Here is a 56,411-nt window from a genome sequence, read left to right as displayed (position 1 = left end):
GTCTGACCGCTATCCGAGTTTGAAGTCGGCCTTCTTCGCCGCGGACAGGTCGGTGATCTGGTCCCACTGCGCGGCGATGTCGTCCACCGACGGCGGGGCGTCGAAGTTGAAGCCGTCGTTCTGGAACAGCGCGACGCGCTGCACCTTGCCGCCACCGACCACGAAAACCGATGCGCTGTTGGGGTTTTCCTCGGTGCACAGGTAGGCCACCACCGGCGCGACGTACTCCGGAGTGAGCTTCTCGAGCACCTCCTTGGGCAGGATGTCCTCGGTCATCCGGGTCGCCGCGATCGGGGCGACGGCGTTGGCGTGGATGTTGTACTTGGCACCCTCAAGCGCCAGGCTGTTGATCAGACCGACCAGTCCGAGCTTGGCCGCCCCGTAGTTGGTCTGGCCGAAGTTGCCGAACAGTCCGCTGGTGGATGTGGCGACGACCACCCGCCCGTAGCTCTGCTCCCGGAAGTGCGGCCAGGCGGCGCGAATGACGTTGTAGCCGCCGTACAGGTGGACCTTGAGCACGGCGTCCCAGTTCTCGAACGACATCTTGTGGAAGGTGCCGTCGCGCAGGATGCCGGCGTTGCTCACCACGCCGTGGATCGCGCCGAACTCGTCCAGTGCGGTCTTGATGATGTTCTCGGCGCCCTCGGGCTCGGCGACGCTGTCGTAGTTGGCGGCGGCCCGGCCACCGGCGTCCTTGATCTCCGCGACCACTTGGTCGGCCATGTTGTGGCCGGCGCCGGTGCCGTCGCGGGCTCCGCCGAGGTCATTGACGACGACACTGGCGCCCTCCTTGGCGAGGGTGAGCGCATACTCACGCCCCAGTCCTCCGCCGGCTCCGGTGACGACGATGACGCGATCCTGCACTCCGGGCATCAGGTTCCTCTCTGCAATTGACCAACGGGCTCCGGGGTTAGTGTGTCAAAACAGCCTGCGCGCCAATTTCAGGGCCCGGTCCGTGTACGGCGGGTAGGTGAAGCTGGACAGGTCGGGACGGGTCGGTTTGGTCAGCACCGACTTGCGGTGACTGAACTCCTCGAAGCCCCACTTGCCGTGGTAGGCACCCATTCCCGAGGCGCCGACCCCACCGAACGGCAGCTTGGCCGTCGACACCTGGAAGGCTAGGTGGTTGACCACCAGGCCACCGGCCGGAACGTCCCGGATCACCTTCTCGCGCACCTCGCGCGATTTGGTGAACAGGTACGCCGACAGCGGCTTGGGCCGCGCGTTGACGAAACGTATTGCGTCGTCCAGGGATTGGACGGTGATCACCGGCAGCAGCGGTCCGAAGATCTCGTTGGTCATCAGCGGACCGTCCGCATCGGGATCGACGACGACGGTCGGCTCGATGCGCAGGGTCGACGCGTCGCAGCCGCCGCCGGCGGTGACCTTACCGCCGGCGCCCTTGAGGTAACCGCTGAGCCGGTCGAACTGGCGCTGGTTGGCCACCTTCATCCCGGTCGGCCCCGCCGAGCGGTACTTGGTGATGGCCGCGCCGATCTTGTCGACGAGTTCGTCGCGGATCGTCGCGTCGGCCAGCACGTAATCGGGTGCGACGCAGGTCTGTCCGCCGTTGAGCAGTTTGATCCAGGCGATCCGCTTGGCCGCGACATCGATGTCGGCATCGGCCGCGACGATTACCGGGCTCTTGCCGCCGAGCTCAAGCGTGCACGGGGTCAGGTGCGGCGCCGCGCCTTCGTAGACCTTGCGGCCGATCTCGGTACCACCGGTGAACATCACCCGGTCCAAGCCCTGCGCGATCAGCTCCTGGCTCACCGCGCCGTCGCCTTCGATCACCGCGATCGCGTCGTTGTCCAGGTAGCGCGGCACCAGGTCGGCCATCAGGTGCGACGACGCGGCCGCGATTTCCGAGGGCTTGAGCACCACGGCATTACCGGCGGCGATCGCGCCGACCGCCGGACCCAGCGTCAGGTAGAAGGGGTAATTCCAGGCGCCGATGACCAGCACGGTGCCGTAGGGCTCGTACTGGACCCAGCCCCGGCCGGGCAGCTGCGAAGCCTCGAGGCGCGCGTACTTGCGTTTGGTCCACTTGTGCACCTTCTTGGCGGCATACCTCGCTTCGCCGATGGTGCCGGCGGTGTCGCCGATGAACGCCTCGAACGGATGGCGGTCCAGGTCTTCGGCGAGCGCGGCGTTGATCGCCGCGTCGTTCTCTTCCATCAATCGCGCCACCTGCAGCAGCTGACGCTTGCGCCACTGGACGTCACGGGTGCGCCCGGTGGCGAAAGTCTGGCGCAGCCGGGCCACCGTCGCGAGGATATCGGCGGGTCGAGCCCCCGACCCCGACGAAGCCCCGTTGGTGGACTCGGATGTCTTGGGTGCAACCGATTCGGTAGTCATCGCTGTCTTCCCCTCTCGCACCTTCCCGGGAATGCCCACAACTGTGCTCGCGGACACAAACGGGCGATAACCGCGATCCTAACCATCCGGTCGGTTGGGAAGTAAAGCAAGCTCCGCCGGGCGGGGCCGCCATGCTCGCCGACCCGGTCCGCGGTTATCCGGCGAACTGCCTGCTCAGCGCGTGGCCTGCGGTGCGTGCCACTACAACCGCTCCCCGATCACGAAGTTGGAAAATATGTCCTGATCGTCGGCAAGCGAGTGATCGTCGTTGCAACGCCCCAGCCTGCGCCTCTCGTCTGTCGAGCGGTGCAGCTCCGCGCGCCAGCCGTGCCGGTTCAGCCAGTCCGCGACATCCGCCCGATGCTCGTCGAAATACATCAGTTCCCCGGCGTCGGGGTTGCGCACCAGACCGATCTCGTCGGCCAACTTGCTCACGCGCTCGTGTATGTGAGTGCGCCGCTCTTGGGCACGCGCGGGGGCGGTTTCGGCCGCGACCAGGCTCCCGGCCGCGCTCAGCTCGCCGATCTGGGTGAACAACTTGTCCTGCGCCTCGGCGGGCAGGTACATCAACAGTCCCTCGGCCAGCCACGCCGTGCGTGCCGACGCGTCGAAGCCGACGGCGCGCAGCGCGGACGGCCAATCCTGCCGCAGGTCGATCGCCACCTCGCGGCGATCGGCGGACGCGCTTACGCCGTGTTCGGCCAGCGTCGTGGCCTTATAGGCCAGCACCTGGGGCTGGTCGACCTCATAGATCGCCGTACCGTCGGGCCAGTCCAGGCGGTAGGCGCGGGAGTCCAGTCCGGACGCCAGGATTACCACCTGCCGAATCCCGGCGGCCACGGCATCGGCGAAATAGTGGTCGAAGAAGTGCGTCCGGACCGCCACGTAACCACGAATGCGGGCGAGATGGGCCACGAACTCCGAGTCGAGCGCCGCCACCTTGGCGGCGACGGCCGGGTCGAGCATGGCCCCCCACAGGACCCCGATACCGGCGCCCGTGACCAGCAGTTTGGCGTACGGGTCCCGGATCAGCGCATCAGGCTGTTCGGATTCGACGGCTCGCGCCGCGGCGATCGTCACCGCCGTCGAGCCGACGCTGGTGGCGATGTCCCAAGTGTCGTCCGCGGTGCGAGGCATGGCTGGGACTTAACTTGCTCCCGGTTACAGCCGCTCCCCGATCACGAAATCGGAGAACGAATCCTTGTCGTCGTCCAGCTCGACGCTGGCGACCCTGCGGCCCACCCGTTCCATCTCGTCGATCGAGTTTTGCGACGTGGCGCGCCAGCCGTGCTGGTTCAGCCACTGGGCGACGTCCGCCCGGTTCTCGTCGCGATACATCAGCTCGCCGACGTCGACGCTTTGCTCGATACCGATCTCGTCGGCCACCCTCTTGAACCGTTCGCGCATCTGCTGACGCCGCTCGTCGGAGTGCGTGGGTGCGGTTTCGGCCGAGACGCGGCTGCCCGCCGGGCTCAGCTCGCCGATCTGGGTGAACAACTTGTCCTGCGCCTCGGCGGGCAGGTACATCAGCAGTCCCTCGGCCAGCCAGGCGGTGCGCTGAGACGGGTCGAAGCCGGCGGCCCGCAGCGCGGTCGGCCAGTCCTCGCGCAGGTCGACGGCCACCTCGCGGCGATCGGCGGACGGGGTGGCGCCGCTCTCGGCCAGCGTCGCGGACTTGTACTCCAGCACCTGGGGCTGGTCGATCTCGTAGACAGTGGTGCCGGCCGGCCAGTCCAGCCGATAGGCCCGCGAGTCCAGTCCGGACGCGAGGATCACGATCTGGCGGATCCCGGCGGCGACGGCGTCGGCGAAGTACGCGTCGAAGAAGTGCGTTCGCACCGCCTGGTAGCCGCGCATGTGGTGGATGCGGGCGGCGGATTCTTCGTCGATGGCTTCGATCTTGGCCACGACTTCCGGGTCGAGCATGGCCTCCCAGATGATCTCGGCCCCGGCATTGTTCACCAGCAGCCTGGCGTAGGGGTCGTGGATCAGCGCGTCGGGCTGCTCGGTTTCGATGGCCCGGGCGGCGGCCACCATGACCGCGGTGCTACCGACGCTGGTCTTGATGTCCCAGGTGTCGTCGTGTGTGCGAAGTGAACTCATCGGCGGTGCTCCAGGTTTTGTTCGGTTGGGGTCAGTGCGATGGTCCGCCGAAGCACGCGCGCAGCAGCGTGCTGCGGACGGCATCGTCGGCCAGGTCTTCGGGGACCGCGCGGCCCAGGCGGGCCATCTCTTCGCGGTTGTTCACGGCCTTCACCTGCCAGCCGTGGTCGGTCAGCCACTCGGCGGCATCGGTTCGGTCCGGCTCGTGAAAGGTCAGCGCGTGCACGTTGACGTCCAGGCCGAGGAGGCGTCGTCGAGGTCGGTCATTTCGGCGCCATGATACCCGAAAAAGTTAGTTAGCCTATGCGCTTTGTGCGCGATCTCACTGCGCCCGATGGGTGGCTAGCGCGCCTTGAACAGCGCGCCGTCCAGTAACTGACCGAGCATTCCGGTCACTGGCTGCATCTCCTGATAGCTCTGCACATAGCCGGCATAGAAGCCGACACCGCACAGCACCACCAGCAGCGTCTCGATCAGCGCATGCGCATCGAACGGGACTGCGAACTCCCCCTGCTCGATTGCGTCGTTGATGACACGTGTCAAAAAATCCCGGCAAATCCGTATCGCGTCATTTTCGGATTGGCTCAATTCGGGGTGTCGCTGACATTCCAGAATCGAGCTGATCAAAAACGCCGAGGCCGCCGGATGCTCGGAATTCGTCGCCACCGCCGCCGAGATGAATCCGGTCAGCTTCGCCATCACGCCGGTCTCGCGCTCCGCCTGCGCAATGCCGGCGCCGAAGAGCTGTTCGGAGGTTTGGCTCAACACTTCCCGATACAGCACCCGCTTGCTGGAAAAGTAGTGGTTGATGGCCGGCCGGGTCAGATCGGCGCGCACCGCGATGGCCTGGAAAGTCGCCCCCTCGTAGCCGCGTTCGCTGAACACCATGCGCCCGGCGCGCAAGATTCTCTTGCGCGTCTCGTCTGCCTTCGCGGCGGGTGGACGGCCCGGCCGGCGCCTCGCCGTTGACGGCACCGTTAGAGTGTGCCACCCGTTCGGGTGGGCATTAAGGCATTTGGCGGAATATCGCCAAACTTTCCCGCTTTGTAGTCCTCAAGTGCTTGGATCAATTCCGCCCGCGAGTTCACCACAAAAGGTCCGTAGTGGAAAACCGGCTCACGAATGGGTTGCCCGCCCAGCAGTAACACATCCATTGCCGAGGTCGATGACGATTCACCGGAGGCAGCAGCCACCGTGATCCGATCGCCGGGCCCGAGCACAGCTAATTGCCCCTGGTGTATCGGATGAGCGACCGGGCCGACAGCACCACTGCCGGTCAACACATAAAGCAGCGCGTTGAAATCACGCCGCCACGGAACGTTGAGCCTGGCCCCGTTTTGAATTGTGGCGTGCGCCAGCGTGATTGGGGTGTGAGTGACGCCGGGACCGCCGCGGCCGTCGATCTCGCCGGCGATGATGCGGATCAAGGCCTCGCCGTCGTCGGAGGCGAGCAGCCTGGCGTCGTGGCCTTCGATGGCCTGATACCTCGGCGCCGCGAACTTGTCCTTCTTCGGCAGATTCACCCAGAGCTGGATGCCGTGGAAAAGACCGCCACTTGCCACCAATTCGGCCGGCGGGGTCTCGATGTGCAGGATGCCGGACCCGGCCGTCATCCACTGCGTCGCACCGTCAGCGATCAGGCCGCCACCGCCGTGGGAGTCCTGGTGCGCAAATTTGCCGTCGATCATGTAGGTGACGGTTTCGAAGCCGCGGTGCGGGTGCCAATCGGTACCCCGCGGCTCTCCCGGCTCGTAGTCCACCTCCCCCATCTGGTCCATGTGCACAAACGGGTCCAGGGCGGCGGCGCTGACGCCGGCGAATGCCCGGACGACCGGGAACCCTTCGCCCTCGTATCCGCGCGGCCCGGTGGTGATCGACCGGACCGGGCGTTCGGTCTCCTCCGGGCTGGCCGCGTCGACCCGGGGCAACGTCAAGGTGTCTGCGGTTATGGCAGGCATGTCGACCTCCTTCGCTAATGGCCACCGGTATAACCGGACCAGAGTCCGTTTATTCCGCACTGTCATAGGATGGCCCGGTGGAGCCGACCGAGGACGAGCCCCAGCCCGCGGTCGCTCCTGCCGCCGCTGCCGGCGGGCGATTCGGGGCATCGATCAGAAGCGCGAGCTACCTGCGCAAGTGGTTCCCGCTGGGCATCACGATCGGGGTCATCTCGGGGCTGGGCGCGGTGGCGTTCTATCTGGTCCTGAAATACGCCGGCGATTTCCTGCTCGGCTATCTGGCCGACTACCGCATCCCCACGCCGGTGGGCGAGGGCGGCAGCCACGGGTCGCCGGGCTTCACCCGTCCGTGGGCGATTCCCTTGGTGACGACGGGCGGGGCGCTGCTGTCGGCCTTACTGGTGGCCAAGCTCGCACCGGAAGCCACCGGGCACGGCACCGACGAAGCCATCGAGGCGGTGCACACCGACCCCCGCGCGATCCGCTTCCGGGCGGTGCTGGTGAAGATGGTCGCCAGCGCATTGACCATCGGCTCCGGCGGTTCGGGCGGCCGCGAGGGCCCGACGGCACAGATCTCCGCCGGCTTCTGCTCGCTGCTCACCCGGCGCGTCGGCCTGTCCGACGAGGACGGTCGGATCGCGGTGGCGCTGGGCATCGGAGCCGGTATCGGGGCGATCTTCGCCGCGCCGCTGGGCGGGGCGGTGCTGGCCGCATCGATCACCTACCGCGACGATTTCGACTATCGCTGCCTGCTGCCCGGATTCATCACCTCGGGCACGGCGTACGCGGTGCTCGGTGCGTTCCTGGGCTTCGACCCACTGTTCGGCTACATCGACGCCGAATACCGCTTCGAGAAGGCCTGGCCACTGCTGTGGTTCGTGGTGATCGGTCTGGTCGCCGCGGCGATCGGCTACCTGTACGCCGTCGCCTTCCACGCTTCGGTCCGGCTCACCCGCCGGCTGCCGGGCGGACCGATACTCAAGCCCGCGATGGGCGGCCTACTGGTCGGTCTGCTGGGTCTGCTGATCCCCGAGATCCTGAGCAGCGGCTACGGCTGGGCCCAGCTCGCGGCCGACCGCGGGTCGCTGATGGCAATCCCGCTGTGGGTCGTCATCGTGCTGCCACTGGCCAAGATCGCCGCGACCTCGCTGTCGATCGGTAGCGGAGGCTCCGGCGGGCTGTTCGGCCCCGGCATCGTGATCGGCGCCTTCGTCGGCGCCGCGGTCTGGCGCATCGGCGAGCTGTCCGGATTGCCCGGCATACCCGGCGGTCCGGGCATCTTCGTCGTGGTCGGCATGATGAGTTGTTTCGGCAGCGTCGCCCGCGCCCCGCTGGCGATCATGATCATGGTCGCGGAGATGACGGGCTCGTTCTCGGTGGTGCCCGGAGCAATCATCGCGGTGGGGATCGCGTCGTTGCTCATCTCGCGCACCAACGTGACCATTTACCGAGCGCAGCGGCTCAACCGAGAGACCGCCGAGGCCGAGCGCGCGCGCCGCGCCACGCCCCGGTAACCGGCTACGACTTCTTGCGCCGCGCGGTGTCGGCCGCGCCCTTTTCGGTCTTCTTGCCGCTGTGGGTCAGCGCGCCGCCGGCGCTCTCGAGGTGTGCGCGGACGAACCACTGGAACTTTTCCAGGGGCCCGGCCTGACCGATCAGCAGATCCTGCGTGACCTGGTCGAGTTCGTCTGTCTCATCGATGGCTTCGCGGACGTCCTCGATTACGCCGTTGTAGACGAGGTCCAGCGCCGCCAGGTGCGCCTGGACAGTGTCGCGACCGACGGAGTAGTCGTCCCACGACCGGTCCCGAATGATGGCGCCCGGCGTCCCCTCCGGCGACGCGCCAAGGGCCGCTATGCGTTCGGCGACATCGTCGGCAAACCCACGCACCGCTTCGACCTGGGGATCGATCATCTCGTGAACACCAATGAAGTTGGGGCCCACCACATTCCAGTGAATGTGCTTCAACGTCAGGTGCAGATCGTTGTAGGTACTCAATTGCTTCTGCAGCAGTTCGGTCAGCCGCGCGGCTTGCTTGTCGGTCAATCCCGGAATGGTGAACTGCGTCATCGATCGCGCTCCTGAATGTCGTAGCCGTCAATTGACGACCGGGTACCCGAAGGCCCGGCAGGAAAACACGGGCTGGTCAAAGGGCGTGAATTTGCTGGACCGGCAGCCGCGCGCCACGGCGCGGTTCGTAGGCCAGTCCACTGGCATACAGCAAGCAGACCGCCCGGTGGCGGTGGGGCCGCATCGGCTCCAGCAGTTCGAGCATGCCGTCGTCGTCGACGGGGCGGCCCAGCAGCGTCCAGCCGATCATCTTCGGGATGTGGTAATCGCCGACCGATACGGCGTCGGGATCGCCGAAGGCCCGTTGCACGGTCTCGGCAGCCGTCCACTGCCCGACCCCCGGCAGTGACGTCAGCGCTTCGCGTGCCGGCGCCGCCGGCCGCGACGCCAGCCGTTCCAGCGCCGCCGCCCGGCGCGCACACCTGACCACGGTCTGGGCCCGGCGCGGATCGACGTTGGCGCGATGGAATTCCCACGACGGGATGTTTCGCCACACCTCGGCCGACGGCAGCACGCGCATGCCGGCCGGCGCGGGGCCGGGCGCCGGGGTGCCGTACTTGGACACCAGCACCCGCCACGAGGAGAACGCGTCGACGCCGGGCACCCGTTGCTCGATGATCGCCGGGATCAGTGCTTCCAGCACCTGCCCGGTTCGGCCCAGGCGCAGGTGCGGGACGCGCGCCCGCGCCGCGGCCACCGTCGGGTGTGTCGGGACGAAGTCCGAGGCGTCGTCGTCGGCGCCCAGCAATGCGGGCAGCCGCTCGAGGAATTCCTCGGCGCCGCTGCCCCAGGCCTCGCAGTGCGCGGCGTCGGCGGCCGCGCGGCCGATACGCGCGGTGACTGGCCCGCTGGGCAGCAGGCTGGTCCGCCAGATGGTGCCGTCACCCGGCAGCCGAAAGGTCGGGTCGCGGGGCCCCCGGCGCAGCGGCGCCAGGGTGTGCCCGAAGCTGACTGCTCCGGGGAACCTCACCGTACGCGTGCCCGTCACGACGACTCCAGATTTCGGATCTGATTGACCGTCCACTACCTGCCAAGACACTATTGCGATGTGATGACGCCGTTCGATGCTCCCAATGCCGAGCTGGCCTGGATGTTCCTCCAGAGTCTGAGCGAAGGCGGCGACGTCGACGAGGGTTTCGCGTTGCTCAGCGACGACTTCAGCTATTGGAGCCTGTTCACCCGCGAGACCTACGACAAGGAAACCCTGCGCCGCGCGACCGAACGGCGCAAACAATCCGTCGAACTCACCATCGATCTACTGCGCTGCATCAACGAAGGAGAAACCGTCGTCGTCGAGGCGCATGCCACCGGCACCAACTCCAGCGGCGAGCAATACGACACCCCGTTCGTGTGCATCTTCGAGACCAGCGAGGGGCTGATCGTCTCGATGCGCGAGTACAGCGACACCCGCGCGCACGCCAAACTCCTGGGCGAGTGACCTATTCGGCGGTGACGCTGATGTCGGCTTTGGTGGGGTAGAACGCGACGTGCCCGGCGATCTCGGCGACCGCGGGGTACGGCTGCTCGTAGGTCCAGATCACGTCCTCGACGGTGTCACCGGCCGAGGTGGTCACCGCGTAGTAGCTTGCGTCCCCCTTGAACGGGCAGTAGCTGACGGTTTCGGTGCGGGTCAACCGCTCTTGCACCACGTCGTCCAGCGGAATGTATTGCACCCCAGGGATAGTGGCTTCCCGCAGTTCGAGTGCCGCGGTGGTGTCGGCGACCAGCTCGCCGTTGACGCGAACCTGCACGCGTCCCTTCGTCGGGGTGATGGTGATCGGGTGCCCGGCGTTGGGTTCCAGGATTTCCTTGTGGGCCATGCTTGCTCCTCCTCAGACGTACGGGTTCAACACCGCCGGGCGCTCAGGACTTCCCGGCCTTGTTCGCCGGCCCGAATGCGTAGCGATGGTATTGCGACATGTAGCGCAACGCCGGCACCGCCGCCATCGCCCTGCCCATCCAGCGCACATACGGTGCAACCAGCTCGAACGTATCGCTGTCGAAGACCGATTCCCACATCAGCACGCGCAGACCGGGAACGGCGTCGACGATGTCGCCGGGCCCGTCGATACCCCACTGCAGCTTCGAGCCGGAGCGCCGGACCACGGCATTGATCACCTGGGTGCGAATGCCGAACGTGTTGAACGCGTCGAATTGCAATTCGCCCGACCCGAATCGTCCGACGACGCGGCGCAGCAGCGCCAGCCCGTCGTGTTTGGTCAGGTACATGGTCAGGCCCTCGCCACAGAACAGCACCGGATCCTCGGCCGGTATCTCGTCCAGCCAGGACGGATCGGTCACCGAGGCGGCCAGCATCCGGTAGTTGGCCCGCGGCGGGTAGACGCGTTCGCGCAGGCTGATCACGTCGGGATGGTCGACGTCGTACCACCGCACACCCGGGCCCGGATCCAGCCGGTACACCCGGGCGTCCAGGCCACACCCCGCATGCAGCACGCAGGCGCGGTCGTGCACGGCCAGAAACTGGCGGGCCCAGTTGTCGAAGTGCGCGGTGCGAACGGCGACCGACGGAGCCCGTCGCGCGTCGATAGTCGTTGTCGCCCAGTCGTATTCGATGCGGTCCACGGCGGTCTTGGCGTAGCGGTCGTTCAGGATCGAGTTGGGCGCGTCGGCGTCGAGTGCTTTGGCGTACAGCGTCGCCAGCATCGTCTGCGGCGGCCCGTTCAGGTCGACACGTATCCGGTCCACCTGACCGAGCCTATTCGGGTTGGGCCGCCGTTCGGGGGGCGCGCATCGCGGCCCAGAACCGGGCGGCCTCGCGGATCGATTCCTCGACCGGGCGCGGCTGCCAGCCCAACTCCCGCTTCGCCTTGCCGGCGTCCACCGGCGCTTCGGCGCGCATCATCCGCACCGACGCGAGGCTGAGTTGGGCATCGGTGCCGGTGAGCTTGGCTTTCAGCGTGCCGGCCGCGGCCAGTGCGTAGAGCATCGGGACCGAGATCGCGCGTTGCGGGGGCGGGACGCCGGCCTCGTCGGCCGCGATCCGGATCGAGTCGTTGAGCGCCATCATCTTCTCGGAGACCAGGTAGCGCTCGCCGACGCGGCCGTGCTCGGCGGCCAGGATCATGGCCCGCGCGGCGTCGTCGACGCCGACGACCTCCAGCTCAATGCCGTTCATCAGAAACGGCAGCTTGCCGAAGACCGCGCCCGCGATGAAGGCGCCGTGTGGAGTGCCGCCCCAGTCGCCGTCGCCGTAGGTGGTGGACACGCACATCGCGACGGCGGGCAACCCGGCGTCGGCGACGTAGCGCAGCACCAGGTTTTCGGCCTGAACACGCGACTGGACGTAGGGGGTCAGCCCGCGGGAGGCGATCACGTCGTCTTCGGTCGCCACGTGACCGTGCCGGCGGCCCACCGTCGCGTAAGTGCTGGTGAAGATGAACCGGCGCAAGGGTTGGTGGACGGCGACATCGAGAACGTTGCGCACCCCCTCCACGTTGGTGCGAAACAGCGGCGCCGTGTCACGCAGCCAGGCGCGGGTGTCGACGACGCAGTAGTAGACGTCGTCGACACCGTCCATCGCCTCGCGCACGGTGGCGGTGTCGAAGACGTCCCCGTGAAAGCGGGTGACGTCGAGGTCGTCGATGGAGCGGGTATTCGCGCCTTCGCGCACCATCACCCGAACCTGCTCGCCGTCGGCGACCAGCTGGCGGGTCACATGCGAGCCCAGAAAACCGTTGCCGCCGATGACAAGCTTGGGCTTGGCGCTCACTGGGCACCGCCGTACTGCTCCAGGAATCGCGCACCGTCCTCGTCGAGAGTGCCGAGTTCGGCCGCCTTGCGGCACCACTTGAGCGTGGCCTGCACGAAGCGCAGCGGGTTGTAGATGTCTTCCTGCTGACGCCACAGGCCGTCGCCGGCGTAAGTGATGATCGAGATGTTCGTCTCGCCGATGACGGTGCCGTCGCCAGGGTCGCGCATCGGGTTGTCGAGTTGCATGATGACGCGACCGGTGGGCTCGTCGATCACCGACCACAGCGACGGGAACGCGACCATATGGCTGCCCGGAAAACTGCCCATCGTCCGACCGATCCACTCGCGGACCTCGTCGCGGCCGTGCATGGTGCCCGCCGCGTGCTCGATGTACACGACGTCGGGCGTGTAGTGCTGAACCCAGGCGTCCCAGTCGTGCGACTGCGCGGCCGCGTCGACGGTCGCCTCGAATTTCGCGAACGCGTCGGCGAGTTCGCTGCGGGAGAATTGCGGGCTGTTCACGCGAAAACTAGAACACGTTCTACCGTGGTTTGTCGAGAGCTTTGCCGCGCGGGTGTACCCGACGAAGAACATCAGGATAATCGGAAGGAGATTGCGACCATCCTGCCCGAACGAAACGAGGCAATGACATGACCGACACGCAAAAGGCGATTCTCGCCGGGGGCTGCTTCTGGGGTATGCAGGACCTGATCCGCAAGCAGCCCGGTGTGGTCTCCACCCGCGTCGGCTACACCGGCGGGGACGTGCCCAACGCGACCTACCGCGACCACGGCACGCACGCCGAGGCCATCGAGATCGTCTACGACCCGGCCGCCACCGACTACCGCACGCTGCTCGAGTTCTTCTTCCAAATCCACGACCCGACAACGAAAAACCGGCAGGGCAACGATCGCGGTACCAGCTACCGGTCGGCGATCTTCTACATCGACGACGAGCAGAAGCAGATCGCGCTGGACACCATCGCCGACGTCGAGGCCTCGGGCCTATGGCCCGGCAAGGTCGTGACCGAGGTCAGCCCGGCCGGCGACTTCTGGGAGGCCGAGCCCGAGCACCAGGACTACCTGGAGCGCTACCCCAACGGGTACACCTGCCACTACATCCGTCCCGGCTGGAAGTTGCCGCGCCGCGCTTCTGCTTAGCGTCTGCGCAGCAAAACCCGGCCGCCGTGCTTCGGGGTGAAAGCGACCCCGCGGCAGTGCCAGGGCTCGCCGGGCGCGCTGGTGGTCTCAATAGTGAAGTGGCGCAATACCGTTCGAAGCACCACATCCATCTCCATGTTGGCGAATGCCGCCCCGACACACCGCCGGGTTCCCCCGCCGAACGGAATCCAAGACAGCGCTGACGGTTTCGTCGTGATGAAGCGCTGCGGGTCGAAGCGGCCGGGATCGGGGAACACATCCGGATTGTCGTGTATCTGCGCGATGCCGACGATGATCGAATAGCCGCGCGGAATCGTCCAGTCGCCCAGCTGGTAGGTCGCCGGGTAGACGTGCCGGCCGGCGAAGTCGATCACCGTCCTGGCCCGTTGCACCTCCAGGATCGTCGCCTGGCGCAGCTCGCCGCCGCCGTCATCGGCTTCCGCGACCAGGTCTGCGAGTATCTCCGGGTGCCGGCTGATCCGCTCGAATGCCCAGGCCAGGGTCGACGCGGTGGTCTCGTGCCCGGCGGCCAGCAGGGCGAGCAGCTCGTCACCAATGTCCTTGTGCGACATGGTCGAACCATCGTCGTAGGTGCTGCGCAGTAGCAGCGCGAGCACGTCGGTCCGATCGGCGAAGTTCGGGTCCACCCGCTCGGCCGCGATCAGTTTCTCGATGACGTTGTCGTACCGGCGCCGCCACTCGTCCAGCCGGTACCACGGGCTGAACCGGCCGTAGGTCCGCTTGGGCTTCGGCAGCGCGGCCAGCCGCGAGCCCAGGGTGACCCAGGGCGGGATGAGCCGTCGCAGTTCGTCGAGTTCGGCGCCGTCGGCCCCGAAGACCGCGCGCAGGATCGCGTTGAGCGTGATCCGCATCATCGGCGCCAGCGTCGCGAACGGCTCACCCTCCGGCCAATCGGCGCTCTCCCTCAGGGTCTCCTCTTCGATGATGCTCTCGTAGTTCTTCATGCTCTTGCCGTGGAACGGCGGCGCGAGCAGTCGCCGACGGCGGCGGTGGTCGTCGCCCTCGAGTCCGAACACCGAGCCGGGGCCGAACAATCTGCTCAGATTGGGCTGGATGTTGCCGAGTTCGTCCGGGCTGGTGGTGAAGATCTGCTTGGCCAGCTGCGGATCGCTGACCGCAATGACGCGCCCCCACATCGGGAGCGTCAGCGTGAAGACGCTGCCGTAGCGGCGGGACAGTCGCCGCATCATGAACCGCCGTGACATCGCAAAGCCTAAGCCCTGCACCAATTTTGGGAGTGGGGCCGCGGGGGGCAAGCCGACTGCGGAGCCCGGCGGCGCGGCGGTGACTACTTCGCTCATGGCGTTATCGCTCCCAACATCTGCCCCCGGGAGTCCGGGGTTGGTACCGCGGTGTACCACAGACCTTTTCGTGTACGGTACTCTGTAGTACCGAACCTGACAAGTGGTTTGAACATCGAGAGGGCGACCGACTATGCCACCCGCGACGACGGTGATCCAGACCGTTGATGTCGCGGTTGTTCAAGATCCATTTCGGCTCCGGCTGCTTGACGGCCTCGCCACCTCGATCGGCGAGCGCGGCTACCGCGCCAGCACCGTCGCCGACGTCGTGCGCCACGCCCGCACGTCCAAGCGCACGTTCTACGACCAATTCGCCAGCAAGGAAGAGTGCTTCCTCGAACTACTGGCCGCCGACATCGAAAAGCTCGGCGAGAGCATCGCGGCCGCCGTCGATCCCGAGGCCGACTGGCACCGGCAGATCCGTCAGGCCGTCGAGGCCTACGTCGCCTATATCGAAGCGCGGCCGGCCATTACGTTGAGCTGGATCCGAGAGCTGCCCTCGCTGGGAGCCGTCGGCCGTCCGGTGCAGCGCCGCGGTTTGCAGCTGCTGTCCGACCTGCTGATCGACCTCAGCGCCAGCCCCGGGTTCCAGCGCGCCGAACTGCCGCCGCTGACCGGGCCGCTGGCCGTCATCTTGCTGGGCGGGCTGCGCGAACTGACCGCGCTCGCCGTCGAGGACGGGCACGCCGTGCGAGGGATCGTCGAACCGGCCGTCGATGCCTGCATCGCGCTGCTCGGACCTCGGCACTAGCGGCTAGTCTCATCGCATGCGGCTATCCACTCGAAACCAGCTCAAAGGGACCATCACCGAGGTCGACCTCGGGACCGTGATGGCGGTGGTGAAGGTCAAGCTCGACGGCGGCGACCAGATCGTCACCTCCTCGGTCACCAAGGACGCGGCACTCGACCTGGGTCTGGCGGTCGGTCAGCCCGCGACGGTGTTCATCAAGTCCACCGAAGTCACGATCGGCGTCGAGTAGCTCGAGCGCGCTCGGCGTCCCAATACCGCGACACTTAAACCACGCACACGACACGCCGGCCGAAAAACGGCGCGGTGGTTTAAGTTTCGGCGCGCAGGAACGCCCGCAACCGATCCAGCACCAGGTCCGGCCGTTGCGCGACGATCCAGTGGCCGACACCGTCGACCAGCTCGACCTCGTAATCGCTTATGCGGTCGGCATATCCGTCCAAGAGCCGCGGAGTGATCACCGGGTCGTCGGTCCCGCTGAGCCAGCGCACCGGAACGTCGACGCGAGCGTCGTTGTACTCACCGCCCAGCCAGCTGCGCATCTCGGTGGTCTGGAAGGTGCGGTACCACCGCGAGCCGGCCTCGGCGTGGCCGGGCTGGTTCATGCACTCGCTGTACAGCCGGACGCTCTCCTCGGGTAGCGAGAACCCGCCGCCGACCCAGGAACCCAGCATCCGGAGAAACCGCGCGTTGGGGTCGCTGATCACCCGGGGCCCGATGACGGGCAACGACATTGGCACCTGATACCAGAACCGCCACAGGTCGCGGACCGCGCCCAGATCCATCTTCGGCCAGGGCGCCACGGTGTTCAGGCCGAAAAAGCCGGTCACCTTCTCCGGATGGCGCAGCATCATGATGAACGCGGCGGGTCCACCCCAGTCGTGGGCGACAAGCTTCACCTTGTCGACGCCCAACTTGTCCAGCACGCCCGCGAGATCCTCGCCCATCTCGGACTTCAAGTACCGCGACGGGGGCGCCGAACTCCAGCCCGCGCCGCGCAGATCGGGACACAGCACCCGGTAGCCGTCGGCGGCCAGCGGACCGATCAGCTCGTGCCACTCCCACCAGTTCTCCGGGAAGCCGTGTACCAGCATGACGGCCGGACCGCCGGGCGGACCGGCGTCGGCGACGTGGATTGTCACGCCGTCGCCCAGTTCTACGTACCGATGTTCGACCCCATCCAACACGGGCATAGCGACCATGCTGGAAAAGCTAGCGCACCGAGGCTATTTCAGGAACCGATCGACGTAGGGAGCGAACCGGTCGCGCAGCGCGCTCTCGTGCAGCCCGAACATCTCGAACGACGTCTCGACGTTGCCCAATCGGCCGCGCCGATGGCCCGCCAGGTAGTCGGCGATCGGCTTGCGCGCCTCGTCGGTGAACGGTTCCCCGGCCAGGGCGTAGACGCGCTCGGCGACACCGAGTTCGTCGGCCATGAAGTCGTCGAACCGGATGTCGATCGAGCGTTCCGGACCGATCACGTCACGATCGCGCACCAGCGCCGTGAGCATCTGGTCAAGCCGGTCGATCCAGGAGTTCGCGATCTGTTCCACCGGCACCGGCGAGCGGTGCATTCGGGCGGAGTAGGTGATCATCGCGATCATCGACAGCGCCACCGGCACCGGATCGCGGTGGGTGAACACGATGATGCCGTCGCCGAACACCCGATCCAGCACCCGCACCTGCTCGAGATGCTGAGGCGACTTGAGCAGCCAGCGCCGGCCCCCGCGCAGGAACTGCATCGCCTTGAGCTGAGTGGCGAGGTATTCGTAGTGCGGCGTCTGGTCGTGCGCCCGGTAGTAATCGCGCCAGCGCGGCACCTCGGCGAGCGTCTCGAACAGCATCGTCGAAAAGTCGTTGGCCAGCAGCTGGATCTCTTCGTGCACGTGTTCGGTGGTCATCTCGTGCATCAGCGGGAAGTACGGCATCACCATGTTGACCACGCCGACCGCGACCTCCATTCGCCCCCGGCGCGGATCCGGTTCGGCGCCAATCTCATTCGGCAACGGGAACGGTTCGTTGCTTTCCCAGTACGGCATGGTCCGGAAGGTGGGCGGGGCGGCGAGCAGGTTGTGCAGGTGCGTGGTGCCGGTGCGGGGCAGTCCGGCGATCACCACCGGCGAGCGCAGTTCGATGTCGTTGATCTCGGGATGACGACGCAGTAGGTCGGTCAGCAGCAGCCGGTTCTTGAGCAGCTGGAGCAGTTGCCCGTAGAAGTTCACCACTCCGGCGTCGTGCAGCCCGTCGATCTCGCGCAGCGCCGCGAGGTAGACGTCGAGGCGTTCGCGGTAGTCGTCGGGGCCGAAGTCGTGCAGCCCGGTGTCGGCGCTGGCCTTCGCGTGCAGCGCGTCGGCATCCAGCCGGCAGTCCGGGGCCATCATGGCCATCATGTCGAGGATCTGCTGGCCCTCGGCGCTGAATTTGGGCAGTTCAAGGTCGTCAAGGCGAACGGCGTCGGTCACGGCGACTTATGTTACTCTGAGTTTCGTAATGGTAGTGGATTTTGGCCGACCCCGTGACCCGCGTATCGACGGCGCGGTGCTGCGCGCCACCGTCGAGCTGCTCGCCGAGACGGGTTACCCGGGGCTGCTGGTCTCCGCCATCGCCGAACGCGCCGGCACCAGCAAGCCCGCGATCTACCGCCGCTGGCCCAGCAAGGCGCACCTGGTGCACGAGGCGGTGTTTCCGATCGGCGCCGCGACCGATATTCCGGCCACCGGGTCACTACTGCAGGATGTGCGCGAAATGGTGCGGCGCACAATGGCTTTCCTGACCACGCCGGCCGCGAGGGCGGCACTGCCCGGACTGGTCGGCGAGATGGCGTCCGACCCGACCCTGCATTCGGCGCTGCTGGAACGGTTTACCGACATCATCGGCGGCGGCCTGGCCGAGTGGCTCGACGCCGCCGCGGCGCGCGGTGAGGTCCGGTCCGACGTGACCGCCGCCGAACTGGCCGAGGCGATGGCCGGCATCACGCTGGTCGCGCTGCTCACCCGTCCCGACGAACTCGACGACGCCTGGGTGGACCGCACCACCACGTTGCTCCTGAAAGGAATCCTGAAAGGAACTACAGCATGACGCACGAATCTACGACCGCGTGGAAAGAGCTGCTGGCCACCCTCGGCGACCTCGACCGGTCCTTCTTGGAGGGCGACCGGGCGGTGACCGACGACCGCCACGTGGCCGACGGCTACCGGATGCTGGCCACCACCCTGGGCGTCGCCTTCGACACCTACCTGTTCCCCGAGCCCGGTCGCCCGCAGTTCGTGGCGGTCAACACCCCGTTCCGGCGCGATCGCCGCTGGGGCGGCGACAACACCGACGCGTACTACTTCATCTGCCCGGTCGATGAGAAGCGGCGGTATCGCATCAGCGGCAACAAGGGTGACAGCGTGTACTTCTCGGTGACCGCCTACAACGAACCGTCGCCGGGCGCGTGGTCGGATCGGATCGTCGCGATCGTCCGCGACACCGATCTCGACATCGACGCCGACGGTAACTTCTCCTTCGACTTCCCGGCCACCCCCGACGCCGTGGTGCTGATGACCCGCGATTACCAGGCGCACCCGCTGACCGGTCGCCCGGTGACCTGGCAGATCGAGGCACTCGACGATCCGGAACCGATCCGGCACGGCGACGCCGAGACCGCGGCCAGCCTGCGGGCCGCCGCCGCCTGGATGCGCACCATGTTCGCCATCGTCCCGTTGGCCGTGGGGACGCGGGTCGACGACCAACACGGGCTGGGTCACGAAACCGCCCACGCGGCAAACCAATTCGCCGACCCCTATCAGGTGCCCGACGCCAACTTCGGCTGGTCGGCGCGCGACGCGTGCTATGCCTACGGCAGTTTCGTGCTGGACGACGACGAGGCGCTGGTCATCACGCATCGGCCGCCGTCGTGCCGGTTCTGGAACCTGGTGGTGTGGAACCAGTTCATGGCCAGCTACGGCGACGAGGGTGCCCGGTCTTCGGTCAACAACCACAGCGCGGCGCTCAACAGCGACGGCTCGGTGACGATCGTGTTGTCCAGCGGGACGACGACGCATCCGAATTCATTGACGACGCTGGGCTATCCGCTCGGCAATCTGGCGTTCCGGTGGTTCCTGTCCGACGGCGTGCCGGAGCGGCCCGAGGTGCAACTCGTCAAGGCCGCCGACGCCCCGACTGCCACCACCTAACCCGTCGAGTGTGGGCCCTAGGTACTGCGAAGAGCATGAATTCGTCCATAGGCCCCACGGTCGGCGCGCGGGATTACCCCGCCTCGCGGACCAGCTCGATCGCCCGGCCGAGCGTATCGAGCTTGGCGGCCAGCGTGTCACCGGCGGGGTAGAGCCGCACGGTGTCGACGCCCGCGTCGCGCCATACCGCGAGCCGCGCGCGCACCATCTGCTCGGTGCCGATCAGCGTGGTGCCCAGCACCATGTCGTCGGTCACCAGCCGCGCGGCGCCGTCGCGGTCACCGGCCTGCCAGCGCTCGCGCACGGCGGCGGCGACGTCGGCCCAGCCCTGCCGGCTGTAGGCCTGGTTGTAGAAGTTCGTGCTCGATGAGCCCATGCCACCGAGGCTGAACGCGAGTTCCTTCTTGCGGTTGGCGGTCATGGTGCTCAGCTCGTCCTCGTCGGCGGCGAACGCGACCTCGGCGCCCTGGCAGATGTCTATGTCCGCGCGGGTGCGCCCGGCGGCCGCAAGGCCCTCGTCGAGGTGGGCGAAGTACGCCCGCGCCGCACCCTCGGGCACGAAGCTGGTGCCCAGCCAGCCGTCGGCGATCTTCCCGGTCAGCCGCAGCATCGCCGGGGACAGCGTGGCCAGATAGATCGGAATCGGGTGCTGGGGCGCATTCGACACCCGCATCGGCACGGCTTCACCGGGACGGGGAATCCGAAACTCCTCGCCGGAGTGGGAGATCTTGCCTCCGGCGAACACCTGCCGCACGATGTCGACGGTCTCGGAGACGCGGGCCAGCGGCCGGCTGAACGAGACGCCGTGCAGGCCCTCGATGACCTGGGGCCCGGAAGCCCCCAGCCCCAGCAGGAATCGCCCGTTCGACAGGTTGGACAGCGTGATCGCGGTCTGTGCGACCAGCACCGGCGACCGGGTGCCGACCTGCAGGATGCCGGAGCCGAGCAGCATCGTGTCGGTACGCGCCGCCAGGTAGCCCAGCGCCGACGGTGCATCCGCACCCCACGCCTCGGCGACCCAACACACGTCGAGACCCAGCTTCTCGGCTTCGACGGCCAGCGTCACCACCTGGGCGACTTCGTCGCTGCCGCCGGACAATTCGACCGTCGTCGCCGTGCGCATCAGCGCACCCCGTGTTCGGCCAGCCTCTTGATCGCCGCCAACGTCTTGCCGATCGCGGTCTCGAATTCGCGCATCCGGACGAACACGATCTTCTCCTCTTTGTCCGGCATCGAATCGATCGCCACCGACAGCCCCGAGCGCGCGGGTCCCATCTGCATCCAGTAAGTCAGGTTGGTTCCGCCATCCCGGGGTTCCAGCCGGAACCGCCAGATCGACGACGGGTTCTCGGCATCGCCGACCGCCCAGGCGAATTCGCGCTGCTGGTCGCAGGCGACGATGTGCGAGGTGGTGCTCCATTCGCCGAACGCCGCGTGCTGGTTGTGTCCGACGAAGCGGGCACCCAACTTCGGCCGGTCGGCGCCGCCGGCCCACTCCACCGATTGCAATTCGCCGCTGAACGTCGGCATCAGCTTGATGTCCGAGATCAGATTCCAGACCCGGGACGGATCGGCGTCAATCCACGTCGAGGCTTCCACCGTCGGCTTGTCCGCATAACGTGCACCGGTCCATTCCACGCCGCCCATTGTCCCCTACCCGGGGCGGTCCTCAGGCCGCGACGGGCTCGCGATCGGCCGGCTTGATCTTCGGCAGCAACGACATCACCTTGCCCGGGTCCGGGAAGGTCAGCCGGACGATCTTGCGCACCACGGTGCCGAACTGCCGCAGCAGCGGGCCCTTGTTGTAGGGGATGCCGTAGCGCTCGCAGATCTCCTGCACCTCGGGCGCGATGTCCGCATACCGGCGGGCCGGCATGTCGGGGAACAAGTGGTGCTCGATCTGGTGCGACAGGTTGCCGGACAGCAGGTGGAAGATCTTGCCTCCGGTGAGATTCGCCGAGCCCAGCACCTGCCGGAAATACCACTGGCCGCGCGACTCGTCGGCGGTCTCCTCGACGGTGAATTCCTGCGTGCCGTCCGGGAAGTGGCCGCAGAAGATGATCATGTACGACCACACGTTGCGCATCAGGTTGGCCGTCATGTTGCCGGTGAAGACGAACGGCGCGAACGGGCCGGCCAGCAGCGGGAAGGCGACGTAATCCTTGAGCGTCTGACGCTTGGTCTTCTGCCAGATCTCCTTCAGGGTGTCCTTTTTGTCCCAGACCCGGATCTCGCCGGAGCGGATCTTCTCGGTCTCCAGTTCGTGCAGCGCGACCCCGTATTGGAACAGCACCATCAGCAGGAACGCATACAGCGGGTTGCCCAGGAAGTAGGGCGTCCATTTCTGGTCCTCGCTCATCCGGATGATGCCGTAGCCGATGTCGCGATCCATCCCGACGATGTTGGTGTGGGTGTGGTGCATGTAGTTGTGCGAGTGCCGCCATTGGTCGGCCGGGCACGCGGTGTCCCATTCGAACGAGCGGCCGGAGATGTTCGGGTCACGCATCCAGTCGTACTGGCCGTGCATGATGTTGTGGCCGATCTCCATGTTGTCCAGGATTTTCGCGACGCCCAGCATCGCGGTGCCCAGCAGCCAGGCCGGTGGCAGGAATAGCAGCACGCGCCCGCCCACTTCCAGCGCCCGCTGGGTCTTGATGACGCGACGGATGTAGTCGGCGTCTTCTTCGCCGAGGTCGGCCATCACGCGGTCGCGGATGGCGTCGAGTTCACGGCCGAACGCGTCGGCCTGCTCGGGGGTAAGGGTGATCGTGTCGTGTGACATAGCTCCTCCTGGGAGTCAGAGCGCGAGGTCGACGTCCCCGACGGGGACGGATACGCAGATCTGGATGTTTTCGTCCGGCCCGGTCGAGACCGCGCCGGTGGTCAGGCTGCGCACGGTGCCGGAGACCTTCCGGCGCGTGCAGGTGTGGCAGATGCCCATCCGGCATCCGTTCTCCGGAGTCAGGCCGGCCGATTCGGCCTGCTCGAGCAGCGAGCGTCCGTCGTCGACGACGTCAATGTCGCTGTCCGCGAACGTTATTCGGCCACCCGACGGGTTCTCCGCAGGAGTAAACGTCGGCGGCAGGAAGCTCTCGGTGTACGCGTTCTCGCAGTGTTCGCGGACGGCGTCGACCAAAGCGGTTGGGCCGCAGACGAATACCGCATCGGGCGAGGGCATGGCGGCATTGAGGTGCTCGGCACCAAAGCGTCCGACGAGATCGCCCGAACCCGATCGGGTGTAACCGTGCAGCACCCGCACTCCGGGCATCGCGCTCAGCTCGTCGCGGTAGCAGGCCTCTGCTTGGCTGCGGGCGTAGTGGACGAACGCGAGTTCGGTGTCGTGGCCCTGCGCCACCAGGGTGCGCAGCATCGCCAGCACGGGTGTGATGCCACTGCCGCCGGCGATGAACAGGATCCGCCGCGGCCGATCCGCTGGCAGGACGAAGTCGCCGCCCACACCGGTCAGCCCGACCACCATGCCGCGGCGGGCCTGCTCGTACAGGTGGTTCGACACCAGCCCGCCGTCATGGCGGCCGACGGTCAGCTCGAGGGTCGAGCTGCCCTCGGCGTTGGCCGGTGAATAGCAGCGGGTGTGCAGGCGGCCGTCGATCTCGAGGCTGACGTTGACGTACTGGCCGGCCTTGACGGTGTGGGTGGACGTGAAGCTCTGGTTCGGAGCGAGGGTGAGGGTGACGCTGCGCGGCGTGCTGCGCCGCACGCCGATGACCTTGGCGCGGGCTTCGCCCCGGGTCCAGGTTGGGTCTACCAGCTCGGTGTAGCGGTCGACGCCGTGTGGGCCGGTCAGCAGGTCAACCAGGTCGGAACCGAGGATGCGGTCCCGGAAAGTCTTGGCGAAGCTCCGACGCAGGGTCTGACTTCTTTGAGTGAACATATGTACACCGTCCTGCCAATGAGCATGGCTAGTCAAGGGTTAACCCAGCTCTGTGGTAAGCTTCACACAGTGAACGGTCGTACTCCTAGCTCACGGCCGCACCGTTCCAGCCGCGAGCGTTCCCGGGAAAGCCCCTCGCGCGAAGAGCGGAAAGAAGCCACTCGGCGCGCCATCATCGCCGCGGCGCTCAAATTGCTGCAGGACCGCAGCTTTTCTGCCCTGAGCCTGCGCGAGGTGACCCGTGAGGTCGGGATCGTGCCCGCGGCGTTCTATCGACACTTCGAGTCGATGGAGGCCCTCGGGCTGGTGCTCATCGACGAGTCGTTTCGCAGCCTGCGCGACACCCTGCGCGACGCGCGCGCCGGCAAGCTCGACCCGAGCCGGGTGATCGAGTCGTCGGTCGAGATCCTGATCGCCAGCGTCGCCGACCGGCGCGAGCACTGGCGTCTGATCGGCCGCGAGCGCAACAGCGGGCTGAGCGTGCTGCGTTACGCGATCCGCACCGAGATCCGGTTGATCACCTCGGAGCTGGCGACCGACCTGGCGCGCTTCCCCGGGCTCAACGCGTGGAGCACCGAGGACCTCAATGTGCTGGCGACGCTGTTCGTCAACTCGATGATCGTGATCGCCGAGGCGATCGAAGACGCCCAGACCGCCGAGGCGCTGGAAGACATCCGGCGCATCGCCGTCAAACAGCTGCGCATGATCGCGATCGGCATCGCCGGCTGGCGAAGCAACACCTGACCGTCAGCGGGGCTCGCGCCACATCGCCCACAGCGGTGGGCCGCCGCCCGGCAGCGGGATCTCCTGGGTGACCTCGAAGCCGAACCGCATGTAATAGGGCACGTTCTCGGGCTTGCTCGACTCGAGATAGGCCGGGCAATGCTCGGCATCGCAGCGGTCCAGCCGCGACCGCATCAGCACCTGGCCATAGCCCTGGCCGCGCACCGCCGGGTCGCTGCCGATCGCGGCCAGATACCAGTGCGGCTCTTCGGGATGCTCGCGCTTCATCACGTCCTGGATGCCCCGTGCCATCCCCGTGCGCAGGCCGAACACCCGCAGGAAGGCCGGCGTCATCGCAAACTGCGCCCAGCGCGATTCCTGCCAATGCCCCGGCGGATCCCACAGGGCGGCCGCGCCGATCGCGGCTCCGTCGTGGGCCACCTCGACACCGCCGAGCGGCAGGTGATGGTGCCGGGTCATCGCGGCAAACATCCGGGTCAGATGCGTGGTCCGGGTCGCGCTGTTGGGAAATATCCAGGTCATCACCGGATCGTCGTAGAAGGCCCGGCTCAGGGTGGCCGACGACTCGCGCAGGTCGGCCTTGCGTGCGGGACGTGCCTGGGGAGCCATGACGTCAGGCTAATGGCAAACGACCCGGCTTAGAACGACGAACCACGGAACATCGTGGCGAAACCCGTTACAGCCGCGATGGCCCCCAGGGCGTAAATGGAGATCGAAAGCCACTGCACGCCGATCGTCGAGGCGAACCAGCACAGCAGAATTGCGCCGCACATCAGGCTCACGCTGCGCAGCGGAGCGCGGTGTGGATGATCGCTTCTCACCATTGGTTGCCAGTTCCTATTCGCATCCCGCACCAAACGCACACGCGTGTGACGGTACAACCGAGGGGTACCGTGGTGCGGTGACGGATGGTCTTTCCCGGCGGACGTTCGGGCAGATCGCGACCGGCGTCGGCGTGCTCGGCGCCGGTGCGTTGGCCAGCGCATGCGCCCGCGAGCACCACGCCGCGCCCCCCACTGCGCCGCCGGTGACCAAGGGCGTCGGAATCATCTTGTCGCACGAGCAATTTCGCACCGACCAGCTGGTGTTGCAGGCGCAGGCAGCCGAAAAGGCCGGCTTTCAATACGTCTGGGCCAGCGACCACATCCAGCCGTGGCAGGACAACGAGGGCCACTCGATGTTTCCGTGGCTGACGCTGGCGCTGGTGGGCAGCGCCACCAGCCGCATCTCCTTCGGCACCGGCGTCACCTGTCCGACCTACCGCTACCACCCGGCAACCGTGGCACAGGCCTTTGCGTCGCTGGCGATGCTGAGTCCGGGCCGGGTGTTCTTGGGGCTCGGGACCGGCGAACGACTCAATGAGCAGGCCGCCACCAACATGTGGGGCAAATACCCCGAACGTCACGACCGGCTGGTCGAGGCGATCCAACTGATCCGCCAGCTGTGGAGCGGTCAGCGAATCTCGTTCGCGGGCCGCTATTTTCAGACCAACTCGCTGAAGCTCTACGACCTGCCGCAAGCCCCGCCGCAGATCTTCGTCGCCGCCAGTGGGCCCAAAAGCGCAAGGCTGGCAGGGCAATACGGCGACGGCTGGATCACCCAGGCCCGCGATCTCACGAACGCCAAACTGCTGGGCGCGCTGGGCGACGGTGCGCGCGCGGCCGGGCGAGATCCCGCGACTTTTCCCAAGCGCGCCGAACTGTTCGCCGTCGTCGGCGATAGCGAGGAGGCCGCCCGCACGGCGGCGCTGTGGCGGTTCACCGCCGGGGCCGCCGATCAACCCAATCCGGTCGAAATTCAGCGGGCCGCCGAGTCGAACCCGATCGAGAAGGTCCTGGCGAATTGGACGGTCGGCACCGATCCCGCCACCCACGTCACGGCCGTGCAATGGGTTCTCGATGGCGGGGCCATACCGTTTCTGCACTTCCCGCAGGGCGACCCCATCGCCGCGATCAACTTCTATCGCGACTACGTCCTGCCCAAATTGCATTAGGCCGCTTCGAGAAACGATTGCGCGCGCCGACGGTCTCCGTAGCCAGACACGCACCGGCCCGCGACCGACCGCATCTACGATGGGGTAGCTCCTTCTGCAGTTGTCTAGGATGCCGGCGCGGTGCGCCGGGGAATGGTTGGCCGCCGTGTGGGACTTCGAAACCGACCCGGAATACCAGGCGAAGCTGGACTGGGTGGAAAAGTTCATGGTCGACGAGCTCGAACCCCTCGATCTGGTCGCCCTGGATCCGTACGACAAGAAGAACGCCGAGATGATGCGCATCCTGCGGCCGTTGCAGCAGCAGGTGAAGGACCAGGGCCTGTGGGCGGCGCATCTGGGGCCCGAGCTCGGCGGTCAGGGCTTCGGCCAGGTCAAGCTGGCGCTACTCAACGAAATCCTCGGCCGCTCCCGATGGGCCCCGTCCGTGTTCGGCTGCCAGGCGCCGGATTCCGGCAACGCCGAGATCCTCGCGCTGTTCGGCACCGACGAGCAGAAGGCGCGCTATTTACAGCCGCTGCTCGACGGCGAGATCTCCTCCTGCTATTCGATGACTGAACCGCAGGGTGGTTCCGATCCCGGGATGTTCGTGACCAGCGCGACCCGCGATGGAGACGACTGGGTCATCAACGGCGAGAAGTGGTTCTCCTCCAACGCCAAGCATGCGTCGTTCTTCATCGTCATGGCCGTCACCAAGCCCGACGCGCGCACCTACGACAAGATGTCGCTGTTCATCGTTCCAGGCGAGACGCCGGGGATCGAGATCATCCGCAACGTCGGGGTGGGAGGCGAGTCGAAGCACGGTTCGCACGGCTACGTCCGTTACAACGACGTAAGGGTCCCGGCCGATCACGTGCTGGGCGGTGAGGGATCGGCATTCATGATCGCCCAGACCCGTCTCGGCGGCGGCCGCGTTCATCACGCGATGCGTACAATCGCACTGGCGCGCAAGGCTTTTGACATGATGTGCGAGCGTGCGGTGTCACGCAAGACCAGGAATGGCCATCTCTCCGACTTCCAGATGACTCAGGAGAAGATCGCCGACAGCTGGATCCAGATCGAGCAGTTCCGGCTGCTGGTGCTGCGCACCGCGTGGCTGATCGACAAGCACCATGACTACTCCAAGGTGCGCCGTGACATCGCCGCGGTGAAGGTCGCGATGCCCCAGGTGCTGCACGACGTCGCGCAGCGCGCCCTGCACTTGCACGGCGCCCTTGGGGTCTCCGACGAGATGCCGTTCGTCAAGATGCTGGTGGCCGCCGAGTCGCTGGGCATCGCCGACGGTGCCACCGAGCTGCACAAGATGACGGTAGCCCGCCGCACGCTGCGTGAATACCAGCCTGTGACAACGCCTTTCCCGTCGGCACACATACCGACCCGGCGCGCCGAAGCCGAAGCCCGGCTGGCGCAACGACTGGAACACGCGATCGCCGAGTTCTAGAGACACGCACGGCCCGACCGTCGCGACACTTAAACGACGTCGACGACACGCCGAGAAACCCCGCAATGGTTTAAGTCTCGCGCGCGGCGAGCGCGCGGCGCCGCTAGGTCACGTAGCGAACGATGCTTTCGGCCACACAGGCCGGCTTCGGCGACCCGTCGATCTCGACCGTGGTCGACACGATCGCCTGCACGGCTCCCCCGCCGACGTCCTCGACCGAGACCAGCGAACTGGTCGCCCGCACCTTCGAACCCACCGGGACCGGGGCGGGAAAGCGAACTTTGTTCAGGCCGTAGTTGATTGCGAGCTTCATGCCGTTGACGGTGTACATCTGGTGTTGCAGCCGCGGCAGCAGCGACAGGGTCATGTACCCGTGGGCGATGGTCTTGCCGAAGGGACCGGCGGCCGCCCGTTCCGGGTCGACGTGGATCCATTGGTGATCGCCGGTCGCATCGGCGAAGAGGTTGACGTCTTCCTGAGTGATGGTCACCCAGTCGCTTTGCCCGATGGTCTCCCCCGCGGCGGCGGCGAGGTCGGCGACTGACTCGAAGGTGCGCATGCTTTCTCCTCTGCTCGCGGGTAAGCATAGAACTCGTGAGGCTGCTGCTGATTGCCGATACCCATGTCCCGAAACGCGCCCGCGATCTGCCGGCGCGGGTGTGGGAGGAAGTCGAGCGGGCCGACGCCGTCATCCACGCCGGTGACTGGATATCGCTCGGCTTGCTCGACGAACTGGAATCCAGGGCCGCGCGCCTGGTCGGCTGCTGGGGCAACAACGACGGGCCGGCACTGCGGGCGCGACTGCCACAGCGAGCGGACGTGACGTTGGCGGGCGTGCGCTTCACGGTCGTGCACGAAACCGGCGCCTCGTCCGGCCGCGAAGCCCGGATGTCGCGGCTCTACCCGGACAGCGACGTGCTGGTGTTCGGGCACAGCCACATCCCGTGGGATACCACCACCGAGACCGGGCTGCGGCTGCTCAACCCGGGCTCCCCGACGGATCGTCGCCGCCAACCGTTCTGCAGCTACATGACGACCAGCGTCGCTCACGGCGCGGTGACCGACGTCATGCTGCACCACCTGCAGAAGTAGCGCAGATAAAGGCCCTGCACAGCTTGCACACATATATAGCTCGTAAACAGAGATATATATGCAAGCACTGCGATCGCACACCGACCTGGTCGCCGACGTGTTCGGCGTCGTCGGCCGGTTCCGCCGCCAGCTTCGCAGGTCCGCCGGCCGGGGATTCGACTCGGCGCGGTTGACGGAATCTCAGGCGGAGCTGCTCTGGCTGGTGGGGCGGCGGCCGGGGATCTCGGTGCGCGCCGCGGCAGGCGAACTCGGGCTGGTTCCCAACACCGCCTCGACGATGGTCTCCAAGCTGGTGGCCAACGGCTCGCTGATCCGGACCGTCGACGAGACCGACCGTCGCGCCTGCCAACTACGCCTCGCCGAGCCCACCCAGCAGATCGTCGACGCATCGCGGGCCGCTCGACGCGCGCTGCTGTCCGAGGTGCTGGACGAACTCGATGACGACCAAATCGATTCTCTGACAAAGGGGTTGGAGGTCCTCGACGTAGTGGCCCGCAGATTACAGGAGAGACGGCGATGACGAAATTACCGATGGCGATCGACTGCCGGCACCTGAGCTTCCACTACGGCCGGTTCACCGCGGTCGACGACCTCACCCTCACGGTGCGGCCCGGCGAGACGATGGGCCTGCTCGGGCCCAACGGCGCGGGAAAAACGACGCTGGTGCGGATGCTGACCACGCTGACCCCCGTGCAACACGGTGAGCTGCGCATCTTCGGGCTGGACTCCCGGCGCCAGACCGTCGACATCCGCAGCAATATCGGGTATGTCCCGCAACAACTTTCGATCGAGCCCGCACTGACGGGCCGGCAAAACGTGGAATGGTTCGCCCGGCTCTACGGCGTACCGCGCGCCGAGCGCGCCGACCGTGTCACGCAGGCACTGGAGGCCATGGAGCTCCTCGACGTGGCCGACCGGCTGGCGGGGACGTACTCCGGCGGCATGGTGCGCCGCCTGGAAGTGGCGCAGGCGCTGGTCAACCGCCCGTCGCTGCTGGTGCTCGACGAGCCGACGGTGGGACTGGACCCGATCGCGCGCGACGGCGTGTGGACTCAGGTGCAGACCATGCAGGCCCAGTTCGGCATGACGGTGCTGCTGACCACGCACTACATGGAGGAAGCCGACGCGTTGTGCGACCGGGTGGCGCTGCTGCACCGCGGCGTGTTGCGCGCGGTGGGCACTCCGACCGAGCTGAAGGCCCGGATATCCAAGGTCTCGCCCGGCGCCACGCTCGAGGACGTGTTCCGCCACTACGCGTCCACCGAGCTGCGCGGCGACGAGTCATCGTCCGATTTCCGCGAAATCCGTTCCAGCAGAAAGGTTGCCAGCCGTGCCGGTTGATCGCGGCTGCGACATCCCGGCGGCCATCCTGGTGCGCGCACCGCACGGATGGCGGCGGGCCGGCGCGACGTTCGGCCGCATCGGCGCGTTCGCGATCGTCGAACTGCAGAAGCTGCAGCACGACCGCACCGAACTCGTCACCCGGATGGTGCAACCGGCCCTGTGGCTGCTGATCTTCGGGACGACATTCAGCAAGTTGCATGTCATCAACACCGGATCGGTGTCCTACCTGGCCTTCCTGGCGCCGGGCATCATCGCGCAGTCGGCGCTGTTCATCTCGATTTTCTATGGCATACAGATCATTTGGGATCGAGACGCCGGCGTGCTGGCCAAACTGATGGTGACCCCGGCCCCGGCGTCGGCGCTGATCACCGGCAAGGCCTTCGCGGCCGGGGTGCGCTCGGTCGCCCAGGTCGTCGGCGTGCTGGCGCTGGCCTACCTGATGCGGGTTCCCCTGACCGTCAATCCGTTGCGCATCCTGGCGGCCATGGCCACCGTGATGCTCGGTGCGGCGTTCTTCGCCTGCCTGTCGATGACGCTGGCCGGGCTGGTCCGCAATCGCGACCGCCTGATGGGAATCGGGCAGGCCATCACGATGCCGCTGTTCTTCGCGTCGAACGCGCTGTACCCGGTCGACGTGATGCCCTCGTGGCTGCGTGTGCTGAGCACCGTCAACCCGCTGAGCTACGAAGTCGACGCACTGCGCGCGCTGTTGATCGGCACCCCGCTGCACCCGCTGGACCTCGTCGTGTCGCTCGTCGCCGCGGTGCTCGGAATTGCCACGGCGTCAACGCTTTTACGGCGTCTGGTCGCCTAGGCGGCATCCGCGACGGTCGGCAACCACCGTGCGCCGAATCGAGAGCCGATCGTGACCGCAATGTGACGATGTCTGCCCGACTCTCAATCGTTAGCGAACCGCGATCTGTCGGCCCGGCCGCGACGAACGGTTTAGCTCCTCCCGCTGTGTTTGACTCCCCGAGAACAGATTCCACCGCGCAAATGCGGCAGATGAAAGTTGGGATGGGTAAGAGCTATGACATTCGTTGAGAAGTTGCGTGGCGCCGCAACGATCTTGCCGCGCCGGCTGGCTATCGCGGTTGTAGGCGCTGCCCTGTTGTCCGGTCTGGTCGCGGTTGTGGGCGGCTCGGCGACTGCGGGGGCGTTCTCGAAGCCGGGTCTTCCAGTGGAGACCCTGCAGATTCCATCACCGTCGATGGGCCGCAACATCAAGGTCCAGTTCCAGGGCGGCGGCCCGCACGCCGTGTACCTGCTCGACGGTCTGCGGGCGCAGGACGACTTCAACGGCTGGGACATCAACACCCCGGCGTTCGAGGAGTTCTACCAGTCCGGACTGTCGGTGGTGATGCCCGTCGGGGGTCAGTCCAGCTTCTACACCAACTGGTACCAGCCGTCGGCCAGTAACGGCCAGACCTACACCTACAAGTGGGAGACCTTCCTGACCCAGGAGATGCCGCTCTGGTTGCAGGCCAACAAGCAGGTGTCGCCGTTCGGCAACGCCGCCGTCGGCCTGTCGATGTCGGGTGGCTCCTCGCTGATCCTGGCCGCCTACTACCCGCAGCAATTCCCTTACGCTGCTTCGCTTTCCGGCTTCCTCAACCCGTCCGAGGGCTGGTGGCCGACGCTGATCGGCTTGGCGATGAGCGACTCGGGTGGCTACAGCGCCAACAACATGTGGGGCCCGTCGACCGACCCGGCGTGGAAGCGCAACGACCCGATGCTGCAGATTCCGCGGCTGGTCGCCAACAACACCCGCGTCTGGGTGTACTGCGGTAACGGCACTCCGAGCGACCTCGGCGGCGACAACATGCCGGCGAAGTTCCTCGAGGGCCTCACGCTGCGCACCAACGAGCAGTTCCAGAACAATTATGTGGCAGCGGGTGGGCGCAACGGTGTGTTCAACTTCCCCGCCAACGGGACGCACTCGTGGCCCTACTGGAACCAGCAGCTGATGGCGATGAAGCCCGACATGCTGCAGGTGCTGAACACGGGCGCGGCCCCCGCCGCCTGACACGCCAACAAAAAGCATCGGCAGTGCGGCAGCGCTGCCGATGCTTTTTGGTGGATCAGTCGAGGACGGCGCGCCGGTCCAGGTGGAAATACGTGATGGCGGTGGTAAACGCGCACACGCCCGAGGCGACCACCAACATCCAGGTGCCATTGACCACCAGACTGATGCAGCCACCGACGACCGCGCCGAGCATGAAACTCGCCAGCAGCAGAAAGTACCCGAGCCAGTCGGCGGCCGTTCCGCCGGCGATGTGCCGCTCGATGCCCTGGCCCATCTTGACCAGCGTGCCGGTCACATAGCTCAACGGCACCGACACCTCGCCGTTCTTGACGAACGACGTGTTCAACGCGCCGATGCCGAACACCACCAGCATGATCGGCGCAAAATCGAGCATGTTCTCCTGCCAACCTTCTTCGAGCACGTCGAGCACGGTGGCGGTGATCAGGCTGAACGTGGTCAACACGGTCGGGCCGTGCGGATGCGCCGACCAGAATCGGCGACGGCACACCGAGGCCACCACCACGCCGATGACGAAGCACAGCATCAGCACGCCTGCCGATATCGACAGCAGCACGTCATGCCGGAAAAAACCCAGCACCGCGCGCTGGGCGTTCCCGGTCATGAAGGTGACGAAGTACCCCTCGGAGTGCGTGAATGCCGTCGCCCCCAGCACACCGGCCAACCCGGCCAGCACCCACGACAATCGGGCCTCGCTGTCGAAAATCTCACTCGCCACCCGGACATGCTTTCAGACGCCTGCCGCGGGCGCAGAAACCTACTCGACCGCGGTGAGCCGGGCGATGGACCGCAACGGGATCGGCAGCCATCCCGGACGGTGCCGCGCCTCATAGCCGGCCTCGTACACGGCCTTGTCGAGTTCGTACGCCGCGAGCAGCTGCGGTGAATCCCGGGGATCGGTTTCCGACGCGGCCGCATAGCCGTCGCAGAAGGCGGTGCGATTGCGCTCGACCCACTCCCGGGCGCGCGCGGCCAACTGCTTGTCGCCCTCGTGATCCACCAGCGGGCCGTAGGCGGCGTACTCGAACGACCGCAACACACCGGCCACGTCGCGCAGCGGCGAATCCGGGGCCCGTCGCTCGTCCAGCGGCTGGCCGGGCTCGCCCTCGAAGTCGATCAGCAACCAGCTCTCCGGGGTGCGCAGCACCTGGCCCAGGTGGAGGTCACCGTGTATGCGCTGGACGGTGATCGTCTCGCCGGCCAACTTGCCGAAGCGCTCTTCGATCGTGGCCGCGTGCTCGGCCAGCTCGGGAACCAGCGCCGCGGTCGACGCCAGCCGGGCCAGCACGTTGTCCACCGGGAACCGCGACTGTGCGGTTCCGAGGGATTCGGCCAGGGTGGCGTGCACCGACGCGACGGCCTCTCCGAGCCGGTAGGACTCGCCGGCGAAGTCGCCGCCGACCTCGTGCGCGTACAGGTCACCCTCGGCGAACAGGTCGCGAACGCTGGCCGTGGCCATGGCCCAGCCTTCGGCGGCGTTGGCCTCGAACTCGGTGACCATGCCCAGCGGCCACGCCGAGTCCTCGCCGTCGGCCCCGGCGATCTCGTAGGTGCCGAACAGCCGCGCCACGTTGGGGTTGCCGGCGCGGCCGAGCACCCGGTTCAGCTCGATGTCGGGGTTGATGCCGCTGCTGACGCGGCGAAAAACCTTGAAGATGGCGTCCCGGTCGAAGATGACGCTGGTGTTGGACTGCTCGGCGTCGGCGACCCGCGGCCAGGCGTCCAGCGGCAGCGTGACATCCGGCTCCTTGCGAAACACCACTTCGGTGCCGTCGGAATCGCGGTCCGCGGACTCGTCGAGCAGCGAGAGCAAATACCGCGGGCCGTCCGTTCCATACAGCGCGTCATAGCCGGTCTGGCCGTCGGCTGAACCGATGGTGGCCACGGTGTTGTACTCGGTGACGGGCTCGGCGTCCCACCCGACCAATACCTGATACCGCTCGGCCGGGCCGGTGGTGTAGGTGGCGTCGACCAGCACCAGCTCGAGGTTGTCGCGCAGGGGAACGACCAGTCCGGGCTCGGCGCTGGACAGCTCGCGATTGCGCCCGGCGTACCACCGCTGCTGCGGCAGCCATTCGGCCCAGGGCAGCTTGGCTGACTGTGTCATGAGCGCCACTCCTCCTGATCGCTTCGTCCCCCGCAAGCGGGAGGTACCCCCACTGCATCGTCGTGGGCGCGAATCATGCGTTCTCCTCCGCCGCGCACAGCTGGAACCAGTAGAACCCATGTCCCGGCAGTGTCAGCAAATAGGGCAGATGGCCGATGCGCGGGAACTCCACTTGCCCGGTCAGCTCGATCGGCGTGTGGCCGCTCCAATGCTGCAGGTTCAACTCGATCGGCTGGGGAAACCGCGACAGGTTGTTGACGCACAGCACGATGTCGCCTTTGAGGTCGCCACGGTCGGGACCCTGGCGCAAAAATGCCAGCACCGACGGGTTCGATCCGCCGAGTTCCTCGAAGGTTCCGATGGCGAAGGCGTCGTGCCGGCGGCGCACCGCCAGCATCGTGCGGGTGAAGTTGAGCAGCGACGTCGAGGTGTCGCGCTGGGCTTCGACGTTGACGGCCTGATAGCCGTAGACGGGGTCCTGACTGGGCGGCAAATACAGCCGGCCGGGGTTGGCCTTGGAGAAGCCGGCGTTGCGGTCCGGGGTCCACTGCATCGGCGTGCGCACCCCGTCGCGGTCACCCAGCCAGATCACGTCGCCCATGCCGATCTCGTCGCCGTAGTAGAGCACCGGCGAGCCGGGCAGCGACAGCAGCAGCGCGGTAAACAGCTCAATCTGGTTGCGGTCGTTGTCCAGCAGCGGCGCCAGCCGGCGCCGGATCCCGACGTTGGCCTTCATCCGCGGGTCCTTGGCGTACTCGGCATACATGTAGTCGCGTTCTTCGTCGGTAACCATTTCCAGCGTCAGCTCGTCGTGGTTACGCAGGAAGATTCCCCACTGCGCCATGTCCGGGATCTCGGGTGTCTGCGCGAGGATCTCCGAGATCGGGAACCGCGACTCGCGCCGCACCGCCATGAAGATCCGCGGCATCAGCGGGAAGTGGAACGCCATGTGGCATTCGTCGCCGCCGGTGCTGGGGTCGCCGAAGTACTCCACGACGTCGGCCGGCCACTGATTGGCCTCGGCCAGCAGCACCCGGCCCGGGAACTCGTCGTCGACGACCTTGCGGACCCGCCTGAGGAAGGCATGCGTCTCCGGCAGGTTCTCGCAGTTGGTGCCCTCGCGCTCGAACAGGTATGGCACCGCGTCCAGCCGGAACCCGTCGATCCCCAGATCGAGCCAGAAGCGCAGCACGTCGATCATCGCTTCCTGCACGGCCGGGTTGTCGTAGTTCAGGTCCGGCTGATGCGAGAAGAACCTGTGCCAGTAGAACTGCTTGCGCACCGGGTCGAACGTCCAGTTCGACTCCTCGGTGTCGATGAAGATGATGCGGGCGTCGGTGTAGCGCTCGCTGGTATCGCTCCACACGTAGAAGTCGCCATAGGGGCCGTCCGGATCGTGGCGCGACTCCTGAAACCAGGGGTGTGACTCCGATGTGTGGTTCATGACCAAGTCGGTGATGACGCGGATACCCCGCTCGTGGGCGGCGTCCAAGAGGTCGACGAAATCCTCGACCGTGCCGAACTCGGGCAGCACCTTGTAGAAGTCGCGGATGTCGTAGCCGCCGTCACGCAGCGGCGAGTCGTAGAACGGCGGCAGCCAGATGCAGTCGATCCCGAGCCATTGCAGATAGTCCAGCCGACCGATCAGCCCGCGCAGGTCACCGGAACCGTCGGCATTGCCGTCCAGAAATGCCCGGACCAACACCTCGTAGAACACCGCGTGTTTGAACCAGGTCGGATCGGCCGGCAAAGAGGCCGCGATCTCGAAATCCTCCGCGTTGGGGTGCTCGACCACACCCCCCTCGACGTGACTACCTCCGGCGGGATCGTGCTCGGAATCCTTTTTCGAGGCGTCGTTCGCGTCGTCCATCAATTCCACGATGCCACGTGTACCCGAGGCGGGCAGATCGAAATCCCGCAGCTAATCTGCCGTCCCGGCAACCGAATTGGCCGCGGGCCAGGCAGTATGCGCGTCCGGATCAGGCCGGCGGCCCGTCTCCCAATGTCACGGGTGCGCTGCGGTCGCCGCCCGCGGCGGCGCGCCAGTGCAGCGTGATGACGTCGCCGGGGTGGTGCGGGACGAGTACGTCGGTCATCGCGGTGGGACCGTTGATCGGCACGTTGTCGACCGCGACGATGACGTCGCCGGGCGCGATTCCGCTCCCCGCTGCCGGACCGCCGTCGACCAGGCGCTGGACCCGCGCACCGTTGCCGCCGTTCTCGGCGACGCCCATGCCGATGAAGGCCGTGGGCCCGATGTGCACGCTATTGGAGCCGGCACCGGACCGGATCTGATTCGCCACGCCCATCGCGCGGCCGATCGGGATGGCGAAGCCCTGGCCGCCGGACATCTTGTAGCTGTCGGTGGCGGCGGTGTCCACCCCGACCACCTGTCCGGCGTTGTTGACCAACGGGCCACCCGAGTCGCCGGGCTTGATCGCGGTGTCGGCCTGGATCAATCCGCCCAGCGTCTCGTCGGCGCCGGTGAGGGTGTCGGTGGCCGAGACGGTCTGGTTGAGCGCGACGACCTTGCCGGGCACGACGCTCGGCGCGCCGCCCTGGCCGTGGGTGTTGCCCAGGGCGACGACCGGCTCGCCGACCGCGACGCCACCGCCGATCGCAGCGGCGGGCAGCCCGCCCGCACCCCGAAGCTGCAGCACCGCGATATCGGCGCTGCGGGAGTAGCCGATCACATCGACGGCGTAGGTCTGACCGTTGCCGACGTCGAACGCGCTGATGTCGGTGGCGGCCGAGATCACGTGGTTGTTGGTCAGCACCACGCCGCCGGGATCGATGACGATTCCGGTTCCGGCCCCGATCGCGTTGTTGTAGCCGAACCGGGTGCTGATGTTGACGATTTGCGGTCCGACCTGCGCGGCGATCGCACCGGGATCCAGCGGGAACATCGGCGCGTCGCGGAACCGGTCCTGCGCCGGGGTGGACGGCCCGGGTGTAGTGGCGGCAGCCGGGACGGTGGTCAGGCCCAGGCCCAGTCCGACCACAGCCAGCACGCTGACCGACCATGACCACCAGACTGAGCGGGGGTGCCCTTTGCTCATCCCGTACCTCCCTGCGTCGGGGTGTGAACCAGAAGCGGCCCAGCCTCAACGTCTGGACCGCACAATTTGTGTACCTCACCGTAATGCAGGTAGCTAGTTCAGGCCGCACGGAACGCTGATGGCTATTGCGCCCCTAAGCTGGGACGGTGGGCGAATTCGACCCCAAAGTCAGCTTCGCGCAGTCCCCGGTGGCACGCCTGGCCACCAGCTCGGCAGACGGAAAACCGCACCTCGTGCCGGTGGTTTTCGCCGTCTTGGAGGCCTCTTCAGAAGGCTCTCGCGACACGGTATACACCGCGATCGACGCGAAACCGAAAAGCACACATCGGCTGCGCCGGCTGGCGAACATCGCCAGCAACCCGCAGGTCAGCCTGCTCGTCGACCACTACGCCGACGAGTGGACGCAGTTATGGTGGGTCCGGGCCGACGGGGCGGCCGCCATTCATACCGACGGCGCGGCGCTACACACCGGCTACCAACTGTTGCGTGCCAAATACCGTCAGTACCAATCGGTTTCGCTGAACGGTCCGGTCATCGCGATAACCGTGCACCGTTGGGCGAGCTGGCACGCCTGATCCAGCACCTCGCGGCCGGCAACTGCGCCCGGCCGGTGGCCTTGTGCTGGGCGGCAGTTGGGAGAAAGGTTGCGTAATACGTTCTGTGAGCTAGGACACACCGTGCCCGACCGAGTGAAGTGGAGAAGGTCATGGCAGACAAGGCGAACGCTTCGGCGGGCACGGGGGCCGCTCCCGCCGTGAACTGTCCCGGCGATGTCCGCAACATCGTCCTGGTGGGCCCGTCGGGCGGTGGCAAGACGACGCTGGTCGAGGCCTTGCTCGTCGCGGGCGGCGTACTGACCAGGGCGGGATCGGTGACCGACGGCAGCACCACCTGCGACTACGACGACGCCGAAATCCGCCAACAACGGTCGGTGGGTGTCGCGGTGGCCTCCCTGGTGCACGGCGGCATCAAGGTCAACCTGGTCGACACACCCGGATACGCCGACTTCGTCGGCGAGTTGCGCGCCGGATTGCGCGCCGCGGATTGCGCACTGTTCGTGATCGCGGCCAACGAGGGCTGCGACGGTATTGACGAGCCGACCAAGTCGCTCTGGGGAGAATGCAGTCAGGTCGGCATGCCCCGCGCGGTGGTCATCACCAAACTCGACCATGCCCGAGCGAACTACTCCCAAGCACTGCAGGCCGCTCGGAACGCCTTCGGCGACAAGGTTTTACCGCTCTACCTGCCGACCGCCCCGAACAACTGCGAAGGACTGATCGGCCTGCTGTCGCAGCAGCGCTACCACTATGCCGGTGGCACCCGCACGATCGAGCCGCCGGACCCCTCGGACGCCGACCGGATCGAGGACGCGCGCGGCACGCTGATCGAGGGAATCATCGAAGAATCCGAGGACGAGTCGCTGATGGATCGCTATCTCGACGGCGAGGCGATCGACGAGGCCGTGCTCATCGACGACCTGGAGCGCGCCGTTGCCCGCGGATCGTTCTTCCCGGTGATCCCGGTCTGCAGCACCACCGGCGTCGGCACCCTGGAATTGCTCGAGGTCGCCACCCGCGGTTTCCCGTCTCCGATGGAACATCCGATACCGGAGGTGTTCACGCCGCACGGCGCCCCGCATGCCGAGCTGGTCTGTGACGCCGCGGCGCCCCTGTTGGCGGAGGTGGTGAAGACGACGTCTGACCCGTACGTCGGCAGGGTGAGTCTGGTCCGGGTGTTCTCCGGGACCATCAGGCCCGACACGACGGTGCATGTGTCGGGCCATTTTTCGTCCTTTTTCGGGGAGACCAACGGCTCGGATTCCCTGGGCAACACCCATCCCGACCACGACGAAGACGAACGCATCGGGGTGCTGTCCTTCCCGCTGGGCAAGCAGCAGCGGCCCGCACTCGAGGTGGTGGCCGGCGACATCTGCGCGATCGGCAAGCTGAGCCGCGCCGAAACCGGCGACACCCTGTCCGACAAGGCCGAACCCCTGGTGCTCAAACCCTGGGCCATGCCCGAACCGCTGCTACCGATCGCCATCGCGGCGCACGCCAAGACCGACGAGGACAAACTGTCGGTTGGGCTGGGCCGGCTGGCCGCCGAGGACCCGACGCTGCGGATCGAGCAGAACTCCGAGACACACCAGATCGTGCTGTGGTGCATGGGTGAGGCGCACGCCGGCGTCGTCCTCGAGGCACTGGCCAACCGGTACGGCGTCACCGTGGACACCGTGGAACTGCGTGTCCCGCTGCGGGAAACCTTCGGCGGCAAGGCAAAAGGCCACGGCCGCCACGTCAAGCAGTCCGGCGGCCACGGCCAGTACGCGGTGTGCGACATCGACGTGGAGCCGCTGCCGGAGGGTTCCGGATTCGAATTCGTCGACAAGGTGGTCGGCGGCGCGATCCCACGCCAATTCATCCCGAGTGTGGAGAAGGGTGTCCGCGCGCAGATGGAGAAGGGCGTGCACGCCGGCTACCCGATGGTCGACATCCGGGTCACCCTGCTCGACGGGAAGGCCCACAGCGTGGATTCCTCGGACTTCGCGTTTCAGATGGCGGGTTCGCTGGCGCTGCGCGAGGCGGCCGCCGCGACGAAGGTGACGCTGCTCGAGCCGATCGATGAGATCTCGGTGCTGGTGCCCGACGATTTCGTGGGTGCGGTGATGGGCGACCTGTCGGGCCGGCGCGGCCGCGTGCTGGGCACCGATACCGCGGGCCAGGACCGCACGGTGGTGCGCGCCGAGGTGCCGCAGGTCGAGCTGACCCGGTACGCGATCGACTTGCGTTCGCTGGCGCACGGCGCCGCGTCCTTCACCCGTTCGTTCGTCCGTTACGAACCGATGCCGGAGTCCGCCGCGGCGCGGCTGGCGGCTACTGTGTGAAAGCACCTGATAGTCAGCCAGATTGGGAGCCCCGGATTCGAGCATGTCGACATTCAATGGACTGCCTGCCCATATTCTGCTCAATCATTTCGTCGTCGTCCTGGGTCCGCTGACCGCGGTTCTGGCGATCCTGTGTGTGGTGTGGCCCGCGGCGCGACGCCGGCTGATCTGGCTGGTTCTCCTGTTGGCGGTGGGCACGCTGGTCCTGACGCCGTTGACGACCACGTCGGGGGTCTGGTTGTCGGCCCGAGTCGGTGCGCCGTCGCCGGCGCTGACCAACCACGAGCAACTCGGCTCCACCCTGATCTACGTCGTGGCGGCCCTGGCGGCGACGGTGACGGTGCTGGCCGTGCTGCACGTTCGCGAGGCGCACGGCGTGGACATGAAGCTCACCCTGCACGCCGCGGTCGGGGCGCTGGTGGTCATCGCCGCCGTGGCCACCCTGGTGCAGACCTATCGAGTCGGCGATTCGGGCGCGCGTGCCGCGTGGGGAAACGTGACATCGGGCCAGTGAGGTTGCCGCACGGTCTTTCTCGGCGTCAGGCTCCGCCGAATTGCTGGGCCACGGCGCGGCGGTCCAACGAGCCCTTGGCGGTGTGCGGGAGCTCGTTGGTGTCCAGGAAGGTGGCGGGCACCTCGTAGGGCGCCAGCCGGCCCCGGCAGAATTCCGTGAGCTCCCCGGCGCTCGGCGGAGTCGCTCCCCGCGCGACGATCACCGCGGCCACCGTCTCGCCGTACATCGTGTCCGGCAGTCCGAGCACCGCCACCTCCAAGACGCCGGGGTGGCCGGCCAACACGCCTTCCACGCGTTCCGGCGAAATCTTCTCGCCGCCGCGGTTGATGAGTTCCTTGATCCGGCCACGAATGCTCAGATCGCCCGCAGCGGAAAGCGATCCGAGATCGCCGGTGCGCAGCCAGCCGTCGGTGAAGTTCGCGGCGGTGATCGACGGATCGCCGAGGTAGCCGCGCACCACGGTGGGGCCGCGCAGCCAGACCTCGCCGACGGCTTCGGCCGCCAGGGTTTGACCGTCGGACCCGACGATGCGGATCTGCGGGCTCGTCGACTTTCCGACCAGACCTGTTGTCTCGGCTGGGTTTTCGCCTTGGTCGATGGCCGTGGTGGCGACTTGGTGGGTCCCTTCGGTCATTCCGAACGCGCACACCACGGTCGCGCCGAAGGTTTCTTGCAGCGCCCGGGCAGTTTCCGTGGTGAGCGGAGCGCTGCAGCTGCGGATGAAGTGCAGCCCGGCACGTCCGGCTGCCGGCCGCTCGGTCTTGGCGCGTTCCAACAGGATCTGGTGAATCGTCGGGACCGCGGTGTACCAGGTGGCTCCGACGGCGTTGATGTCGTCCCAGAAGGTGTGCGCCGAGAACTTCCCGCGCGCGGGCAACAGCACCGTCCCGCCGGATGCCAAGGTCGACAGCAGCGCGGCGATCAGACCGTGGCCGTGGTAGAGCGGCATCACCGCGACCGTCGCGTCCGCCGGGCCCAGCTGGTAGGCGCCGATGATGCCCCGCACCGAACTGGCGATGTTCGTGTGGGTCCACGGGACCATCTTCGGCATGCCGGTGGTGCCACCGGTGAACATGATCATCGCGTCGTCGTCTTGAAGGCCGGCGGGCGTCGTCACGTCGTCCCTCGGCGCCGCCGGCGCATCCAGGCTGACCGACGAGGGGGCGCCGACCCCGCCGACGGTCACCGCGATCGTCCACCACGCCAGTCCCGGCTCTTGCTGATCGCCGGGGCCTTCGGCGTCGACGAGCACGACTGACGCGCCGGCCATCGCGCTGCGGGCACGCTGGTCGCCGACGGGCAACGCCGGGTCCAGCGGAACCGCGATCAGCCCGGCACGGGAAGCCGCCAACAAGCCGACGACGAATTCGGCGTTGCTGCCGGACCGCAGCGCGATCCGGTCCCCCGGCCGCAGGCCGCCGTCCTTGAGCCGCTTGGCCAGGTCGTCGACCAGCCGGACCAGCTCGCCGTAGCCGACGGGCCGACGATCGGGGGTGGCAACGAGTGCCGTCGCCTCGGGCTGGCGGATGGCCGCCGCGGCGACCAGATCGGCGATGCTCGGGGATTCGTCGGCCAACCCCGTGGCCGTGGTGGTCGAGTCAGACATCGCCGTAGTCCCTCCGCTTTCTCGCATGTGTACAGCACCCGATTGCACGATGCCGAGAAACCTCGCCCTTCGTCCAATACCGTTTCGCTCACGATCGATAATCGGCGACTATCGATGGGTTGGACCGGGGATCGATAACCACCGTGAATCGCTGCATAGTGGCTGGGTCTTGGACAGCGGCGGGGGCGCGGACCACAGTGAAAGACGATAGGCACAGCTACTCGAGGAGTCGGGACATGACCACACCGTCGGCATCATCCATCGCTGCGCCGGACGGGTTGGCGGACGCGCCCCAGACCGACGGCTTCCACCTCGTCGTCGACGCGCTGATGGCCAACGACATCGACACCATCTACGGGATCGTCGGCATCCCGATCACCGACCTGGCCCGGGTCGCGCAGGCCTCCGGGATGCGGTACATCGGTTTCCGGCAAGAGACGTCCGCGGGCCACGCCGCCGCGGCGGCGGGGTTTCTCACCCGTCGCCCCGGAGTGTGCCTGACGACATCCGGGCCGGGGTTTCTCAACGGTCTGCCCGCTCTGGCCAACGCCACCACGAACTGTTTCCCGATGATCCAGATCTCGGGTTCCAGCAATCGGGCCCTGGTCGATTTGCAGCGCGGCGATTACCAGGACCTGGATCAGCTCAACGCCGCGCGGCCGTTCGTGAAGGCGGCCTACCGGGTCGAGCGGGTCGAGGACATCGGGCTCGCCATCGCGCGCGCGATACGGACCGCCGTTTCCGGGCGGCCGGGCGGTGTCTACCTCGACATCCCCGGCACGGTGCTGGGTCAGGCCATGGACGCCGCCGATGGTGCCGAGAGTGTCTGGCGCGTCATCGATCCCGCACCCCGCCAGCTGCCGGCGCCGGAGGCGATCGATCGCGCGCTGGACGTGCTCGCGCGGGCGCGCCGGCCGCTGATCGTGCTCGGTAAGGGCGCCGCCTACGCGCAGGCCGACGCGGTGATCCGCGATTTCGTCGAATCCACCGGGATTCCGTTCCTGCCGATGTCGATGGCCAAAGGGCTGCTGCCGGATTCGCATCGCCAGTCGGTGGCGGCCGCACGCTCACTTGCCATCGCCCGCGCCGACGCGGTATTGCTGGTCGGCGCGCGACTGAATTGGCTTCTCGGCCATGGCGAGTCGCCGCAATGGGCCGCCGACGCCAAGTTCGTCCAAATCGACATCGCGGCCTCGGAGTTCGACAGCAACCAGCCCATCGTGGCGCCGCTGGCCGGCGACATCGGCTCGGTGATGTTCGCGTTGCGTGACGGCCTGGCCACCCGCCCGATCACCGTGCCGACGGATTGGACCGACGAGCTGGCAGACCGCCGAGCGCGCAACGACGCCAAGATGAACGCGCGTCTTGCCGAGAATCCGCACCCGATGCGGTTTTACAACGCGCTCGGCGCGATCAGTTCAGTGCTGCAAAAGCATCCGGATGTCTATCTGGTCAACGAGGGGGCCAATGCGCTGGACCTGGCCCGCAACGTCATCGAGATGGAGCTGCCGCGCCACCGCCTCGACACCGGAACCTGGGGCGTGATGGGCATCGGCATGGGCTACGCGATCGCCGCCGCCGTCGAGACGGGCCGGCCCGTCGTGGCGATCGAAGGGGACAGCGCATTCGGGTTCAGCGGCATGGAGATCGAGACCATCTGCCGCTACCGGCTGCCGGTGACGGTCGTCATCCTCAACAACGGCGGGGTGTACCGCGGCGACGAAGAGCCCACCGGCGACCGTCCCGCCCCTACCGTGCTCAACGCCGGCGCACGGCACGAGCTGCTCGCAGAAGCATTCGGCGGCAAGGGGTATCACGTCACGACCCCGGCGGAGCTGCGGTCGGCGCTGAGCGAGGCGCTCGCGTCGGGCGGACCGTCGCTGATCGACTGCGAACTCGACCCGGCAGCCGGGGTGGAGAGCGGACATCTGGCAAGCCTCAACCCGTCCAGTGCGGCCAACCGGCAGCCCGCGGTCAGCGCCGGTGCGTAACACCCCGCAGCTGGGCGTTGAAAAACTCGTCGAGCGAAAGCTCTTGCGTCGCGGCGACAAGCGCTCGGGCCATCGGTGATCCCGGACCGGAAGCATTGGTGGCCAACGTGATATCGGCTGTCACGACCGGGTCGACCATTTCGACCGCACGGATCTCGGCGCCCAGCTGCGAAGTCCACAACCAGGTGTGCGGAACGATGCACGCCCAGTTACCCGAAGCGACCTGCGCGAGCAGTGAAGCCACGGAGTCGGTTTCGACCTGCGGGCTGACGATGATGCCGTGCCCGGCGAAGGCTTCGTCGATGATCTGACGGTCGCGCATGTCGGCGGTGAGCAATGCCAGCGGCAGCTGCGCGGCATCCGGCCAACGCAACGTCGATGCACTGGGGGGCAGCATGTCCGCCGGCGACAACAGCACGTAGCGCTCGGCGTAAAGCGGCACCAGATCCACATCGGCTGCCTCGTCGGGTGCTGCGTGCACGATCGCGGCATCGAGCTCGAATTCCCGTAGCCTCCGGTACAGTTCGGTGGCGGCCAATCGGGAATTGATCTGCACCTTGACCAAGGGATGTGCCGAACAGAAAACCGAAAGCACCAAAGACGCCGTCGTCGACGCGGTGGGCACGGTGCCCAGCCGGAGCGTCCCGGTGATCCCCGATCGCACGGCGTCCACTTCGGCCTTGAACGCGTCGTGCTCGGCCAGAATCCGCTTGGCCCACACGACCAGTCGCTCGCCTTCGGGAGTGAGGCCTTCGAAGCTGTGCCCGCGGTTGATCAGCGTGACATTGAGTTCCCGTTCCAGCTTGGCGATCGCGGCGGACAGCGCGGGTTGCGAAACGTAGCACTTCTCGGCGGCCCGGGCGAAGTGCCGCTCCTGGGCGACCGCGACGAAGTACTCCAGCTGGCGAAAGAGCACCCGCACCTCCTCGGTCTGGCGGCACCTGAGGTTAGCCCGTCGCCGGCCCACCGGCCAATGTCGCCTCGACCGTCGAACAATGATCCAGCTCAACGGCATTGGCCGTGACGGGATCGAACTCAACCGGTGATCGCATCGTTATCGTGGCGACCGGGCGGAAGTGTCATTGTTTGCTAAAGCCGCAATGATCGGACTGCCAGTAGAATATCGTCGTGTTGATCGCACCATCTCGAAGGGTGGACGCCATGCGTCGTGGGGTTCGTTATCTATTTGTTATGGTCGCGATCACGGGCTTGGGCGTGCTCGGATCCGGCTCCCGGGCGGTCGCCGCGGTCCCGGTACCAGAACCGACCCCGGTCATCGCCTCGATTTTGCCGGCCGATGGCGCGGTGGTGGGAATTGCGCACCCGGTCGTCGTGAAATTCGGCGCGCCCGTGTCCGACCGGGCCGCCGTCGAGCGGTCCATTCACGTCGCCTCCCCCAGCAACATCACCGGCCACTTCGAGTGGCCGGAGAACAATGTCGTGCAATGGGTTCCGAACCAGTATTGGCCTGCCCACACCCACGTCTCGGTGGGCGTGCAGGAGCTGACGACGGGCTTCGACACCGGCGACGCGTTCCTCGGCGTCGCCAGCATCTCCGGCCACACCTTCACCGCCAGCCGCAACGGCGAGGTGCTGCGCACCATGCCGGCCTCGATGGGCAAGCCGAGCCGCCCGACACCGATCGGCAATTTCAGCGCTATGTCGAAGGAACGCACCGTCGTCATGGACTCGCGGACCATCGGCATCCCGCTCAGTTCGCCCGACGGCTACAAGATCACCGCCCAGTACGCCGTCCGTGTCACCTCGAGCGGCGTCTACGTGCACTCAGCCCCGTGGTCGGTGGACTCGCAGGGCCACGCCAATGTCAGCCACGGATGCATCAACCTGAGCCCGGACAACGCCGCGTGGTACTTCAACAACGTCAACGTCGGCGATCCCATCCAGGTCGTCGCGTAGTAGCCGCGCCGGTTGGGCCGGCACCAGCAAATCCGCGTCGCCGCGCCGGCCGAGGCGCTGAGCGCTGGTGTGGTGACGGTCACAACGATCGGGTGGAAGACTCGTAGCGGGCCGTCGGTTGCGCTAAGGAGTCGTCCAAACGAGAGGCTGGCCATGACTACCGATATGAAGCGCGAGAACGGCACCAACTCGACTACGAAGGCCACGCCCCGAGAACGAGTGGCCGAGCGCATCCGCCGGGTCGAGGCGACCGACGAGCAATACCGGAACGCCAAGCCGGATCAGGCGCTGCGGGCAGCGGCGCGCCAGCCCGGGCTTCGACTGCCGCAGATCCTGGAGCTGTTCGTCGAAGGCTACGGCGACCGCCCGGCATTGGGATGGCGGGCCCGCGAGTTGACGACCGATCCCGCTACCGGCCGCACCACCACCCGGCTATTGCCCCAATTCGACACGGTCAGCTACCGCGATCTGTGGGCCAATGTCCGCGCCGTCGCCACGGCGTGGCGGAGCGACGAAACCGCCCCGGTGGCACCGGGTGACGTGGTCGCCACTCTCGGTTTCGCGAGCCCCGAATACCTGACGCTCGACCTGGTCACCGGCTACCTCGGCCTGGTAGCAGTACCACTGCAACACAACGCAACCGGCGCTCGCTTGCAGCCGATCGTGGCCGAAATCGAACCCCAGGTGCTGGCCACCGGGGCCGAGTATCTCGACCTCGCCATCGAGGCGGCGCGCGGCAGCACGTCGTTGCGGCGCCTGGTGGTCTTCGACTACCAACCCGAGATCGACGACCAGCGGGAGAACCTGGAGCGCGCCCGGGCGAAGCTGGTCGACGCCGGCATGTCGGTGACCATCGAGACGTTCGGCGAATTGATCGAACGTGGCCGCGCATTGCCGCCGGAGCCGATGTACACCGGCGAAACCGACGAGCGGCTGGCCATGATCATGTACACGTCGGGCAGCACCGGGCTGCCCAAGGGCGCGATGTACACCGAGCGCATGGTGCTGAAGTGGTGGACCAACGAGCTGTACCCGGAATTCGCCGACATACCGGTGTTCAACGTCAACTTCATGCCGCTCAACCACGTGGGCGGACGGTTACCGCTGTCCTCGTCGTTCCAAGCCGGCGGCACCAGCTATTTCGTGCCGGACAGTGACCTGTCCACGTTGTTCGACGACTGGAATCTGGTGCGCCCCACTGAAATGGGCATGGTGCCGCGCGTGGTCGAGATGTTGTACCAGCGCTACCAAAGCGCGGTCGAGCGGCTGATCGGGCAGGGCACCGACCCCGAGGATGCCGACGCGCAAGCGAAAGCCGAACTGCGCGAACAGCTTCTGGGCGGGCGCGTGATCACCAGCTTCTCCACCACCGCGCCGCTGGCCGCCGAGATGAAGGCCTTCATCGAGTCGTGCCTGGACGTGCACGTGCTCGACGGCTACGGCCTGACCGAGGTAGGAATCGTGTTCAAGGACGGCGTAGTTTCCCGGCCACCGGTCCTCGACTACAAGCTGATCGACGTACCCGAATTGGGTTACTTCCACACCGACAAGCCTCATCCGCGCGGCGAGCTGCTGGTGAAGTCGCTCACCGCGTTCCGCGGATATTTCAAACGCCCCGACGTGACGGCGCAGGCTTTCGACCCGGACGGCTACTACCGCACCGGTGATGTGATGGCCGAGGTGGGACCGGATCACCTCGTCTACGTCGACCGGCGCAACAACGTATTGAAGTTGGCGCAGGGCGAATTCGTCGCGGTGGCGCAGCTGGAGGCCGTCTTCAGCAGCGCGGCCCTGGTGCGGCAGATCTTCGTGTACGGCAACAGCGAACGACCTTATCTGTTGGCCGTCGTCGTTCCGACTCTCGAAGCAGCGGAACGATTCGCCGGCGATGCCGACGGCCTCAAGGCGGCGCTCAGCGAATCCCTGCGCCGCACCGCAAAACTCGCCGAGCTGCAATCCTACGAAGTGCCGGTCGACTTCCTGGTGGACTCCGAGCCGTTCAGCGAGGACAACGGCCTGCTCTCGGGAGTCGGAAAGCTGTTGCGGCCCAAGCTCAAGGAGCACTACGGCGACCGGCTCGAACAGCTCTACGCAGAGCTCGCCGCCACCCGAACGGCCGAACTGCGCGCGCTACGGGAGGGCGCAGCCGACCGGCCGGTGATCGACACACTGACCCGGGCCGCCGAGGCGCTGCTGGGTCTGGCCGGTGGCCCGCCGCAGCCCGACACCCACTTCCTCGACCTCGGCGGCGACTCGCTGTCCGCGCTGACCTTCTCCAACCTGCTGCAGGATATCTTCGAGGTGGAAGTCCCGGTGGGCCAGATCATCAGTCCGGCGACCGACCTGCGCCAGCTCGCGGAATATGTGGAATCGCAACGTAAATCCGGCTCCAAGCGGCCCACCTTCTCGACCGTGCACGGCCGGGGCGTCACCGACGCCCGCGCATCCGAGCTCACCCTCGACAAGTTCATCGACGCCGCGACCCTGGCCGAGGCTCCCAACCTTCCGCACGCCACCGGTACACCGCACACGGTGCTGCTCACCGGCGCCAACGGCTACCTGGGACGCTTCCTGACGCTGGAATGGCTTGAGCGGCTGGCCGAAAGGGGCGGGAAGCTGATCACCATCGTCCGCGGCAGCGACGCCGATGCCGCCGCCGAACGGCTGGAAGCGGTTTTCGACACGGATCCACAACTGCTGACGCGCTACCGCGCCCTGGCCGCCGACCACCTCGAGGTGATCGTCGGCGACATCGCCGATCCGAATCTTGGCTTGGATCAAGCGACTTGGGAGCGTCTTGCGCAGGACGTGGACATCATCGTGCACCCGGCGGCGCTGGTCAACCATGTCCTGCCCTACGACCAGCTGTTCGGCCCCAACGTGTTGGGCACCGCCGAATTGATCCGCCTGGCGATCACGAAGCGCATCAAGCCGGTGACCTACATGTCGACCGTCGCGGTGGCCATGTCGGTCGACCCCGCCGTGTTCGCCGAGGACGGCGACATCCGCACCGTCAGTGCGCTACGCCCCGTCGACGACAGCTATGCGAACGGGTATGCCAACAGCAAGTGGGGCGGCGAGGTATTGCTGCGCGAGGCACACGACCTGTGCGGGTTGCCGGCCGCGGTTTTCCGGTCCGACATGATCCTGGCGCACAGCCGGTACGCCGGACAGCTGAATGTCCCGGATGCGTTCACCCGGTTGATTTTCAGCCTGCTGGTGACCGGTATCGCGCCCGCGTCGTTCTACCAAACGGACCCGCATGGACACCGGGCGGTGGCGCATTACGACGGTCTGCCGGCCGACTTCGTGGCGGAGTCGGTGACCACGCTGGGCGAGCAGACGGCGACGGTCGGGGAATACCGGTCCTTCGACGTGATGAACCCGCACGACGACGGTATCTCGCTGGACGTCTTCGTGGACTGGTTGATCGCCGGTGGCCACGACATCCGGCGCATCGACGACCACGACGAATGGTTCGGGCGCTTCGAGACGGCGCTGCGCGCACTACCGGACAAGCAGCGCCAGCATTCGGTGCTTCCGTTGCTCGATGTCTACCGGAAGCCCGAAGCGCCGCTGCGTGGCGCACCGGCTCCCACGGACGTGTTCCGCGCGTCGGTGCAGGCAGCCAAAATCGGTGCGGACAAAGACATTCCGCACTTGTCGGAACGGCTGATCGAGAAATACGTCTCGGATTTGCGGCTGCTCGGTCTGGTCTAGTGTCGTGAGGCAACGTCGAGCGTGGGGGATATGCCGGCAACTCCAGCACTTTTCGTGCATATCGCCCACGTTCGGCGAGTCAAAGCAACGCGCGATGCGAATCGACGACTCGCGACAGTAGCCCGCAGGGCTAGCCGTGCAAACCGTTCTTGACCGCCGCGTCTTGCTTGCGGCCGACGTCGGTGGCGATCGCCGGGTCGATCGGGTCGTCGGGTGCGCTGTCGAATTCCAGGTTGACCAGCGCCCTGCCCTCGGTGAACAACAACACCGCGATGGCCTGCGAGTTGTCCGCCGAGTTGCCCGAGATCATCGCACCGTTGGAGCCGACGTCGACGGGCTGCCACGTGCCGGCGACCTTCTTCGCGTAGTTCGTCTTGGTGTTCTCCAGGGCGGCGGCCGCGATGGAGGGATCGGCGACGACCAGGATGGTGTCTCCGATGCGCCGGCTGTTGTCGGCATTGACGAACAGTTGCGCAACGCCGGCGGTGTTGTTGGAGTTGAGCACCGGCGGCTCCGGCGCGGTGAAGTCGCCGCCGAGATCACCGGGCTGGATCAGCAGCCCGCTGTAATCCGGGGGAGGTCCGGTCGTGGTGCTCACGGCGGCGGGCGCGCCGCTCTTGGACGGTGGGGCCGAGGTCTTGCCGCTGTTGCCACACCCGGTGATCGCGAGGCCGACCACCACGGTGGCGGCCGTGACAGCCGTTCGAGCACGTCGCATGGGCATCCTTTCCAGCGAGAACGGGGCCGGCGCATATGAACATACGCCGATCGACAGCAGCCGGTCGGCGCCTATCCTGGCGAGGGGCCGGGTACGAGTTTCGATTCGCGCGGTGAGGAGATCGAGATGACGGCTGCGGTGGCGCGCGCGGTACGGTTCGACCGCTACGGGGACCGTGACGTGCTGTACGTGACCGACATCGACATGCCGACCCCCGGCGAGGGTGAGGTAGTGGTCGAGGTTCGGGCCGCCGGCATCAACCCCGGCGAGGCCGCGATCCGATCGGGAGCGATGCATGAGATGTTCCCCGCCACGTTTCCCTCCGGGGAGGGCAGTGACCTGGCCGGTGTCGTGACGGCGACCGGCCCCGGGGTCAGCGAGTTCGCGGTCGGCGACGAGGTGCTCGGGTTCAGCTTCCGGCGATCAAGCCATGCCACCCACACCGCCGTCCCGGTGCACCAACTGATCCGCAAGCCGCCCCAATTGAGTTGGGAGGCAGCGGGTTCGCTCTACGTCGTCGGGGCCACCGCATACGCCGCGGTCCGCGCGGTCGCGCCGCAGCCGGGCGAGACCGTCGTCGTGTCGGCGGCCGCCGGCGGTGTCGGCAGCCTCGTCGTGCAGCTGTTGGTCTTGCGCGAGGCACGAGTGCTGGGCATCGCGGGACCGGGCAATGCCGAATGGCTACGGGCACACGGCGTCATCCCGATCGCCTACGGCGATGGCCTGGCCGAGCGTCTGCGCGACGCGGCGCCGAACGGAATCGACGCGTTCATCGACCTATTCGGCCCGGAGTACGTGCAGCTCGCCGTGCAGCTCGGGGTGGCACCGGAGCGCATCGACACGATCATCTCCTTCCAGAAGGCCGGTGAAGTCGGCGCCAAAACCGAAGGCAGTACCGACGCATCCACCCCGGAAGTGCTCGCCGAGATCGCCGACCTCGTCGCCGGCGGCGCTGTCGACTTCGACATCGCCGCGACCTTTCCGCTGGAGCGGGTGGCCCACGCCTTCGAGGAACTGGAACGGCGGCACACCCATGGCAAAATCGTGCTGCTGCCGCAGGTCTCGCCTCAGCCGTCAGGCGGCGCCGACCTCCACGATCTTGACGATCACGAAGACCACGGCGAGCACCAGGTAGCCGCGCAGGATCAATAGTCCGGTCCTGCGAATCGGCGAAAGAGCCGGGCGGGCAAGAGAGCTCAGATCTGGCGTCTGCCAATCCTTCTGATCGTGCTCGCGAAGAGCTCGCCGTTCGGCGCGACCGAGTGGCGAAGCCAGTTTGGCCGCGCGAGTGTCGCTGTACCCCTGGTCGCCGATGATCGCTATCGCGCCACAAAGCACACCGACCGCCGCACCGGCCGCCAACCCTGCCTCGAGGGCGCCGGTGGACAGGTCCGGGAAGAACGTGGCCGCCGTCAATGCCAACGATAGGAGCACCAGCGCCCACACGATGGCCCACGCAACGACGTTCTGCCGCAGTGTGTTTACCCAGGGCCCCAGGACCGCCCGGTCGTTGCAGAGCAACACCAGGAAGACGGTCGCCGACGGCAGCAGGATGCCGGCCAGCGCCTGCACGCCCTGGGTGACCAACCCGAGGATGTGGTCGGGGCTGAAGGCCACCGCGGCCGACGCCGCCAGCAGCAGCGCATATCCGCCGTAAAACAGCGGCGCTTCACTTATTTTCCAGTGCAGGGAGTGCCGCTTGCCCATCGCGTCACCGATGGCATAGGTGGTGGCCAGCCCGATGGCATTGGCCCCGATCAGGGAACCGTCGAGCAGGATGATCGCGAACAGCACTCCCACCGGGTGGTGCAGCCGGCTCGCGACCGCACCGGCGTCGGTGAAGCTCGCGGCGCCGGTCAGGCCGAAGGCGGTGACCGCCATCAGCGCCGTCGCCCCGACAACGACCACGACGATGCCGATGACCAAATCGGCTCGCGCGTAAGGAATCCAGCGCGCGGTGATGCGCTTGTCCACCACGTTGGACTGCTGGAAGAACAACTGCCACGGCGCTACCGTGGTGCCCACGATCGCGATGATCAACAGCAGGACCGTCGAGTTCAGTCCACCCGGGAACTGTGGAATCAGGCCGCCGGCAGCTACTTTCGGACTCGGGTGCACCATCAGCACCATCGGGATCATCGCGACGTTCACCGCGATCAGCAGGAACATCAGCCCTTCCCAGCGCCGAAACGAGCCCCCCGCCACCACGGCGAACAGCAACACCGCCGCCGCGGGAATCGCGACGATCTTCGGACAACCCAGGAATCCCAGCGCCAATGCGACGCCGATGAACTCGGTGACGATCGTCAGCGCGTTCAACACCAGCAGATCGCCGACACTGAATGCGCCCCAGAACTTTCCGAAACGCTCGAAGATCAGGCGCGCGTGACCGACTCGGGTGACCGCGCCCAACCGCAGCACCATCTCCTGGTTCACGTACAACACCGGGATCAACAAGGCCAGCGCCCACAACAGGTTCATCCCGTAGTCCTGACCGGCCTGCGCGTACGTCGCGACGCCGCCGGCGTCGTTGTCGCCCACCATGACGATCAATCCGGGTCCGGTGATGACCAGCAGGGTGCGCAGCCGCCGCCACCGGCCGCTCAACGCACCGGCGTCGTCACGCTTGATACGGCCGAACGCTCCGACGATGTCGCCGGTGTGCGCGGAATCCAGCGCGGCCTGTCCGGCCGGCGGCCGGGTGGAAATCAGTGTCATGGGTTTCTCGCTATCTGAAGAGATCGAGCTACACAGATCGGGTGTTCAAACGTGCCCCAGCGGCGGGCTGTCAACCCCCGCCCGCCGCTGGGGACCGCTGGCGGAACGAATCACCGGTGGTTGCCCCCAGTGTCGGGTGACTCTCCGCCCGGCGCGGCCGAGAGCACGGCGATCGGCGTCAGCGACGCATACAGGTTCGCCCGCTCGTCAGGTGTCGGGATGTGCATGGCGCACAACCTGTTCGTCAGCAGCCGACCCGCACGCAGCATCGACCGTCCGCGCCACCTTCCAAGACCGTGAAAACGGTGCGCAACAACAAAAGTCATGGTCTTCCCCCAGTCGGAAGCCCGATCGGTTCCCAGCGCACCACATGCAACCCGGCATTCACCGGGCCCGCCGACCGTCAATACGGTTGCGGGACAGCAAAAATTGAGCTGCGTCAGCAGACAGGAATGCCGGAACCGGATCGGATCAAGATGGATTTCGGATAGCAACTATCGCCGGGACTCATCTCGCCCTCACCTCCTCACGGCCATGACACACGAGGGTGTCGTCACATCACACGCGGGAGAGGTACGAATGCCGGGCCAAGAGCCCGCCGGCCGCACCCCTCTCGTCGGAGCTTCGGCACTGCACGGCGTATCTGGCCGATGGTCGCGACCCGCGCTTGCGATCGCTCCTCGTCCAGAAGCCACTTGGGCTCAACCCATGTGTCCGGGAAGAGCTGTCCTGACCCGGGGCGTCTCTCGACGTTCGGGGTCAGTGGCCTGTGTCCGTGCAGACGCCTCACCTACCGAGGTGCTTGCCCAACCATGCTGGCACCGCCACCCGCTGCTCGTCAAACTCGTTTTGTCACAATCCGCCCCCGCGTGTCCTGGCTCACACCCCGGAGTCAACCGTCATCACCCGGTTCGATGCGGGCGGGGCATACCCTCAAGGGCATGGCCACAACCCTGCAAGACCCTCGCGTCGAGAGCGTGCTCGACCGGATGTACACCGAGACGAAGAACCAGATGTCGTTGCTGCGCGAACGGCATGGTCAGTTTGACCGACCGATGACCGCCGCCGAGCGCGCCGAGGCGATGAGCGAGTTCTACATCCCGGTGACCCCGGAGGCCGGCCGGCTGCTGTACGCACTGATCCGGGCGACCCGTCCGACGACGGTTGTCGAGTTCGGAATGTCGTTCGGTATCTCGGCGATTCATCTCGCGGCCGCGGTACGCGACAACGGCGTGGGCCGCGTGGTGACCACGGAACTCAGTGCGAGCAAGATAGCCGCCGCGAAAAAGACGTTTGCCGAGACCGGCTTGGACGACGTGATCACCATTCTCGAGGGAGACGCGCTGACCACGCTGGAGACCGTGGACGGGCCGACCGAATTCGTCTTGCTCGACGGCTGGAAGGATCTGTACCTGCCGGTCATCAAGCTGCTCGAACCCCGGCTTACCACAGGCGCTTTGGTGGTGGCCGACAACGCCAGCGCGCCCGACGTGGCGCCCTATCTGGATCGCGTGCGTAACCCGGCCAACGGGTACACCAGCTTCAATTTCCTGGTGCGGGAAAGCGACAGCATGGAAGTCAGCTGCCGCACCGACGACTAGGCGGTCAGCGCAGCGACTCTTCCAGCCACGGCGTCAGCCACTTGACACCTTCCGGGGTGAGGTGGACGCCGTCACTGCGCACCTTGATGCCGTCGACCTTCGCGGTGTAAACACCGTCGGGGCAAAGCTTTTTGTTCAGATCCAGGATCTGAACATTTGGGTGCTGCGCAACGGCCTTGCGCAGCATGGCATTCCATTGGTTGACCCGGTCCGGCTGGTCCTCCGGATACAAACGGCCGTCCGGCTTTTCGCCGCCCCGGCTGTACGGGACGGTGGCCACCATCACCCGAACCCCGCTGGCGCTCACGATATTCAGCGCTCGCTCCAGCTCGGCGTTGAGATACGCGTCGAACGTCGGATCGCCGATGTGGGTCCACTGCCCCTCGTTGACCCGGTCTACCGTCTCCCAGCGGCCGATGATCAATAGCGCCACATCCGGCTGATCCTGACTGATCTGCGCCGCCCATCGGCTCGGCCAGGTGTCGCATTCGGCCCGCTGGTCCAGGGTTTGGCCGATGTACCGGTACGGCGTGCCGCGAACCAGGCTGCACCCGATGACGGTGTGGTCCAGGAACGCGAATCCGGGCGTGGGCGGCAGGAAGTGCATCCAGGTCCACCCGATCGAATCGCCGAATACCGAAACGGTGAACGGCCGGTTGGGGTTTCGGGGGCCAACCGGGCGACTCCCACCCGGCGGGACGGAGGACACCGCCGCGACGGACGAGACGCCGGGCGGCAGGCCGGACTCGCGCAGACCGGTTCCGGTGCCGACCGGAATGAGCAATAGCGTGATCGCGGCGGCGCTCGCCACGGTGGCGGCGGCCAGCGGCAGCAACGCGACCCGGGCCGGGCGCCACCGCCGAACGGGTTGCTCGATCAGCCAGTACGACGCGCCGGCCACCACCAGCGTGAGCCCGCACCGGGCGGCGAACAGCGGGAAGCCCGACCAGCCGGTGCGTTCGCCGTTGAGCGCCAGAAAGATCGGCCAGTGCCACAGATAGATGCCGTAGGAGATGGTGCCCAGCCAGACCAACGGGGGCGCGGCGAGGATGCGAGCGACGAACCCGCGCTGTTCCATCGCCACCGGGGCGACCACGAAGACGGCCGCAATCGCGACCCCGATCAGCAGGCCGTGCCGAAAATCGCCGACATTGCCCGTCGCGAAATGAGCCGCCGCGGCCAACCCCGCCACGCCGAGCATCGGCAGCAAGCGGGCCACCCGCCGACCCCAGCGACTGCGGATCATGCACCAGCCGCGGTTCAGCGACGGCCAGTCCCGAACCAGCAGAGCCGCCGCCGCCGAGCCGACCAGCAAAGCTTGCGCGCGGGTGTCGGTGCCGAAATAAATGCGGTCACGCGTGGTGTCGGAGACGAACACGATCGCGGCCGCCGCGGAAGCCAGCGCACCCAGCGTGGCGATC

Annotated in this window: 55 protein-coding genes, 3 pseudogenes and 1 riboswitch (2 of these 59 running past the window's edge); of the genes and pseudogenes, 24 read left to right on the top strand and 34 right to left on the bottom strand. The window is 66.8% G+C overall.

Annotated features, from left to right (window positions below; translation table 11 throughout):
* A protein-coding gene (locus tag BN973_RS03575) for a tyrosine-protein phosphatase (RefSeq protein ID WP_036465952.1) crosses the window boundary here: on the top strand, positions 1-6 show its final stretch. It extends 819 nt beyond the left edge of the window; the window shows 6 of its 825 coding nt (coding positions 820-825); the start codon falls outside the window, past its left edge; its stop codon occupies positions 4-6.
* 3 nt (positions 7-9) lie between these two features.
* Here the strand turns inward: BN973_RS03575 and BN973_RS03570 are convergent, their stop codons facing one another.
* The 7 genes and pseudogenes from BN973_RS03570 to BN973_RS03540 all read right to left on the bottom strand — a co-directional run bounded on the left by BN973_RS03570 (position 10) and on the right by BN973_RS03540 (position 6,419).
* Complete coding sequence (locus BN973_RS03570) at positions 10-873, bottom strand: SDR family oxidoreductase (protein ID WP_036465951.1); 864 nt, start codon at positions 871-873, stop codon at positions 10-12.
* A 45-nt stretch (positions 874-918) separates the two neighbouring features.
* A complete protein-coding gene (locus BN973_RS03565; RefSeq protein WP_036471997.1) occupies positions 919-2,358 on the bottom strand; it encodes an aldehyde dehydrogenase family protein in 1,440 nt (479 codons plus the stop codon).
* Between the two features lie 201 nt (positions 2,359-2,559).
* The gene (locus BN973_RS03560; protein ID WP_036465950.1) at positions 2,560-3,495 is read right to left on the bottom strand and encodes a class I SAM-dependent methyltransferase; all 936 of its coding nucleotides are present in this window, start codon (positions 3,493-3,495) and stop codon (positions 2,560-2,562) included.
* Positions 3,496-3,519: 24 nt separating this feature from the next.
* A complete protein-coding gene (locus BN973_RS03555) occupies positions 3,520-4,461 on the bottom strand; it encodes a class I SAM-dependent methyltransferase (protein WP_036465948.1) in 942 nt (313 codons plus the stop codon).
* A 31-nt stretch (positions 4,462-4,492) separates the two neighbouring features.
* Positions 4,493-4,714 (bottom strand): annotated as a pseudogene (locus tag BN973_RS03550) (SAM-dependent methyltransferase); the annotation flags it as partial.
* 89 nt (positions 4,715-4,803) lie between these two features.
* The gene (locus BN973_RS03545; RefSeq protein WP_084163289.1) at positions 4,804-5,436 is read right to left on the bottom strand and encodes a TetR/AcrR family transcriptional regulator; all 633 of its coding nucleotides are present in this window, start codon (positions 5,434-5,436) and stop codon (positions 4,804-4,806) included.
* A 2-nt stretch (positions 5,437-5,438) separates the two neighbouring features.
* Positions 5,439-6,419 carry a pirin family protein gene (locus BN973_RS03540; protein ID WP_036465945.1) on the bottom strand — a complete coding sequence of 327 codons (981 nt, stop codon included), beginning with the start codon at positions 6,417-6,419 and terminating at the stop codon, positions 5,439-5,441.
* A 77-nt stretch (positions 6,420-6,496) separates the two neighbouring features.
* On the opposite strand from BN973_RS03540, the gene BN973_RS03535 reads away from it, so the two are divergent.
* On the top strand, positions 6,497-7,933 hold the full coding sequence (locus BN973_RS03535) for a chloride channel protein (RefSeq protein WP_036465944.1): 1,437 nt from the start codon (positions 6,497-6,499) through the stop codon (positions 7,931-7,933).
* A gap of 4 nt (positions 7,934-7,937) precedes the next feature.
* On the opposite strand, the gene BN973_RS03530 is transcribed toward BN973_RS03535, so the two are convergent.
* On the bottom strand, positions 7,938-8,489 hold the full coding sequence (locus BN973_RS03530; protein ID WP_036465943.1) for a Dps family protein: 552 nt from the start codon (positions 8,487-8,489) through the stop codon (positions 7,938-7,940).
* A 76-nt stretch (positions 8,490-8,565) separates the two neighbouring features.
* Entirely contained in the window at positions 8,566-9,477 is a 912-nt protein-coding gene (locus tag BN973_RS03525) for a DNA-3-methyladenine glycosylase family protein (RefSeq protein ID WP_036465942.1), read from the bottom strand.
* A 60-nt stretch (positions 9,478-9,537) separates the two neighbouring features.
* Between BN973_RS03525 and BN973_RS03520 the strand changes: the two genes are divergently transcribed.
* Positions 9,538-9,927: a nuclear transport factor 2 family protein gene (locus BN973_RS03520; protein WP_036465941.1), complete on the top strand. Its 390-nt coding sequence runs from the start codon at positions 9,538-9,540 to the stop codon at positions 9,925-9,927.
* Between the two features lies 1 nt (position 9,928).
* Here BN973_RS03520 and BN973_RS03515 read toward each other — a convergent pair whose 3' ends face one another.
* Genes BN973_RS03515 through BN973_RS03500 form a run of 4 tightly spaced genes read right to left on the bottom strand, consistent with a single transcriptional unit; the run spans position 9,929 to position 12,722 of the window.
* A complete protein-coding gene (locus BN973_RS03515; RefSeq protein WP_036465940.1) occupies positions 9,929-10,309 on the bottom strand; it encodes a DUF427 domain-containing protein in 381 nt (126 codons plus the stop codon).
* A gap of 43 nt (positions 10,310-10,352) precedes the next feature.
* Positions 10,353-11,186: a class I SAM-dependent methyltransferase gene (locus tag BN973_RS03510; RefSeq protein WP_036471995.1), complete on the bottom strand. Its 834-nt coding sequence runs from the start codon at positions 11,184-11,186 to the stop codon at positions 10,353-10,355.
* A 19-nt stretch (positions 11,187-11,205) separates the two neighbouring features.
* Positions 11,206-12,219 carry an NAD-dependent epimerase/dehydratase family protein gene (locus BN973_RS03505; protein WP_036465938.1) on the bottom strand — a complete coding sequence of 338 codons (1,014 nt, stop codon included), beginning with the start codon at positions 12,217-12,219 and terminating at the stop codon, positions 11,206-11,208.
* The gene (locus tag BN973_RS03500) at positions 12,216-12,722 is read right to left on the bottom strand and encodes a nuclear transport factor 2 family protein (RefSeq protein WP_036465936.1); all 507 of its coding nucleotides are present in this window, start codon (positions 12,720-12,722) and stop codon (positions 12,216-12,218) included. The genes BN973_RS03505 and BN973_RS03500 overlap by 4 nt, the downstream gene beginning before the upstream one ends.
* 128 nt (positions 12,723-12,850) lie before the next feature.
* Here BN973_RS03500 and msrA point away from each other — a divergent pair, with 128 nt between their 5' ends.
* The gene (gene msrA / locus BN973_RS03495; protein ID WP_036465933.1) at positions 12,851-13,360 is read left to right on the top strand and encodes a peptide-methionine (S)-S-oxide reductase MsrA; all 510 of its coding nucleotides are present in this window, start codon (positions 12,851-12,853) and stop codon (positions 13,358-13,360) included.
* Here the strand turns inward: msrA and BN973_RS03490 are convergent.
* Complete coding sequence (locus BN973_RS03490; protein ID WP_036465932.1) at positions 13,357-14,682, bottom strand: cytochrome P450; 1,326 nt, start codon at positions 14,680-14,682, stop codon at positions 13,357-13,359. The genes msrA and BN973_RS03490 overlap by 4 nt on opposite strands.
* Positions 14,683-14,815: 133 nt before the next feature.
* Here BN973_RS03490 and BN973_RS03485 point away from each other — a divergent pair, with 133 nt between their 5' ends.
* On the top strand, positions 14,816-15,433 hold the full coding sequence (locus BN973_RS03485) for a TetR/AcrR family transcriptional regulator (protein ID WP_036465931.1): 618 nt from the start codon (positions 14,816-14,818) through the stop codon (positions 15,431-15,433).
* Positions 15,434-15,449: 16 nt separating this feature from the next.
* Positions 15,450-15,662 (top strand): TOBE domain-containing protein, encoded by a 213-nt coding sequence (locus tag BN973_RS03480; protein WP_036465929.1) that lies wholly within the window; start codon positions 15,450-15,452, stop codon positions 15,660-15,662.
* A 79-nt stretch (positions 15,663-15,741) separates the two neighbouring features.
* Here the strand turns inward: BN973_RS03480 and BN973_RS03475 are convergent, their stop codons facing one another.
* Together BN973_RS03475 and BN973_RS03470 are read right to left on the bottom strand one after the other, a co-directional pair.
* Positions 15,742-16,632: an alpha/beta fold hydrolase gene (locus BN973_RS03475; RefSeq protein WP_036465927.1), complete on the bottom strand. Its 891-nt coding sequence runs from the start codon at positions 16,630-16,632 to the stop codon at positions 15,742-15,744.
* A gap of 24 nt (positions 16,633-16,656) precedes the next feature.
* Positions 16,657-17,892 carry a sulfotransferase family protein gene (locus BN973_RS03470; RefSeq protein ID WP_036465926.1) on the bottom strand — a complete coding sequence of 412 codons (1,236 nt, stop codon included), beginning with the start codon at positions 17,890-17,892 and terminating at the stop codon, positions 16,657-16,659.
* Positions 17,893-17,920: 28 nt separating this feature from the next.
* On the opposite strand from BN973_RS03470, the gene BN973_RS03465 reads away from it, so the two are divergent.
* Both BN973_RS03465 and BN973_RS03460 read left to right on the top strand, forming a co-directional pair.
* Positions 17,921-18,508, top strand: coding sequence for a TetR/AcrR family transcriptional regulator (locus tag BN973_RS03465; RefSeq protein ID WP_036465925.1), 588 nt, complete (start codon positions 17,921-17,923; stop codon positions 18,506-18,508).
* Positions 18,505-19,608 (top strand): DUF1214 domain-containing protein, encoded by a 1,104-nt coding sequence (locus BN973_RS03460; protein WP_036465924.1) that lies wholly within the window; start codon positions 18,505-18,507, stop codon positions 19,606-19,608. Before BN973_RS03465 ends, BN973_RS03460 begins: the two co-directional genes overlap by 4 nt.
* Positions 19,609-19,681: 73 nt before the next feature.
* Here BN973_RS03460 and BN973_RS03455 read toward each other — a convergent pair whose 3' ends face one another.
* The 4 genes from BN973_RS03455 to BN973_RS03440 are packed head-to-tail and all read right to left on the bottom strand — an operon-like array spanning position 19,682 to position 23,500.
* A complete protein-coding gene (locus BN973_RS03455; protein ID WP_036465923.1) occupies positions 19,682-20,731 on the bottom strand; it encodes an LLM class flavin-dependent oxidoreductase in 1,050 nt (349 codons plus the stop codon).
* A complete protein-coding gene (locus BN973_RS03450; protein WP_198048885.1) occupies positions 20,731-21,255 on the bottom strand; it encodes an SRPBCC family protein in 525 nt (174 codons plus the stop codon). Before BN973_RS03450 ends, BN973_RS03455 begins: the two co-directional genes overlap by 1 nt.
* Before the next feature lie 22 nt (positions 21,256-21,277).
* Positions 21,278-22,390 (bottom strand): fatty acid desaturase family protein, encoded by a 1,113-nt coding sequence (locus tag BN973_RS03445; protein ID WP_036465922.1) that lies wholly within the window; start codon positions 22,388-22,390, stop codon positions 21,278-21,280.
* A 15-nt stretch (positions 22,391-22,405) separates the two neighbouring features.
* Positions 22,406-23,500 (bottom strand): ferredoxin reductase, encoded by a 1,095-nt coding sequence (locus BN973_RS03440; RefSeq protein ID WP_036465921.1) that lies wholly within the window; start codon positions 23,498-23,500, stop codon positions 22,406-22,408.
* 69 nt (positions 23,501-23,569) lie between these two features.
* On the opposite strand from BN973_RS03440, the gene BN973_RS03435 reads away from it, so the two are divergent.
* Entirely contained in the window at positions 23,570-24,244 is a 675-nt protein-coding gene (locus BN973_RS03435) for a TetR family transcriptional regulator (RefSeq protein ID WP_036465920.1), read from the top strand.
* A 3-nt stretch (positions 24,245-24,247) separates the two neighbouring features.
* Here BN973_RS03435 and BN973_RS03430 read toward each other — a convergent pair whose 3' ends face one another.
* A complete protein-coding gene (locus BN973_RS03430; protein ID WP_036465918.1) occupies positions 24,248-24,853 on the bottom strand; it encodes a GNAT family N-acetyltransferase in 606 nt (201 codons plus the stop codon).
* Between the two features lie 29 nt (positions 24,854-24,882).
* On the bottom strand, positions 24,883-25,068 hold the full coding sequence (locus BN973_RS03425; RefSeq protein WP_036465917.1) for a hypothetical protein: 186 nt from the start codon (positions 25,066-25,068) through the stop codon (positions 24,883-24,885).
* A 77-nt stretch (positions 25,069-25,145) separates the two neighbouring features.
* Between BN973_RS03425 and BN973_RS03420 the strand changes: the two genes are divergently transcribed.
* Together BN973_RS03420 and BN973_RS03415 are read left to right on the top strand one after the other, a co-directional pair.
* Positions 25,146-26,237: a F420-dependent hydroxymycolic acid dehydrogenase gene (locus BN973_RS03420; protein WP_036465915.1), complete on the top strand. Its 1,092-nt coding sequence runs from the start codon at positions 25,146-25,148 to the stop codon at positions 26,235-26,237.
* A 145-nt stretch (positions 26,238-26,382) separates the two neighbouring features.
* Entirely contained in the window at positions 26,383-27,675 is a 1,293-nt protein-coding gene (locus BN973_RS03415) for an acyl-CoA dehydrogenase family protein (RefSeq protein ID WP_036471993.1), read from the top strand.
* A gap of 103 nt (positions 27,676-27,778) precedes the next feature.
* Here BN973_RS03415 and BN973_RS03410 read toward each other — a convergent pair whose 3' ends face one another.
* Positions 27,779-28,234, bottom strand: coding sequence for a MaoC family dehydratase (locus BN973_RS03410; protein ID WP_036465913.1), 456 nt, complete (start codon positions 28,232-28,234; stop codon positions 27,779-27,781).
* 35 nt (positions 28,235-28,269) lie between these two features.
* Between BN973_RS03410 and BN973_RS03405 the strand changes: the two genes are divergently transcribed.
* The 5 genes from BN973_RS03405 (at position 28,270) to ag85C (ending at position 32,137) form a co-directional block, all read left to right on the top strand.
* Positions 28,270-28,767, top strand: a complete 498-nt coding sequence (locus BN973_RS03405; RefSeq protein WP_036465911.1) for a metallophosphoesterase family protein — start codon at positions 28,270-28,272, stop codon at positions 28,765-28,767.
* 58 nt (positions 28,768-28,825) lie between these two features.
* Entirely contained in the window at positions 28,826-29,287 is a 462-nt protein-coding gene (locus BN973_RS03400; RefSeq protein ID WP_036465909.1) for a MarR family winged helix-turn-helix transcriptional regulator, read from the top strand.
* Positions 29,284-30,108: an ATP-binding cassette domain-containing protein gene (locus tag BN973_RS03395; protein WP_036465907.1), complete on the top strand. Its 825-nt coding sequence runs from the start codon at positions 29,284-29,286 to the stop codon at positions 30,106-30,108. The genes BN973_RS03400 and BN973_RS03395 overlap by 4 nt, the downstream gene beginning before the upstream one ends.
* Positions 30,098-30,925, top strand: a complete 828-nt coding sequence (locus BN973_RS03390; protein ID WP_232232017.1) for an ABC transporter permease — start codon at positions 30,098-30,100, stop codon at positions 30,923-30,925. Before BN973_RS03395 ends, BN973_RS03390 begins: the two co-directional genes overlap by 11 nt.
* Positions 30,926-31,141: 216 nt before the next feature.
* Positions 31,142-32,137 carry a diacylglycerol acyltransferase/mycolyltransferase Ag85C gene (ag85C, locus tag BN973_RS03385; RefSeq protein ID WP_036465905.1) on the top strand — a complete coding sequence of 332 codons (996 nt, stop codon included), beginning with the start codon at positions 31,142-31,144 and terminating at the stop codon, positions 32,135-32,137.
* A gap of 55 nt (positions 32,138-32,192) precedes the next feature.
* Here the strand turns inward: ag85C and BN973_RS03380 are convergent, their stop codons facing one another.
* The 5 genes and pseudogenes from BN973_RS03380 to BN973_RS03365 form a co-directional block, all read right to left on the bottom strand.
* Entirely contained in the window at positions 32,193-32,873 is a 681-nt protein-coding gene (locus tag BN973_RS03380) for a YoaK family protein (RefSeq protein ID WP_036465903.1), read from the bottom strand.
* Positions 32,874-32,912: 39 nt separating this feature from the next.
* The gene (locus BN973_RS03375) at positions 32,913-34,262 is read right to left on the bottom strand and encodes a maltokinase N-terminal cap-like domain-containing protein (RefSeq protein WP_036465901.1); all 1,350 of its coding nucleotides are present in this window, start codon (positions 34,260-34,262) and stop codon (positions 32,913-32,915) included.
* Positions 34,259-34,333, bottom strand: a pseudogene (locus BN973_RS31345) (16S rRNA (guanine(966)-N(2))-methyltransferase RsmD); the annotation flags it as partial. The pseudogene BN973_RS31345 and the gene BN973_RS03375, both read right to left, overlap by 4 nt.
* A gap of 2 nt (positions 34,334-34,335) precedes the next feature.
* Complete coding sequence (treS, locus tag BN973_RS03370) at positions 34,336-36,132, bottom strand: maltose alpha-D-glucosyltransferase (RefSeq protein ID WP_036471991.1); 1,797 nt, start codon at positions 36,130-36,132, stop codon at positions 34,336-34,338.
* A 109-nt stretch (positions 36,133-36,241) separates the two neighbouring features.
* Positions 36,242-37,321 carry a S1C family serine protease gene (locus BN973_RS03365; protein ID WP_036465899.1) on the bottom strand — a complete coding sequence of 360 codons (1,080 nt, stop codon included), beginning with the start codon at positions 37,319-37,321 and terminating at the stop codon, positions 36,242-36,244.
* A 146-nt stretch (positions 37,322-37,467) separates the two neighbouring features.
* Here BN973_RS03365 and BN973_RS03360 point away from each other — a divergent pair, with 146 nt between their 5' ends.
* From BN973_RS03360 to BN973_RS03350, 3 genes are all read left to right on the top strand, one after another.
* Entirely contained in the window at positions 37,468-37,896 is a 429-nt protein-coding gene (locus BN973_RS03360; RefSeq protein ID WP_036465898.1) for a TIGR03668 family PPOX class F420-dependent oxidoreductase, read from the top strand.
* Between the two features lie 131 nt (positions 37,897-38,027).
* Positions 38,028-40,205: an elongation factor G-like protein EF-G2 gene (locus tag BN973_RS03355; protein WP_036471990.1), complete on the top strand. Its 2,178-nt coding sequence runs from the start codon at positions 38,028-38,030 to the stop codon at positions 40,203-40,205.
* A gap of 43 nt (positions 40,206-40,248) precedes the next feature.
* Entirely contained in the window at positions 40,249-40,719 is a 471-nt protein-coding gene (locus tag BN973_RS03350) for a DUF2231 domain-containing protein (protein WP_036465897.1), read from the top strand.
* A 25-nt stretch (positions 40,720-40,744) separates the two neighbouring features.
* Here the strand turns inward: BN973_RS03350 and BN973_RS03345 are convergent, their stop codons facing one another.
* Positions 40,745-42,325 (bottom strand): FadD7 family fatty acid--CoA ligase, encoded by a 1,581-nt coding sequence (locus BN973_RS03345; protein WP_036465896.1) that lies wholly within the window; start codon positions 42,323-42,325, stop codon positions 40,745-40,747.
* 236 nt (positions 42,326-42,561) lie between these two features.
* Between BN973_RS03345 and oxc the strand changes: the two genes are divergently transcribed.
* Positions 42,562-44,316: an oxalyl-CoA decarboxylase gene (gene oxc / locus BN973_RS03340; protein ID WP_036465894.1), complete on the top strand. Its 1,755-nt coding sequence runs from the start codon at positions 42,562-42,564 to the stop codon at positions 44,314-44,316.
* Here oxc and BN973_RS03335 read toward each other — a convergent pair.
* The gene (locus BN973_RS03335; protein WP_036471989.1) at positions 44,300-45,232 is read right to left on the bottom strand and encodes a LysR family transcriptional regulator; all 933 of its coding nucleotides are present in this window, start codon (positions 45,230-45,232) and stop codon (positions 44,300-44,302) included. The two genes, oxc and BN973_RS03335, sit on opposite strands and share 17 nt — an antisense overlap.
* Positions 45,233-45,477: 245 nt before the next feature.
* Here BN973_RS03335 and BN973_RS03330 point away from each other — a divergent pair, with 245 nt between their 5' ends.
* A complete protein-coding gene (locus BN973_RS03330) occupies positions 45,478-46,233 on the top strand; it encodes a L,D-transpeptidase (protein ID WP_036471988.1) in 756 nt (251 codons plus the stop codon).
* A gap of 153 nt (positions 46,234-46,386) precedes the next feature.
* Entirely contained in the window at positions 46,387-49,953 is a 3,567-nt protein-coding gene (gene car / locus BN973_RS03325) for a carboxylic acid reductase (RefSeq protein ID WP_036465893.1), read from the top strand.
* Between the two features lie 130 nt (positions 49,954-50,083).
* On the opposite strand, the gene BN973_RS03320 is transcribed toward car, so the two are convergent.
* Positions 50,084-50,671: a hypothetical protein gene (locus BN973_RS03320; protein WP_036465892.1), complete on the bottom strand. Its 588-nt coding sequence runs from the start codon at positions 50,669-50,671 to the stop codon at positions 50,084-50,086.
* Between the two features lie 126 nt (positions 50,672-50,797).
* Here BN973_RS03320 and BN973_RS03315 point away from each other — a divergent pair.
* Positions 50,798-51,727, top strand: a pseudogene (locus BN973_RS03315) (NADP-dependent oxidoreductase); the annotation flags it as partial.
* 18 nt (positions 51,728-51,745) lie between these two features.
* Here BN973_RS03315 and BN973_RS03310 read toward each other — a convergent pair.
* Positions 51,746-53,389: an NRAMP family divalent metal transporter gene (locus BN973_RS03310; protein WP_036465891.1), complete on the bottom strand. Its 1,644-nt coding sequence runs from the start codon at positions 53,387-53,389 to the stop codon at positions 51,746-51,748.
* Positions 53,390-53,499: 110 nt separating this feature from the next.
* Positions 53,500-53,658 carry a hypothetical protein gene (locus tag BN973_RS31340; RefSeq protein ID WP_169718172.1) on the bottom strand — a complete coding sequence of 53 codons (159 nt, stop codon included), beginning with the start codon at positions 53,656-53,658 and terminating at the stop codon, positions 53,500-53,502.
* Positions 53,659-53,990: 332 nt separating this feature from the next.
* A riboswitch (M-box (ykoK) riboswitch) is annotated at positions 53,991-54,194 on the bottom strand.
* 136 nt (positions 54,195-54,330) lie between these two features.
* Here BN973_RS31340 and BN973_RS03300 point away from each other — a divergent pair.
* Entirely contained in the window at positions 54,331-54,990 is a 660-nt protein-coding gene (locus BN973_RS03300) for an O-methyltransferase (protein WP_036465889.1), read from the top strand.
* A 4-nt stretch (positions 54,991-54,994) separates the two neighbouring features.
* On the opposite strand, the gene BN973_RS03295 is transcribed toward BN973_RS03300, so the two are convergent.
* On the bottom strand, positions 54,995-56,411 hold the 3' portion of the coding sequence (locus tag BN973_RS03295; RefSeq protein ID WP_051641105.1) for an acyltransferase family protein. Its footprint extends 638 nt past the window's final position; 1,417 of the gene's 2,055 nt are visible here — the last part of the coding sequence; its start codon lies beyond the right edge, outside the window — the gene reads right to left on this strand; its stop codon occupies positions 54,995-54,997.

The sequence above is a fragment of the Mycobacterium triplex genome (genome assembly GCF_000689255.1).
Classification (GTDB): domain Bacteria; phylum Actinomycetota; class Actinomycetes; order Mycobacteriales; family Mycobacteriaceae; genus Mycobacterium; species Mycobacterium triplex.
Note: the sequence above shows the minus strand (reverse complement) of the source record. Positions and strands in the feature narration are given on the sequence as shown.

Coding starts and splice junctions, on each gene's coding strand:
- BN973_RS03485 (WP_036465931.1), top strand. CDS start 14,816: ATGCCACCCGCGACGACGGTGATCCAGACCGTTGATGTCGCGGTTGTT.
- msrA (WP_036465933.1), top strand. CDS start 12,851: ATGACCGACACGCAAAAGGCGATTCTCGCCGGGGGCTGCTTCTGGGGT.
- BN973_RS03345 (WP_036465896.1), bottom strand. CDS start 42,325: ATGTCTGACTCGACCACCACGGCCACGGGGTTGGCCGACGAATCCCCG.
- BN973_RS03400 (WP_036465909.1), top strand. CDS start 28,826: ATGCAAGCACTGCGATCGCACACCGACCTGGTCGCCGACGTGTTCGGC.
- oxc (WP_036465894.1), top strand. CDS start 42,562: ATGACCACACCGTCGGCATCATCCATCGCTGCGCCGGACGGGTTGGCG.
- ag85C (WP_036465905.1), top strand. CDS start 31,142: ATGACATTCGTTGAGAAGTTGCGTGGCGCCGCAACGATCTTGCCGCGC.
- BN973_RS03540 (WP_036465945.1), bottom strand. CDS start 6,419: ATGCCTGCCATAACCGCAGACACCTTGACGTTGCCCCGGGTCGACGCG.
- BN973_RS03355 (WP_036471990.1), top strand. CDS start 38,028: ATGGCAGACAAGGCGAACGCTTCGGCGGGCACGGGGGCCGCTCCCGCC.
- BN973_RS03310 (WP_036465891.1), bottom strand. CDS start 53,389: ATGACACTGATTTCCACCCGGCCGCCGGCCGGACAGGCCGCGCTGGAT.
- BN973_RS03490 (WP_036465932.1), bottom strand. CDS start 14,682: ATGAGCGAAGTAGTCACCGCCGCGCCGCCGGGCTCCGCAGTCGGCTTG.
- BN973_RS03445 (WP_036465922.1), bottom strand. CDS start 22,390: ATGTCACACGACACGATCACCCTTACCCCCGAGCAGGCCGACGCGTTC.
- BN973_RS03440 (WP_036465921.1), bottom strand. CDS start 23,500: ATGTTCACTCAAAGAAGTCAGACCCTGCGTCGGAGCTTCGCCAAGACT.
- BN973_RS03475 (WP_036465927.1), bottom strand. CDS start 16,632: ATGGTCGCTATGCCCGTGTTGGATGGGGTCGAACATCGGTACGTAGAA.
- BN973_RS03350 (WP_036465897.1), top strand. CDS start 40,249: ATGTCGACATTCAATGGACTGCCTGCCCATATTCTGCTCAATCATTTC.
- BN973_RS03455 (WP_036465923.1), bottom strand. CDS start 20,731: ATGCGCACGGCGACGACGGTCGAATTGTCCGGCGGCAGCGACGAAGTC.
- BN973_RS03450 (WP_198048885.1), bottom strand. CDS start 21,255: ATGGGCGGCGTGGAATGGACCGGTGCACGTTATGCGGACAAGCCGACG.
- BN973_RS03515 (WP_036465940.1), bottom strand. CDS start 10,309: ATGGCCCACAAGGAAATCCTGGAACCCAACGCCGGGCACCCGATCACC.
- BN973_RS03480 (WP_036465929.1), top strand. CDS start 15,450: ATGCGGCTATCCACTCGAAACCAGCTCAAAGGGACCATCACCGAGGTC.
- BN973_RS03395 (WP_036465907.1), top strand. CDS start 29,284: ATGACGAAATTACCGATGGCGATCGACTGCCGGCACCTGAGCTTCCAC.
- BN973_RS03425 (WP_036465917.1), bottom strand. CDS start 25,068: ATGGTGAGAAGCGATCATCCACACCGCGCTCCGCTGCGCAGCGTGAGC.
- BN973_RS03465 (WP_036465925.1), top strand. CDS start 17,921: ATGGTAGTGGATTTTGGCCGACCCCGTGACCCGCGTATCGACGGCGCG.
- BN973_RS03460 (WP_036465924.1), top strand. CDS start 18,505: ATGACGCACGAATCTACGACCGCGTGGAAAGAGCTGCTGGCCACCCTC.
- BN973_RS03320 (WP_036465892.1), bottom strand. CDS start 50,671: ATGCGACGTGCTCGAACGGCTGTCACGGCCGCCACCGTGGTGGTCGGC.
- BN973_RS03365 (WP_036465899.1), bottom strand. CDS start 37,321: ATGAGCAAAGGGCACCCCCGCTCAGTCTGGTGGTCATGGTCGGTCAGC.
- BN973_RS03530 (WP_036465943.1), bottom strand. CDS start 8,489: ATGACGCAGTTCACCATTCCGGGATTGACCGACAAGCAAGCCGCGCGG.
- BN973_RS03410 (WP_036465913.1), bottom strand. CDS start 28,234: ATGCGCACCTTCGAGTCAGTCGCCGACCTCGCCGCCGCCGCGGGGGAG.
- BN973_RS03560 (WP_036465950.1), bottom strand. CDS start 3,495: ATGCCTCGCACCGCGGACGACACTTGGGACATCGCCACCAGCGTCGGC.
- BN973_RS03570 (WP_036465951.1), bottom strand. CDS start 873: ATGCCCGGAGTGCAGGATCGCGTCATCGTCGTCACCGGAGCCGGCGGA.
- BN973_RS31340 (WP_169718172.1), bottom strand. CDS start 53,658: ATGCTGCGTGCGGGTCGGCTGCTGACGAACAGGTTGTGCGCCATGCAC.
- BN973_RS03565 (WP_036471997.1), bottom strand. CDS start 2,358: ATGACTACCGAATCGGTTGCACCCAAGACATCCGAGTCCACCAACGGG.
- treS (WP_036471991.1), bottom strand. CDS start 36,132: ATGGACGACGCGAACGACGCCTCGAAAAAGGATTCCGAGCACGATCCC.
- BN973_RS03430 (WP_036465918.1), bottom strand. CDS start 24,853: ATGGCTCCCCAGGCACGTCCCGCACGCAAGGCCGACCTGCGCGAGTCG.
- BN973_RS03330 (WP_036471988.1), top strand. CDS start 45,478: ATGCGTCGTGGGGTTCGTTATCTATTTGTTATGGTCGCGATCACGGGC.
- BN973_RS03555 (WP_036465948.1), bottom strand. CDS start 4,461: ATGAGTTCACTTCGCACACACGACGACACCTGGGACATCAAGACCAGC.
- BN973_RS03300 (WP_036465889.1), top strand. CDS start 54,331: ATGGCCACAACCCTGCAAGACCCTCGCGTCGAGAGCGTGCTCGACCGG.
- car (WP_036465893.1), top strand. CDS start 46,387: ATGACTACCGATATGAAGCGCGAGAACGGCACCAACTCGACTACGAAG.
- BN973_RS03375 (WP_036465901.1), bottom strand. CDS start 34,262: ATGACACAGTCAGCCAAGCTGCCCTGGGCCGAATGGCTGCCGCAGCAG.